The organism is Nonlabens sp., assembly GCF_039941875.1.
Taxonomy (GTDB): domain Bacteria; phylum Bacteroidota; class Bacteroidia; order Flavobacteriales; family Flavobacteriaceae; genus Nonlabens.
Map to the genome: position 1 here is coordinate 1 of NZ_JBDVDQ010000019.1, position 57671 is coordinate 57671.

A 57671-nucleotide genomic window follows, 5' to 3' on the forward strand; every position below is an offset into this window, starting at 1 on the left:
CGTCCTGATTCAATTTCTTCTACTACTTGAAGCTTAAAAGAAAGCGAGTAGTCTTTTTGGGTACGTTTCACATAACCAATGTTTATAGGTGTTTTCATTACACTAAGATTTTAGTGTATCGCTATTCTAGGACGGGACAAAAATAGAAAATAAAAAACCTAATAGTGTTTTAAGAAGTAGGTGATGAGATTCTAATAAATTCATAACTCTAGATATTATTTGGAAAGGGAACTTTAAATTCGCACTATGAAAATTCGCAAAATTTTACCTGAAGATAATCAAGCTATAAAAGAAATTATCCAAGAGTCTATCCTAGAACATGGAGCGCCTAAAGTAGGAACTGCTTACAGTGATGCTGCAACGCAAGCTATGTATGCGCAATACCAAAAACCGCGTAGTGCATATTATGTATTAGAGGTAGATGGTGTTGTATTAGGTGGTGCTGGTGTTGCTCCTTTAGATAATTATAAAGGGAATGTGAGTGAGTTGCAAAAAATGTATTTTAAACCAGAAGCTCGCGGAAGGGGTTATGGTAAAAAAATGATGATGACCTGTCTAGAGTACGCAGCTAGTTTAAAATTTGAAAGCATTTATCTAGAAACTATGGATAATATGTATGAAGCCCAGGGATTATATAAACACGTAGGTTTTGAGTTATTAAAAGCGCCACTAGGCGATACAGGGCATTTTTCATGTCCAGTACAAATGTTGAAGAGGTTTTAAAGAACATTAAATGTTAGAAATTTTGTTAAGAATTCTCTTCTGGCCATTGATTAAGATATTTTCATTGTTATGGGATATGTTAGATATAAGTGTGTCTGTTAAGGAAGGTATTGATAAAAATAACGAGCCTCATGGTAAGGATGGGCAACCTATGAGTTAATGATTTACAAGTGTTGATTGATAATATTTGTACATTAAAACGATTATAGTTTATATTACGTGAGAGTTTACTTAAATATGGTAAAAAAGGTTTAAAAATGCTTTTACCTTTGTCGGATGACTTTAAATCAATTCAAGCTTCTTTATCAAGAGCAGCTCGCTCCATTATATCCAGAAAATGAAATTCACAGTATTTTACAGATAGTCTGTGAAGATTTGTTGAATTGGTCTCGATCTGATTTTTTAATCAATGATAGAGAAGAGATGAGTCATCTTCAAGAAGAGATTCTCCATAAATCTTTAAGAGAGTTGCGTACTTCAAAGCCAGTTCAATACATAACTGGAAAAGCTCATTTTTACGGGCATGAGTTTATGGTGAATTCGGATACTTTAATACCACGTCAGGAAACGGAAGAGCTGGTACACATGATTATCGAGAATCATAAAAAAGATACCTATCTCAACATAATTGATATAGGTACAGGAACTGGTTGTATAGGATTATCGCTTAAAGCTGCTATGCCTAGTTGTAGTGTGACTTTGATGGATGTTTCTAGTGAGGCGCTAGAAACTGCACAAGCTAATGCTGTTCAACTTAAAATACCTATAAAAACTGTTTTACAAGATGTACTAACTTTAGATGAATTACCAGAGCAGTATGATGTTATAGTAAGTAATCCGCCCTATGTTAGGAATTTAGAAAAGCAAGAAATTCATGATAATGTTCTAGAAAATGAGCCTCATCTGGCCTTGTTTGTAGAAGATCATGATGCTTTGATTTTTTACCGTAAAATTTTGGAACTAGCTCAAAAGGCCTTGAAAAAAGAAGGAGTTTTGTATTTTGAAATTAATCAATACCTACCAGAAGAGATGAAGAATCTAGCGACAAAATTAGGTTTTGAATCTCAAGTGTATAAAGATTTAAACGGTAATTATAGAATGATGAAGGCTCAAAAAAGAGAACTGTAAGAATTAAATGAATTGTTGATATCGTCTCAAAATAGTGTTGATATCATACTGTAAAGAATTAATAAATAAGCGGCCCTTTTTGTATTTTAGAATCTTATAATTAGAGCAATAGATAGCACGTTTTCTATGAGTCCAAAAGAACAAATACAATCCTTGCGCGATGAATTGCGTGAACATAATTTTAACTACTACGTAAACGATAATCCTACTATATCAGATTTTGAATTTGATAAGCAGTTAGAGCAGTTAAAAGTGTTAGAGGCAGCTCATCCAGAGTTTTATGATGCAACGAGTCCATCAGTGCGTGTAGGTGGAGAAGTGACAAAAAACTTTCATACCATAAAGCATATTAACCGTATGTACTCGCTCGATAATTCATATTCATTAGAAGATTTACAGGATTGGGAAACGCGTATTAAGAAGATAATCGATGGTGATATTCGGTATACGTGCGAGCTCAAATACGACGGTGCGAGTATTAGTTTGCATTATGAAAAAGGCAAATTTGTACAAGCCGTAACTCGTGGCGATGGAAATCAAGGTGATGAAGTAACTGCAAATGTGCGAACGATTAAGTCTGTACCATTGCAGTTAAAAGGTGACGATATTCCCGAGAAATTTGAGATACGTGGTGAGATTGTATTACCATGGGATGGATTTCATAAAATGAATGAAGAACGTGAAGCGCAAGGCTTAGATTTATATCGCAACCCTCGCAATACGGCTAGTGGTAGTTTAAAATTACAGGATAGTGCAGAGGTTGCAAAAAGACCGCTGGACTGTTTATTGTACTCACTGGCAGGGAATAATTTGCCTGTAAAGACACAGTATGACTCCTTAGAATATGCTAGAAAATGGGGTTTTAAAGCTCCTAAAGAAAGTAAGTTAGTTGATTCTATAGAAGAAGTTTTTGAATTTATTAATCATTGGGATGTGGCAAGAAAAGAATTGCCTTATGAAACAGATGGTGTAGTGATTAAAGTGAATTCATTAGATCAACAAGATGAGCTTGGATTCACTGCCAAAGCACCTAAATGGGCAATGGCGTACAAATTTGCTGCAGAGCAAGTTTCTACTAGACTAGAAGAAATTACTTATCAGGTAGGTCGTACAGGATCGATAACACCAGTCGCAAATCTAGAAGCGGTTGAGATTTCTGGAACTACCGTGCGTAGAGCGAGTTTGCACAATGCTGACCAGATTGAAAAGTTAGATATAAGAGTAGGTGACGAGGTATATGTAGAAAAAGGAGGTGAGATCATACCTAAAATAGTAGCCATAGATTTATCAAAACGTCCAGCAGATTCTGTTCCTACAGTCTATGCGACACACTGCCCAGAATGTCATACAGAATTAGTGCGCAGTGAAGGAGATGCAAAACATTACTGTCCTAATGAAATGGCGTGTCCACCGCAGGTAAAAGGACGTATACAGCATTTTATATCTCGTAAAGCAATGGATATAGATGGAATAGGTGCTGAAACGGTAGATCAATTAGTAGAGGCTCAAATGATTCATAATTATGCAGATTTATATGACCTAACTGTAGAGCAAGTGTTACCACTAGATCGTATGGCGCAAAAAAGTGCCGAAAATATGATCAATGGAATAGCTGCGAGTAAACAAGTTCCTTTTGAAAGGTTGTTATTCGGTTTGGGGATAAGGTATGTAGGAGAGACTGTGGCAAAAAAACTAGCCAAACATTATAAAAATATAGACGCACTTATAAAAATGCCTGCCGAGCCAGAAAAGAACGGCTTAGATCTTTTTGCTGATGTTACTAGTGCGGCAGATAAGAAAATCGAAGAACTCACTTCAGTGCCAGAAATAGGAGAGAGCATAGCTAGATCACTTGTGGAATTTATACAGGACGATTATCATATTGCACTCATAGATCGATTAAAGACAGCTGGATTACAGCTGGCATTAAGTGAACAGCAACTAGAAGGGCAAACAGAAAAATTAACCGGAAAAAGCTTTGTTATTTCTGGGGTATTTCAAATGTCTAGAAATAATCTTAAAAAACTGGTAGAAGATAATGGTGGTAAAAACTCTAGTTCTATATCTAGTAAAACAGATTTCCTTATACGCGGTGATAAAATGGGGCCTTCTAAGCTCGAGAAAGCAGAGAAGTTAGAGATTACTATGATAAGTGAACAGGAGTTTCTAGAAATGGTAAAATAGTCTCTGTTTATTGATTTAAAGAAATCTATTTGTTTTAATTCCGCTTTCGCGAAAGCGGAATTCCTTATACCATTTACCATAAAAAAAAGACGCTCCATCACAGAGCGCCTTTCCAAACTAACTAATCAACCAAAACTTACTTACTTATTTGTTATTAGTTTACTAATTCAACGGAAACTTCTATTAAATTATATCCACCTCTTTCTTCTCTATGTTGAGTTACACCAGCTGCAGAGCTTATAACTCCTTTACCGAATTGTACATCTTCTAATGATGTTACTCTTCTTACATTTGTATTAGAATCAGCGGCTACTGGATTGTTACCTCTCATAGGTTGTCCGTCACCTAAACCTACGATTTCATCTACTTCAGTACCTGAGTCATATAAGTAGTTTTTGTTTACATCAAAGGATACTTTAGGGCTACCATCTGCATTATATAATTCAATACCAGCCTGGTTATTAGAAATGAACCAGTCATTTGAAGATACTAACATAGTTGCAAAGTTTAAACGCTGTCCTTGTGTTGCTTCAATTTCAAAAGAAAAACTTTCTCCTGGAGCTAATGGTGCAGTGCTACGTTGTGCTGTTACATTTTCCATGGCGTTTAAATAATCAAAAGCTATTTGAGAATTACCATCTTCGGCAAGCTCTTCTAGACCATTTACAGCATTGATAGGTTGATTATTTGTAAATAAAGGAGTTTGTTCACCATCGTGTACATAAGCCACTGCAGGAGATAATACAGACATAGAAGATGATAATCTTAATGGTGCACCTGCTGTTCCTGCCTCGGTAAACCAGTCGTATACTGCTGCTGGAGAACCATCTTCTGCTAAACTTTCAAACCCATTATTGTTAAGTGCTTCTCCACCTATGAATAATGCGTTATCTAATGTGTGCACTACTAAAATACCAGGAGTTACAAATCCAGGATTGTGTAAGGATTCTCTATTTGCTTTTGTTATAGTTAGAGTAAATTCTCTAGCAGTAGTATCATAATCTAAACGTGCTGATAGGTATTGTAAGATGTTACGTCCTGTATTTCTTACCGTATTATCATCATCTGCAGGTCCAGTATTAGGAGCTGCTTGATTAGGGGCTGTGTTAACCGTGTTAGGGAAATCTGTTAAGAAGGCTTCATCTTCTTCACTTCCTGCATCCCATACTATAATACGGTCAGATATATCTCCTGTAAGTGGAGTAGTTCCATCCCATAATTTAATACCAGTACTGCTAGGAGCAAAAAACCAATCGTTACTTTGTGCGAACATGTTTGCAAAGCTCAGGTAGGTTCCTTGTGTTGCTTTAAAGGTGGTGGTAAATTGTTGTCCAGTCATGGTTAGTGGAGCGTCACCTATTTTCTTTACACTTACATAATTGATAGCGTTACGCAATGTTAATCTAAATGTGTTTGTAGTTAATTCAGGAGTAATATCTTGATTGATACTATCATCATCTGAAGAACAAGAAGCTAATATTGCTAATACAGCTACCGATAGGGTTAAAATGGTCTTTTTCATTTTTAATTATTTAAATTGTTATTATTATTTGTTGTTGTTAGACAGTGCAAATATGTGGGTGTTTTGAGGCTAGAAAAACTTTTTATGAGTGATAGGGAAATACAACCACTTAAAATGAAAAGATTAGATTGTGTTTTTAAATATCTGAAAATCAGTATAATGAGTTATTTAAATATGTTTTTTTGCTCCTAAAAGTGAAATAATCACTTTAAAAGTGAAATCAGGAGTCTGATTTTTAAAATGAAGATCTTTTTAAAATGAAATTATCTTATGAATTGAATCTAACAGCTACAAGAAAATGCGGTTATTATCTAAAAAATCTTGTTCATATGAGTTAGGTTAACATAAAAATTGAGTAGAATAGTTTTTCTAATATGTTTTACCACTAGAGAGATCTATCTAATCATAAAAACCTAATAGTAGATGAGTGAAATGACCTTTTGAGTTTAAAACATTTATAAAATTTAAAGTTTATCGGAGAATAAAATGAGATGATAAATTCTTATTTATAAATTATGTTGCTTCGTTAATTTTAATAAAGCTTTACACGATAGAAAAGGTGATAGAGAGATGGATCTGTGAATGAAACCCTACTTACCATAGAGTAAATAGGAAGTACAGGTCAAAGGATAGAGGCTAATAATTCTTAGCTATTAAATATAAATTAACAAATGAGAAGGTTTTATAAAGAAATCTAGAGTTGAAAAGTATAAGTGGCTCTAAACCCAAAGGTCATATTTCTATTTCTCACGTTAAACTCCAGTTGATTATTAGTAATAAAGAGATCCTCAGAATAAGGCCTGCTATTAGTAAGCATAAATTGTAGTAAAAGATCACTTACTTCCCAATTTGCTCCTAAAGAAAAAGCATCAAAAGTCTTTATAGATTCTAATGGATTAATTTGATAGAAATATTCTGAGAATAATTCAACATGTGATGATAACTTATACCTACCACTCACTCCTATAGCAAACTGATTTGTAGGGTCTACTTCAAATCTATTAGAACCTCTATGAATAAAAGTAGGACTTAATTGAGCGGTAAATTTATCATCCCATTTATGCGCAACTAACAGTTGACTGGTGTAAGCTAGTTTTTCACCAAAACTTCCTCTGGTAGTTGTAATATCAAAAAACTCTGATTTATAATTTACGGTTTGTACAAAAGTAAAACTCAACGGCAGTTTATCATTATTGCGTTGTCGTTTTAATCTATATTTCCCAAAGACGTTTGCAGCCGTCATTAAAGTGCTGATAGAAGAGCCTGCCGTTAAATTATCTGTAAAAGCATAATCAAGTGCAAATGTGGTACATATTTGATCCACTAAAAAGCCACTACTTTCCTCGTTAGGTGTATTCCAGTATCGCTGGCCTATAGATAATTCAAATGTGTTACGATCTCTAGTCTCTATAGAATGACCTAGACCTATGCGAGTACCTTTAAATGAAAGCGTTACCGCAGTAGTGTCAATTTGCTGTGATGTTAAAACATCTAATAAGCTTTGCGCATTTCCCAATTGAAAAAAAAAGAAAAAGACAATTAATCCTAGGCTATTTTTCATTTAGTGAATGTATTAGATTAAAAGAAACCTTGATATTGTCTGCGATATTAGGTCTTAAAATTGGAGGGATATTAATTTTATAATCTTCTACCATCAGCTGTGTTTCACCACTTATGGTAATATTATTATCTATTTTAGAAATTTGAGCTTTAATTTCTACAGATTTTGAGATTCCTCTCATTGTAAAATCTCCTTTAATGATTCTAGTCTGTATTCCATCAAAATTTTTGTCATAATCAATGATCTTACCGGTAAACGTGGCTTTGGGGTGTAAATCAGATTCAATGTAACTTTCATTAAAGTGCGATTGCATCAGCGATTTTTTAAATTCAAATGCCTTCATTAAAATGGATACAGCAATTTCATTTGTTTCTACATCAACTATGCTATAAACTGTATTATTTGATGCCTGAATGTTTTCAACTGTTGTATACGAGAAAAAAGTGACTTGACCTTGTTTTGTGATAAACTGCTTTTTAAGTCTGTCATCTTGTGTGCTATTAAGCAGCAATAGTATAAATAAAATGGAATATTTAATCATAAGTATGATCTAACAGCTCGCAATTTAAAAGAATTAAATCAGATAATTTACCTTTATATATGCCGCGTATTTTTACTTGTTCATTAATCTCTATTTTTTTTGTTTTTACTATTTGATTTTCATTGAGTTGACATAATATATTTTTTTCATTACTACCTTCTAGTAACAGCGCATATTTGTTGTTTGCAGATAGTTTTTCTTTTACGGTACCATAAACAACAATAGACTTATCTATTAATGAGTCATGCACGGTTGCTTTATCGACTAGTTCATTTGACGTCAATACAACGTCCTCGTTAAAGTTGGTGTAATTATATGCTATAAAAGCAACCATTACTATAATTACTGTAAAACTTATAAGTTTAACTTGCTTGTTCATTATAATTATCTATGTAAAAATTATATCTGTCACTGTAAAAATAGGATGATTTTGTATTTCTTTAAAAATTAATACTTTGTAAAGTAGTTTAAAAGGTCTAAAGTGAGAATTTATATTTAAAAATGATTTAATGTAATTTAGACACAAGTACAATTGCTTTTATATCTTTATAATTTTAATTTACTTATGTTTCTCACACCGTATAAAAAAATAGGTATTATAAATATAGTTATTGTATTTATAGTGTCTATAGTAGCAATTTTTCATTTGACTAGGCAAGAGATGATTACCGCTCTAGATGCACAATTGTATCAAACAGAAAATACTAATGCGCATATTTCTATAATTATAGGTGATATAGTTACAAACAATGTGTCTCCTTCACAAATACAACAATCGGTGCAGAAGGCTTTATCTCAAACATCTCATGAATATACATATCTAACCGTTTTTAATTGGTCTGGTAAAATTATTGCTCATCCAGACGCGGTAAAACTAGATGATGATGTGGATTATTACGATGCATCCATTTTAAAAAAAGATGATTCCTTTTCCATAGAAAAAATATACAGTGACCTAGGGAACTATAAAGAAGATCAGGTTATTAATATTTCATCTGTGATAAACACAGACTGGATTATAGCAACTCATATTAAAGTAAAAGCACTGCAAGAATTAAAAAATGACATCTTATTTAAAAATATTATTCTCTTTTTAATCATTGGTTTGATATTTACTATGTTAACATTATTAAGTTTGAGATATTTAAAATCAATATTTGAAAAAGAACTAGAAGAACGACAGTCAGAGATTTCTACAAGTGTTTCTAACATTGCTTCACTCAATAAAAACCTAGAACTACACCAAGCGAGTCTATTACACGAACTTGATAAAGTTAAAAAAGGAATGAAAGTTAATATTCCACAGCAATCACTAGAATCCAAAGCGACAATAGTTACTGATCAAACAGAAATCCAAGATGCTGATAATTATAAATCTCGTGTTTTAACCTATGTACGCAATGAACTGGTTTCTCTAGCTAGTGAAGATATCGCGGTTATATATGTCGATAATACAATAACTTATTTCTTAAGTTTTAACGGTAAGAAATCAACATCTAATGAGAGTTTAGACACTATTTATACTTCCTTAAACCCTAAAATATTTTTTAAAGCAAATAGACAATTTATAGTCTCCATAACAGCTATTGATAGGATATCTAAATACGGTAATAGTCAACTTAAGTTAAAAACAAAACCAGAAGTAGAACATGAAATTATTGTAGGGAAAAATAAAGCAGCTTCCTTTAAAAAATGGCTTAATATTTAAATTTTACACAAAATTACTTTAGCTTATTTATGAGTAAAATTGGAGATTATTAAAGTGGTTATATTTAGTTCCGCTTTCGCGAAAGCGGAACTAAAATCTATTTTTCATCAATTAACTTACTTCTTCTCCGTGCTGACTTGCGTCTAGACCACGTTCTTCTTGATCGTCTCTTACTCTTATAGGTATTAATAAATCTACAATTTTGTATAGCGCAAGACTACCAAAAAAGGTGAATATAGAAACGCCTATTAATGCGATGACATGCCACATTAGCGTGTCTGTCTCGCCATTCACAAATCCTACTTCTTTTGCAAATACAGCGGTAAGAATCATACCTACTATTCCTCCGACACCGTGACTAGGAAAAACATCTAGTGTGTCGTCTATTCCTGTTTTTGAAAACCATGAAATAGCTAGATTACTAGTTATAGCAGCAAAGAATCCTATAAAAATACTTTGAGATATAGTTACAAATCCTGCTGCAGGAGTTATTGCAACTAGTCCTACTATAGCGCCTATACATGCTCCTACGGCACTCATTTTACGATTGCTGAATCTCTCATAAAACATCCAAGTAATCATAGCTGTTGCACTAGCAATATTAGTGTTGGCAAACGCTATAACAGCATCTGCATTTGCTGCTAGTGCGCTACCAGCGTTAAAACCAAACCAACCAAACCATAGTAAACCGGTTCCTAAAATAATATAAGGAACGTTTGCAGGGTCGTGGGTTATTTTTTTACGTTTACCTAAATAAACGGCTCCAGCAAGAGCTGCAAATCCTGCACTCATATGTACTACCGTTCCACCTGCAAAATCTAAAACACCTAAGTTGCGTAGTAAACCATCTGGATGCCAAGTCATATGGGCTAGTGGTGTGTATATGAATATGGTAAATAGTACCATGAATAATATGTAACTTCTAAAACGCACACGCTCTGCAAAACTACCAGTAATAAGTGCTGGTGTGATGATAGCAAATTTGAGTTGGAATAAAGCAAAAACTAAAAACGGAACTGTGCCTGCAAAGTCTGGATTAGGTGCTAGACCTACGTTTCTAAAATTGAAAAAGGTCATAGGATTTCCTATAATCCCGTGCCAACTTTCTCCAAAAGCAAGAGAAAAACCTACTAGTACCCAAACGATACTCACGACGCCTAGTGCTACAAAACTTTGTAGCATGGTAGAAATCATAGACTTTTTGTTCACCATACCGCCATAGAAAAAGGCTAGACCTGGCGTCATTAATAAAACGAATGCAGATGCGATTAACATCCACGCAGTATCGCCGCTATCTATAGCGCTCATATCTCCGTTTTCTGTATAAGGACTACTGAAGAATAAGCTGATTAATACTAATACTGCAAGAATAATGAAGTTGACTTTTCTGCCCATTTTGAAATTAGTTGATTTTTTTTCAAATATAGAGCTTCAATCTTAAATATTGTATTTAAATATGTGTAACCCTATTTAAAATAGGGTATAAGATTGATTTAAGTTGTTTTCAGGTTGTGATATGGTAATTTTAAAGGGGTAAAATTATGAATATGTTATTTTAATCTATTTAAAGATTGGTGTGCTCTTGTTTGTCGTTTTGGTTTTTATAAAAAGGTGTGTTTATACCTCATAAACAACATCTACACCTTTATCAATCTTCCCTTCTTTTAAATAGAAATCAATGCGACCTAGATTGATTCCATAACAGCCTACTTGATTTACCATAACATCTTTTCCGGCGGCATTCTTTACTATTTCAGGAGCATCTAAAAATGTATGTGTGTGTCCACCTATAATTAAGTCTATACCAGATGTAGCTGCGGCTAGTGTAAGGTCAGATACTTTGTCGCCTCTATAAGAATAACCTAAATGAGACATGCAAATTACTAGATCACAATTGTCTTCTTCTCTTAATAACCTTGCCTGGTCTTTTGCGATTTCAACAGGATCGTTATAGATCGTTTCTTTATACATTTTTGGATCTACAAGGCCTTGTAATTGTATTCCCACACCGAATAGACCTATGCGCACGCCGTCTTTTACGATAACCTTTCTCGATTTAATATGACCTTCCATTATGGTGTTGGAAAAATCATAGTTAGAAATTACAAAGTCAAAAGAAGCGTTAGGCAGTTGTTTGTAGAGTCCATCTATACTGTTATCAAAGTCGTGATTACCTATGGTAGCGGCATCATAACCCATCATGGTCATTAATTTTATTTCTAATTCTCCACCATAAAAATTAAAATAAGGTGTGCCTTGAAATATATCACCACAGTCTAGAAGTAATGTGTTAGGATTATCTTCTCTTACTGTATTAATTAAAGCAGCTCTGCGGGCTACACCGCCACGACCATCGTTGCGACCACCAGAAATGGGCTCGATATGAGAGTGAGTGTCGTTAGTATGTAGTATGGTTATTTTTTTAGTCCCAAGTTCTAATTCTGGACCTGCAAAGATGCCATTTGCAAGAGCGTAATTAGACCATAAAGCTGTTCCTGCTACAATTCCTGCGCTGGTATTGCGTATAAATTTCCTTCTTTCCATTTTATTTGCTTTGGGGTGAAATTACTTTAGGATGTCAAATCTGTTATCCCTCTTAAAATTTAACGTGTCTACTTTTTTAAAGTAATCGATAACGGCATTTCTTATTTTGTAATCTATTTTAGTGAGAGGTGCTCCTTTAAAAAAGCTCATATTATCACCACCACTATAAAGATAGTCGTTAGTTGCTACTGTGTACGTTCTATCTGTGTCTAAAGGTTTTTTATTTATAAGTATCGTGTTAACTGAGCCGTCTTTATTTAATAAAATTTGTAAACCATCTATAGGGTGCGCACTTTTACGTTCTATTAGGTAATTAATCATTTCATTAACCTGTTTGCCGCTTAATTCTGCAACAACTATTTCATTGTCAAATGGCATGATTTCATAAGCATTACGCATGGTTACCGGTCCGGCATTTAATCCAGCACGTATACCGCCATGATTAAGTAATACGATGTCTATGTTTTTTTCAGTTCTCGATTTATAAACAGGTTCTCCTTGCGTTCTCACTATAGCTGCCATCATATTGCCTATAGGAGTATTGAGCTTATAGTCATTCTTATGCATTGAAGTAGTGTTGTAGCTTATCTGCTCATTCATCTGTCCGTCTAAAGACTTTTTGAAAGGGGCGATAAAAGCCTCGATTTCTTCAGTGCTTTTTAAATTTGAGTCTACGGCTGTTTGATTTCCTGAGACTTTTTTAAGTTGGTACCCTTTCTGACTGCAGGAAACTAGAAAGATGGTGGATAATAATACCGCTTTCGCGAAAGCGGAATAATTAAATATCACCTTACTGTTTACTAACTTATTTTTTTTCATAAAGCTTCGTGCTATTGTGCTACTTTTGTGAAGTAGAATAAGTAGTAAAAGTACATGATTTTTGACGTTTTAAAAAAGCGATGGTTACGTAAAGAGTTCCTTAAATTAGAAAATAGTTTGAGAGAGCGCAGGCCGCACTGGCCTAAAACGCTAGTTGTGGTTTTTGATGCAGCTCAAACATCTGATATAGAGATTTTTAAAAAGTGGGCTAACACTTTACATATTCCTAAAGAAAATTTAACACTTCTAGGTTTTACTAAAGACACAAAGAAAGACAGTGTAGAAGGAGCTGTTTTATTTGATAAAAACCTTGTTAAATGGACTGGCGGTATTTCATCAGAAGATTTTAAAAATGTATTAGGTAAGTCTTATGATTTACAGATCAACTATTTTGAAACACCTAGTGTAATGACTCGGTATGTGTCTTTAAAGTTAGATAGTGGTTTTAAAGTAGGTTATCCTTCTCATGAAGAATGTTCTTATGATCTTGCAGTTAACGTTCCATTAACTAATCAAGAGCTATTTATCTCCGAAATTGCGAAATATTTAAAAATTCTTAATAATTAACATGCAAGATTTAATAGGTACCGGTGTTGCGCTTGTAACGCCTTTTAACGCTCAAGGAGCGGTAGATCACGAGGCATTGTCTCGTATTGTTAACCATCAAGTAGATAATGGTGTAGATTATTTAGTCGTGCTGGGTACTACAGGGGAAAGTGTGACACTTTCTAAAGAAGAGAAGCATGAAGTAATTAAAACTATTAAAAACGCAAATGATGGTCGTTTACCTCTAGTTATAGGGGTAGGTGGTAATGATACTGCTGTAGTAGTTAATGAGTTGAAAATGGCAGACTTAGAAGGTTTTGTAGCAGTTTTATCTGTATCGCCAGCTTATAATAAGCCTACTCAAGAAGGGATTTTTCAACATTTCAAAGCTGTGTCTGAGGCTAGTCCTTTGCCTGTAATTTTATATAATGTCCCTGGAAGAACAGGTTCTAATATGGCTGTTGAGACAGTAGTTAGGCTATCTCAATTTGATAACGTAGTTGCTATAAAGGAGGCTGCAGGAGATTTAGTGCAAGCTATGAATATGATACAGTATACTCCTAAAGATTTTCTGGTAATATCTGGAGATGATATGATTGCAAATGCTATGACTCTAGCTGGTGGAGCAGGTGTTATATCCGTAATAGGTCAGGCTATGGCACAAGATTTTTCTGATATGATACGTTATTCATTAAACGGAGATGTAGGAGAGTCTTATGAGTTGCATTATAAAATGGCAGCAAGTATAGATATGATTTTTGAACAAGGTAATCCTTGTGGGATAAAGACATTATTACATCATCTAGGTTTATGTGACGACAGCGTTAGATTACCACTAGTAAAAGTAGATGAAGACCTAAGTTCAAGATTAAAATCTTTTTTAGACCTATACGAGAATTAAAGTCATTACGTTAAGCAGTGTGAACGGGCTTTCTTTTTCCATAGAAAAAGTTACATTTGCAGCCCATTAAAGTTAAGTATGAAAAACCTTGTAATAGTATTAATTCTAGCCATAACCCTCGCTAGTTGTAGTTCTTATCAAAAAGCTCTAAAGTCAGAAGATAACGCTGTCAAAGTAGCCATGATAGATACATTGTTTGCAAAAGGGAAGTATGGAAAAAGTTTAATGCTTTTTGAACAAATTATACCAGCCTATCGAGGTACAGATAGCGCTGCGCCTATGGCTATAAAATATGCAAAGGCTCTATACGAAGATAGAAGTTATGTAAATAGTGCTTATCAATATGAGCGTTTTATACAATCTCATCCAGCAGATCCTAATGCAGAATTTGCTTTATTTATGGCTGCAAAGAGTCATTATCAAATGTCTCCTATATACTCGAAAGATCAAAATGATACGAATATAGCGCTTGCTAAACTGCAGGAGTATATTAATCTTTATCCTTCTGGTCAGTTTGCTGACGAGACTAACCTACTGGTAGACGAATTAAGGTCTAAGTTAGATAAAAAAGCATACGAGACGGCAAAACAGTACCATCACTTTGGTAACTTTAGAGGTGGTTATATTTCGGCTATTAGTGCTTTTGAGAATTTTATAGTAGATCATCCAGGTTCAGAGTATCAAGATGATGCTCAGTATTATCTGCTAGAATCTCAATATGAATATGCTATGAATAGTTTTTCTAACTTAGTTCCTGAAAGACTAGCCATTGCTAAGAAATATTATGATACCTTTGCAAAACGCTATCCTGATAGTGAGTATAAAGAAGATGCCGACGATATACACGCTAAAATAGAGGATTATAATTCAAAGAATACAAGTAAAATATAACAATGGATACTAAAAACCTAACAGCTCCTAACACGACTATTACTTATAACCGTGATGAATTAACTGCTCCTACTGGTAATATGTATGAAGCGATTTCTATCATCGCAAAACGTGCTGAACAGATCAATACTGATGTAAGAGAAGAACTTGTTGAAAAACTAGAAGAATTTGCTACTTACAACGACTCTCTAGAAGAGGTTTTTGAAAATAAAGAACAAATCGAAGTTTCTAAATTTTACGAGCGTTTACCTAAACCAGCTGCTATCGCAGTTGAAGAATGGTTAGAAGGTAAAATCTATTTTAGAGATACAAGTTCTACTGAAGGATAATTCAATAAAAATTATGTCTGTATTAAGTGGTAAGAATGTATTGCTAGGTGTAACTGGTGGTATAGCTGCTTATAAAACTACTTATCTAGTGCGCCTGCTTGTAAAAGCGGGCGCTGCTGTTAAGGTGGTTATGACCCCAGCTGCCAGAGAGTTTGTAACACCGCTTACCTTATCTACACTCTCTAAAAATCCAGTTTTAAGTCATTTTACAAATCAAGAAGATGATAATGATACATGGAATAACCATGTAGAATTAGGTCTTTGGGCTGACTTAATGATCGTAGCTCCAGCTACTGCAAATACCATGAGCAAGATGGTAAATGGTATAATAGATAATTTGCTGTTAGCTGTATACTGTAGTGCAAAATGTCCTGTGTACTACGCTCCTGCGATGGATCTGGATATGTATAAGCATCCTTCTACCCAAAAGAATTTTGATCAACTCAGTGCCTATGGTAATCTTATGATTCCTGCAGGTGATGGAGAACTAGCTAGTGGGTTGTCTGGTAAAGGCCGTATGGCAGAGCCAGAAGAGATTATCAATTTCATAGAAAATGAAATCTCAAGTAAATTACCTTTAAAAAATAAAACTTGTTTAATTACAGCAGGTCCTACTTATGAGGCTATAGATCCTGTGCGATTTATAGGAAATCATAGTAGTGGTAAAATGGGTGCTGCCATTGCGCTAGAATTAGCAAATCGCGGCGCATCGGTAAAGCTGATTATGGGGCCTAGTCATGTTAAGACAGATCATAATCTCATAGATAGGGTAGATGTGAAAAGTGCACAACAAATGTATGACGCAGTGCATTCCATGGTTACTACAACAGATATTGCTATATTTAGTGCAGCCGTTGCAGATTATAGACCAGCAAATCCTGTTGATCAAAAAATAAAAAAGAAGTCTGATACGTTAACTATTGAGTTAGTCAAGAATCCAGATATTTTAGCTAGTGTGGGAGCTATGGCTCAAAAACCATTTTTAGTTGGGTTTGCTTTAGAGACAGAGAATGAATTAGAGCACGCTTTCGCGAAAGCGGAAAAGAAACAAACCGATTTACTAGTATTAAACTCTATGAGAGATAAAGGTGCTGGTTTTGGTGTGGATACTAACAAAATTGCGATTATAGATAAGAATAAAAATGTCTCAAGATTTGAGACTAAACCGAAAACTGAAGTAGCAAAAGATATCGTAGATGAAATTATTAAAAGGATTTTATAGTTTTCTTGTTTTATTCTGTGCAGTGTTAACTGTAAGCGCTCAAGAGCTTAATTTTACTGTACAGGTAAATGCCCAGAATGTGGCACAGCCTAATCAGACTATTTTTACGACTTTAGAAACTTCAATGCAGGAGTTTTTAAATAATACAAAGTGGACAGATCAAAAATTTAAAGAGATAGAAAAAATTAATGCTTCTCTAGTTTTTGTGGTTACTAATTATGACAACGATAGGTTTAGTGGGAATTTTCAAATATCTGTTTCTAGACCAGTTTATAACTCTTCTTATTCTACTCCTATATTCAATTTTAAGGACAATGATATCGCCTTTGAATATGTGGAATATGCGCCATTTTTTTATAATGCAAATCAATTTGAAAATAATCTAATATCTCTCATTTCTTTCTATGCTTATACTACATTAGGTATAGATGCAGATACTTTTGAGCAAAGAGGTGGGCAGGAGTTTCACGAGCAAGCGCAAACTATTGTAAATCTAGCTCAAAGTTCTCAAGGAGTTACTGGATGGAAAGCTAGTGATGGGCTGCTTAGTAGATTTAGACTTAATGACGATATGCTTTCAGATACCTATAAAGAGTATAGAGATGTGATGTATGATTACCATATAAAAGGATTAGATGCTTTTTCTAAAGATTCTAAGACTGGTAAAATAAAATTAAAGAAATACATCATGCAATTTGAGGAGTTGCACAGTCGCAGGCCTAATAGTCTATTGCAGCGTACATTTTTTGATGCAAAGGCAGACGAGATAATGAGTATTTACTCTTCTGGACCGGCTGTAGATATAAGGAATGTAAAAAGCTCACTGCAAAAGCTAGCGCCTAATCAGTCTTCAAAATGGCGCAATATTAAGGTGTAAGCACTTTTTTACTTCCTTCTTTTTACCTAGATTTATGTTTTATAAACTGGTGGTTCTTTAACTGCTTAAATAGCTGTAAACAAATTGCTTAATCATATTCAAATAGAGAATTTTGCACTGATCGATTCGTTAGAATTAGATCTTCAAAATGGACTTACCATGATCACTGGAGAAACTGGTGCAGGTAAATCAATTTTATTAGGTGCATTAGGATTGATATTAGGTAACCGTGCAGATTTAAGTGCTATAAGAGATACTTCACGCAAATGTTTTGTAGAGGCTCAGTTTGATATTTCAGATTTAGAATTAAAGCATTTATTTGAAGAAGCAGATCTCGATTATGAAAACTTAAGTTTTTTGCGCAGAGAGATTTTGCCTTCTGGTAAAAGTAGAGCGTTTATTAACGACACTCCAGTGACTCTTTCTGTTATGAATAATATAGGTAAGCGTCTTATAGATATTCATTCTCAGCACCAGACATTACAACTTTCTAAGGATACTTTTCAGATAGAGGTGTTGAATGCGTTTCTTATTGAAAACACTAAGGACTCAAAAAAGCCTGCGTCCCAACTATTCAGTAGTTATAAAAATGAATTACTTGTATATAATAATGCAAAGAAAGAACTTAAGAAATTACAAGGTCAGGAAGCTCAGTTTTCTAAAGAGTTAGATTATAATAATTTTTTATTATCAGAATTAGAAGAGGCAGGCTTAGATCAATTAGATCAAGTTGCACTAGAAGAAGAGAATGAGCAGTTAAGTAATGTAGAGAGTATTACTGAGGTTTTTACAGAATTCAATAACGCAATTTCTGAGGATGATCTAGGTATGTTAGATAAGTTAAGGCATTTGCAAAATAATTTCTCAAAAATTAGTGAATACTCAACAGTGTATTCTTCTTTAAAAGATAGGCTTTCTTCTGTGCTTTTAGAACTAGAAGATATATATCAAGATTCTTCTGTAGAGGCAGATAAAATAGAGGCAGACCCAGAACGTTTAATTCAAATTAATAATTCTATAAGATTATTAGAAGATCTGTATAGAAAGCACCAAGTAGATACGGTAGATTCTCTAAAAGTGCTTAGAGATGAGCTGGCAGACAAAGTCTTTGTTTCTCAAGGTCTCGATAAAAAGATAAAACAGCAAGAAAAGAAATTGAATGATGCTGAATTAAATCTTACAAAATTAGGAGCTAAAATTTCTAAAGAAAGAATTCAGTACAAAGCAGCTTTAGAAAAAGATGTGTTGGGTATAGCTAAGGAATTAGGAATGCCAGATGCTCAGTTTAAAGTAGATATAACACCGTTAGGTTTTTATGGAGAAACAGGGATAGATCAAATACAATTTCTTTTCACAGCAAATAAAGGCTCGCAGTTGTTGTCGTTAGATAAGGCAGCATCTGGAGGGGAGCTGTCTAGATTAATGCTAGCCATTAAATCTATACTTGCTAGATGTAAAAGATTACCTACTATTATATTTGATGAGATTGATACTGGTGTCAGTGGTTCTATCGCTACTATGATGGCGGTTATTATGAAGTCTATGAGTGAGGGAATGCAAGTGATGGCTATTACACATTTACCACAAATAGCAGCGTCAGGAAATGATCATTTAATCGTAAAAAAAATAACAGAAAATAATAAGACAGTGAGTACTATTCAGCGACTTGATGAAGACGCAAGATTAGAAGAAATAGCCCAGATGTTAAGTGGTGGGACAATTTCTGACGCTGCGAGAGAAAATGCTCGTGCGCTACTCAATTAGTTTTATATATTTGCTACCTAATCAAGAATTATGGCTTACAATTTATTAAAAGGAAAAAGAGGAATTATATTTGGTGCTCTAGATGAGAATTCTATTGCATGGAAAACAGCACAATTAGCTCATGATGAAGGAGCTGCATTTGTACTTACTAATGCTCCTGTAGCTATGCGTATGGGGCAAATTAAAGAGCTTGCTGAAAAAACTGGAAGCGAGATTATTCCTGCAGACGCAACAAGTATTGAAGATCTTGAAAACTTGGTAAGTAAGTCGGTAGAGATATTAGGAGGTAAATTAGACTTTGTCCTTCATTCTATAGGTATGAGTGTAAATGTCCGAAAAGGAAATCTTTATACAGATCAAAATTATAAATACACTGAAAAAGGATGGGACGTGAGTGCTGTTTCTTTTCACAAGGTAATGCAAACGTTGCATAAGAATGATGCGATGAATGAGTGGGGAAGTATTGTAGCTTTGACTTACATGGCTGCGCAACGTACTTTTCCTGATTATAATGATATGGCAGATAATAAGGCATATCTAGAATCTATTGCACGTAGTTTTGGTTACTTCTTTGGTAAAGATAAGAAGGTAAGAGTAAATACTATCTCTCAATCACCTACACCTACGACAGCTGGTAGTGGTGTTAAAGGTTTTGATGGTTTTATAAATTATGCAGAAAAAATGAGTCCGTTAGGTAATGCGACGGCGCAGGATTGTGCTGAGTATACTATGACTTTATTTTCTGACTATACTAAAAAAGTTACTATGCAAAACCTTTTCCATGATGGAGGTTTTTCTAATACAGGAGTAAGTCAGGAAGTAATTGAAAAGTTCTAAATTTATATTTATTTTAAATTATTTAAAGCCTTATCATTTGATAAGGCTTTTTTGTGTTTTATCGCTTTCGCGAAAACGTAAATGTTAAATTGCTATTCAAATAATAAAATATACTATTAAGTCAATGTTAATAATACTAAAATCATTACATTAGAAGCTCAATAATTTAACCCAAAACGAAATGAGAAAAAAACTACTATTAATATTAGTGTTTTTAATTACAACAGTGTCTATGGCGCAATGTGATTATACACTAGAGCTTACCGATAATTTCGGGAATGACTGGGACTCCGGTGATAACTTGAGTGTAAATGCAGGTGTCGATGTGACCATAGCAGGAACGACAACAACTTATGTAATTATGGATCCAGCAACAGTGAGCGGTGCGCCAGCTGTAGAAAATTATACTATAACAGTCAATGATGGTGATTCTATAGACATTGATTATAGAGCTACATTTTTGTCAGGAGATGGTAGTTTTAGATTTATTGATTCTGAAGGTATAGAGGTTTATGCTACACCTATCAATCAAGCATCTATGATGGATATCTATGTTGGAACTGCTACTTGTCCTACATGTTTTGCTGTGACTATGTTGACATCCGATAATTTAACTGCTACAGGGGCAGAGATAGGATGGACAGCAACTGGTACAGAAACAGCTTGGGAAGTAGAGTATGGGCCAGTAGGTTTTACACCAGGATCCGGTACTGTTGATAATGCAACTACAAATCCTTGGACTATAGGAGGGTTGTCTGCGAGCACATCTTATGACGTTTATGTGAGAGCTGACTGTGGAATGGGTGATATAAGTAGCAATCAAGGGCCGTTGAACTTTACAACTACAGATTCCTGCCCAGTACCTAGTGCTTTTAATCCTGTAACTCAATCAGCAGATACTGTTCAGTTTACTTGGGATACAAATGGTAACGTTTCTAGTAATTATGAAATTGAATACGCACCCTCACCTTATGTACAAGGGGCAGGTGGGACAACTGTTCTTGGTTTTTCAGCTCCATTTGCTTCAGTAACTGGTCTGACATCAAATACATCTTACGATTTTTATGTAAGAATTGATTGTGGAATGGGTGATTTTAGTGGTTGGGCAGGACCTTATACTGCTTCTACATTGCAATCATGTCCAGATATTTCTGGAATTGCTTTTAGTAATGTAGATCAAACTAGTGCCGATATTGCATGGTCTAATGGTGGCACTGAAACAGAATGGGAAATAGAATACACTACAGATGCAGGTGTTAGTACTTTAGTTACTGCTACTTCTAATCCTTTTACATTAACAGGTCTTTCCTCTGGGACATCATATGATATTTGTGTAATTGCAGTTTGTGCACCTACTGATAGATCTACACCAGTTTGTGATACATTAATTACTCCAGCAAATTGTGGCGATGATATTTTTGATACAGGAGGTATGACTGGAGATTATCAAAATAACGAAAGTTATACGATTACCTATACACCTGATAATGTAGGCGATGTGGTTACCTTGAATTTTACTTCAGTTGATGTAGAGTCTTGTTGTGATACTTTAGAAGTTTTTAATGGACTTGATGTTACTGCAACACCATTTGCTACTGACTTAGAAGATCCAGCTATGTTTAGAGCAACTAATCCTGATGGTGCGATAACTATAAGATTTAGTTCTGATGGTTCTGTTGCTAGGGCAGGATGGGTAGCAGAGTATATTTGTGCAGCTCCTCCTTCATGTTTAGAGCCTACGAGTCTTTCATTTGATGGTTCCACTAATACTACTATAGATCTTTCTTGGATAGCAGGTGGTTCTGAAACAGAATGGAATATTGAGTATGGTGTTCCTGGTTTTACACCAGGAATGGGAACTGTTGTTAATTCTACTGTTAATCCAGTAACGATAACTGGTTTAACTCAAAATACGATATATGATTTTTACGTTACAGGTTACTGTGGTGTCGGTGATGAAAGTTTACAGGTAGGACCTGTTACAGGTATTACGCAATGTGATCCAGTTATAGCACCTTATTTTGAAGATTTCGAAACAGGGTTCACAACTACTACGAGTAATTTTCCTGGTACGGCAGATTATTTTGATTCAGAAAATTGTTACTCAGCAGTAAATTCTGCATATGCATGGATAGCTGCTCCAGGAACTCTAACTGGTTCAGGTAATACAGGTCCTGATCCATCAATTACAACAGGTAATTATTTCTATGCAGAGGGTTCAAGTGGAATCACTGGGGATGTTGCAGAGTTAAATACTGCTTCTTTTGACACTAGCGCATTGACTATTCCAGCCTTGAGTTTTGATTATCATATGGCTGGATCTGACATTGGGTCTTTAGAAGTTTTGGTAAAATCAGGAGCGAGTGAGACTCTAGTAGCTACAATAACTGGTGAACAGCAACTTGCAGACACAGATCCTTATATAAATTTCAATGTTGCATTGAGTGCATTTTCAGGTCAGACTTTTCAAATTGTTTTTAGAGCAATAAGAGGAACTAGCTTTGAATCTGATATAGCAATTGATAATGTTGCGATTGATGAAGCTCCATCTTGTCCTGCAGCTTTAGCACTTGCTGTAGATTCTTCTACGGTTGATAGTGTGAGTTTGTCATGGACTAATGGAGGTGCTGAAACAGCTTGGGAGATAGAATATGTAGATGCAGGAGCGGCTCAAGGTTCAGGTACTTTAGTTCCTGTAACAACTAACCCAGCAACTGTTACTGGTTTAGTTGCAAATACACCTTACGATTTCTATTTAAGAGCAGTTTGTTCAGTAGGTGATGAAAGTGCATGGTTAGGTCCTGTCACTGGAAGAACTACTTGCGTAGCATTTACAGTGCCTTTTACAGAAGGGTTTAATTCTACTAGTGCAACTCAGGATTGTTGGACCGTTTTAGATGAAAATGGAGATGGTGATCAATGGGATCTAAATTATGCATTTAATGCTAGTGAAGGAGATCAAGTGGCTGCTATCAATACAGATTTTAATGCTGGTGCAGATGATGATTATTTAATCTCTCCTGCTATTACATTAACAGGTGTTGATAGACTTAGATATGAATATAGAGTACAATCAAATGGAGAGCCTAACGAAATGGAAGTTTTAATTTCTACTACAGGTAATGCTGCTGCAGATTTTACTACAACGTTGGTGCCGCTTACATTGTATTCTAACGAAGCATATGCTGAAGAGGTTGTCGATCTTTCTGCTTATACAGGAGATGTTTACGTCGCGTGGAGAATACCTCCTACAACGACAGATGGATGGAGAATGTATATTGATAATGTACGTTTTGAAATAACTCCAGATTGTGATGAGCCTGTTATGATTGAAACTTCTGGATTTACAGTTTCATCAGCAGATATTGCCTTTACAGAAAGAGGAACGGCAACTTCATGGGAGATAGAATATGGTACTCCAGGGTTTACACCTGGTACAGGTACTGTTGTTACTGCAACAACAAACCCTTATACTTTAAGTGGTTTAACTGATAATACTTCATATGATTTTTATATTAGATCAGCATGTGCTTCAGGAGGCTTTAGCCCATGGTCAGCGACAAGTAATTTCCAGACAGCGTGTAATGCCTTTGCTGTTCCGTTTACAGAAACTTTTGATTCTACTAGCACGACAGAAGGATGTTGGACGGTATTAGATGAGAATGGAGATGGCGATCAGTGGATTTTAGATAGTACTACAACTGCAGCTGGTGATCAAGCGGCTTCTATTAATACAGATTTTAATGGTGGAGTGGATGATGATTATTTAATCTCTCCAGCACTTACTTTAACAGGTGCTCAGAGATTAAAGTATATGTATAGGGCTCAGTCTGCTGGAGAGCCTAACGATATGGAAGTGTTACTTTCCACTACAGGAACTGATGCTGCAGATTTTACAGCTACATTATTACCTGTTGCTATGTATGGTAATACTACTTATCAAGAAGAGATAATTGATTTATCTGCTTATACAGGAGATGTTTACATAGCATTTAGAATACCACCTAATGGAACAGATGGATGGAATATGTATATAGATGAATTTGTTGTTGAAGATTTACCTGCTTGTACAGAGCCTTCTGGCTTAAATGTGGCAAACGTAACTTCAGATACTGCAGACTTTTCATGGATTTCTGGTGGAAGTGGAGAGGCTTCTTGGGATGTAGAGATTGTTCCAGCAGGAACTACTCCTACAGGAGTTCCAACTGATGTAGTTACTAGTACTGCATATCTTGCGACAGGATTGTCTACTGCCACAGCTTATGACTTTTATGTACGAGCTGACTGTGGTAGTGGAACAAGCGTGTTTACTGGGCCTTTAAGTTTTACAACCACTGCTGCTTGTGGAGATACTATTTATGATACTGGTGGTTCAACTGGTGATTATCAAAATAGTGAGAGCTACACAATTACTTATTTCCCTGATAATGTAGGGGACCTAGTAACATTAGATTTTACATTGGTAGATGTAGAAACTTGTTGTGATACTTTAGAAGTTTTTGATGGAATAGATGTTACAGCTACTCCGTTTACTAATGATTTAGAAAGTCCTGCTACTTTTAGAGCTAATAATGCAGATGGCGCAATAACTATTAGGTTTACTTCTGATGGTTCTATAGCTAATGCAGGTTGGGAGGCATTATATACATGTTCTGCGCCTCCTTCTTGCTTAGAGCCTTCAAGTTTAGTAGTTGATGCAATATCTTCTACATCTGCAAATGCATCATGGTCTTCCTTAAGTGTTGCTACAGTTTGGCAAGTTGAAGTTCAACCTACAACTGTAGCTCAAGGCACAGCTGGTGCGGTATATGAAAATCTTACTTCTACAAATCCACAAGCAATTTCTAGCTTATCGGCACAAACCACTTATGATCTTTACGTAAGAGCTGATTGTGGGTCAGGTGATTTTTCAAACTGGGTTGGGCCAGTAACATTTACGACTTTATGTGATGTTGTTACCCAATATCCATACGTTACGGACTTTACAACTAATGTTCCTAACCAATGTTGGAACGAAGCTATTGATGGTGAGATTGTAGATGGTCCTATAGGATTAGGAAGCTCTGATTGGAGAGAAGGTAGGTCTTATGAAAATTCTGCAGGAGTAGTTGTGCCTTCTAACGCTATCAATCTTTGGCAAAATGTCGATAGAGAGTGGTTGATATCAGAGCAATTTGATATGTCAGGCTCAAGTAATGATGTGTTAACGGTAGAAGTAGCTGTTACTAATTTTGGTTTTGGTGGCTCGACAGCCGCTGATACGGATGTAATGGGTTCTGATGATCAGGTAGATTTATTAATAACTACTGATAATGGAATTACATGGACTTCGTTAATGACATGGAATCTAGCTAATCAACCTGCTGTTACTGGAACTAGCTCAACTATTGACTTGTCTAGTTATACAGGTACGGTTCAATTTGCATTCTTGGCTAGTGACGGAAATATAGATGACGCTGAAGATTATGATTTCCATGTGGGTGTTTTTGAAATTGATGGTGCTGCTAGTAATAACGCTTTCGCGAAAGCGGAATTTGTAATTTACCCTAACCCAGTTTCTACAACACTTTATGTACAAACTGATGTTTCTGTTAATAAATTGACTATTTATAACCTCATGGGACAGATTGTGAAGTCTAGAGAAATAGAAAATAGTGCAGAAATCAATGTTCATGAGTTACCTTCTGGTATATATCTAATTGAAATCAAAGGTGATGTTGCTGCTGAAACTTTTAGGTTTATTAAGGAGTAGTATTTATTAAAGTTTATTTTAAAAAGGGTCACTTAACGGTGATCCTTTTTTTTTTAACCTAAATTAAAGTCAGGTTAACGATAAATTAACAATTGTAGTTGGTTATTACATTTATTTATTTAGTTTAAGGGCCTTCTTAAAAAAAACCTTAAATAATAATTATGAAACAAATTTATGTTACTGTAATTACCTTATTTCTGTTAACCTTATCTTTTAATGCACAAGCACAGTGTAATTATACGTTAGAGGTTACAGATTTTTTTGGTAATGATTGGGTTAGTGGGGATAATGCCACCGCTAACGCAGGAGTTGATGTCACCATTGATGGTGTTTTAACTACCTATCGTGTTTTAAATGCTAGTCCTACAGGTGCTCCTGTGACTGAAACTTATGTTATTTCGGTAAATAATATGTCTACAATAGATATTGATTACCGAGCTCCATTTCTTACAGGTGATGGAGAATTTCAACTAATAGACTCTGAGGATTTATTGGTTTATCAGACTCCTATTGCGCAAACTTCAATGATGGATATTTTTGTTGGTACTGCATCTTGTCCTACATGTCCTGTAGTGACTAATACTGGCTTCTCTATGGTTACTGCAAATGATGCCGAAATCAGTTGGACTAATGGAGGTTCTGAAACAGAATGGCAAATTGAGTATGGTGTAAGTCCTTATACTCCTGGTTCAGGTGGTGTAACGGTTCAAGCAACTACTAATCCTGCAACAATATCAGGTTTGAGTAGTATAACTACTTATGATGTTTATGTGACAGCAGTATGTGTTGCAGGTTCTGATTTAAGTAATCCAGTAGGCCCTGTGACTTTTACTACTACAGAATCTTGTCCTTCTCCTTCTAATTTTGGTCCTGTTACACAAACTGCAAATAGTGTTCAGTTTCAATGGGATGCAAATGGAAATACTAGTCCAAATTATGAAGTTAATTATGGTCCAACTCCATTTAATCAAGGAGATCCATCTGGAACTACAGTTACTTCAAATTTTGGAACTTTTGCTTCTGTAGATAACTTGATGTCAGATACAGAATATAGTTTTTATGTAAGGTATGATTGTGGTATGGGGGATTTTAGCTTATGGCAAGGACCTTACACTGCGACAACTTTAATCTCATGTCCAGCTGTTTCAGGTATTCAGGCTGCAACTATTACTGATTCGTCTTTAGATATTTCTTGGGCAGCAGGTGGTGCTGAAACTGAATGGGAAGTAGAATATGCTTTAGCAGGTACAATTACCGCTCCAGGTACAGGGCAAGGAACAACTGTGTCTCCTAATCCTACAAGCACTTCTCTTTTAATAGATGCTTTAACAGATGCTTCAACCTATGATGTGTTTATTCGCGCAGTTTGTGATCCATTACAACCAGATTACAGTAGTTGGGTTCAAGAATCTTTTTCTACTTTGTGTTTGCCGTTTACATCTCCATTTAGTGAAGATTTTGAAACAGGTTTTACAGTACGTGCTACAGGTTCACCAGCTACTACTGATAATTTTGAAAATGAAAATTGTTGGTCTGCAGATAGTCCTTCTGCGTACAGTTGGGTTGCTGTTGCTACAGCGGTAACAGGTTCTGGTTCTACAGGTCCTGGTGTTTCAAGTGGTAATTATTTTATTACCGAATCTTCTAGAGGAACGACAGGTGACATTACTGATTTGATCTCACCAATTATTGATTTATCGGCCCTTACCACTCCTGCAATTAGTTTTGATTATCATATGTATGGCGCAACTATGGGTACCTTGGAGATTGTAGTTAGATCAGGTGGAGTTGATACTACTGTATTTACTTTATCTGGACAACAACAAACAGATGAAGATGATCCTTTCACAACCGTAGCTATTCCTATCGCTTCATTTGCATCGCAAAATATTCAAGTAGTATTTAGAAGTACACGTGGTACCTCTTTTACTAGTGATATGGCCATTGATAATTTATTAGTTTTAGAATCTCCTCCTTGTGTAGATCCTTATGATTTAAATATTTCAGCTTTAACTAGTAGTTCCGTAGATTTGGGTTGGACAGAGTTAGGATCAACAACTAACTGGGATCTAGAAATAGGTGCTGCTGGTTTTGTAGTAGATTCTGGAGTTGCAACTATCGCAGCTTCTTCAACTACTAATCCTTATAGTGTGTCTGGATTATCACCAGATACGGTCTATGAATTTTATGTTAGATCTAATTGTGGTGTAGATGGTACAAGTAATTGGGTCGGTCCATTTGAATTCAGAACTAGTTGTTCTGCGCTTACTGCTCCCTATTTTACTGATTATGAATTGGACACTGTTGATTCTTTGAATAATTGTGATAATTCTTTAATAATTACTGGTAGTACAAATCTTTTGGTAGAGGTTGAAGATATTATCGCCTTCTCTGGTTCTAATCATATCTACATGTATAGTGGAAGTGATGCTACAGCAGATATTTTTTATATTCTTCCTGAATTTTCTGATTTATCCTCTGATAAGCGTATAAAATTCAATGTGAATGATAGAGATAATGGAGGGTTAGAAGTTGGAGTAATGTCAGATCCTTCTGATATCTCAACCTTTACTTCTCTAGTTACGTATACGGATTCAGATCTAGTCGATGATGCTTATGAAGAAAAGACAGCTTATTTTAATTCTTTAACTACTACAGGTGGTTATATTGCTTTTAAATTTAATCCAGCAGGAACATTTGATGCTATTTACATTGATGATGTAACGTACGAAGTGGCACCATCTTGTCCAGAACCAACACAATTGGTATTCGGTACGGTAGGGTCTTCAAGTTTAGATTTCTCTTGGACAAATAATTCAACCGCTGCGGAATACTTAGTTGAATATAGAGAGGTTGGTACAACTGCTTTTACTGTTGTTTCACCTAATCCTACTGTCGAAAATGTTGTACTAAGTGGGTTACTTAGTGATACAGAATATGAAATTTGTGTAACAGCTATTTGTGACAGTGCTACTAATGATGTGTCAGCACAATCGTGTAGTACTGTATCAACGACTCCGGACTATTGCGCAGGGGATTTATTTGTTGATTCCGGAGGTGCTTCTGGACAGTATCAAAATAATGAAGATATTGTTTATAATATATGTCCTGATAATATAGGTGATGTAGTTTATTTAAATTTCCTTACTAATGAAATGGAAGATAGTTTTAGTGGTTGTTTTGACGGATTAACTATTTATGATGGACCAGATACAACTTTTCCTACTATTAATACGCCAAGTGGAGATACAGAATGGTGCTGGGATGGTACAACTGGTACAGGTGATTTAACTCAAGAACTTCTAATCGGTACAAGTGCTTCTGGTTGTATAACTTTGGTTTGGTCTACTGATGGATCTGGGCTAAGAGATGGTTGGACAGCAAATGTAACTTGTGCTCCGGCTCCTACTTGTCCTTCTCCAGATGTATTAGCTGTTGATGCTGTTTCTTCTACAACGGCTGATCTTTCTTGGACTGCTGGTGGTTCTGAAACTGAATGGGATGTAGAAGTAGGTACGCCAGGTTTTGTTCCAAATACTGGTGCTCAAATAGGTACTGTAATAGATGTAACGACTTCTCCTTTAACTACAGTAAGTGGATTGTCTCCAAATACGAACTATGATTACTGGGTACGTGCGGTTTGTGCTCCTGGTGATGAAAGTATTTTTATTGGACCATTTACCTTTACAACGGATTGTGCAGCTTTTACAGCTCCTTACTTTACAGATTATGAATCTGATCCAATAGATGGATTAGGTAATTGTGATAACAGCATTGTTTCTGGTACTGGTGTTTTAGTAGAAGTAGAAGATTTAATCGCAAATTCAGGGTCTCAACATATTTATATGTACAGTGGTTCTGCTGGAGCATCTGGAGAGATTTATTATATTCTTCCAGAATTTTCAGACTTAGATGCAACTAAACGTGTCAGATTCTTTGCTTATGATAGAGATTTAGGTGGCTTAGAAGTAGGTACTATGACTGACCCTTCAGATGCTACTACTTTTACAGTAGCTCAAACTTTTACAAATGCAGATTTACCAGATGATACGTATGCAGAGCAAACAGTTGAATTTACATCTTTAACTACTACTGGTGGTTGGGTAGCATTTAAATTTAATCCTGCAGGAACTTTTGATGCTATGTACTTAGATGATGTAAATTATGAAGAGATTCCTAATTGTCCTCAACCTAGTGCTGTAACCCTAGATAACTTAACAGACAGCTCTGTAGAATTATCATGGACAGCAGGTGGAGTAGAAACAGAATGGATAGTAGAATATGGTACACCAGGGTTTACTCCAGGTGGTGCAGGTTCTTTAGGTACGCAAACAGGTGTAATGACTAGTACTAGTTATTTATTAGATATGCTTACTTCTAATACTGCATACGAGATAAGAGTATTTGCAGTTTGTGGACCTGGTGATATTAGTCCTTCTACAAACCCTGCTACGATTAGAACTTTACCTTCGGCACCTCAAGGTGTTTCTTGCTCTAACAATGACAACGCTTTTGCTTGGGAAGATAATTTTGATGCTAATAATGGATGGACTGGTGATGTAGGAACTGGAACAACAGGTGGTAACTGGAATTTCGGTAGAGCTGGTGGTACACCTTCTGGTAGTACAGGACCTAATGGACCTGAAGAGGGTACTGGTTATGTATATTTTGAAACTTCAGGAACTGCGGCTGGTAACAATTCAATTGTTTCTCCTCCTATTGATTTAACAGCAGCTACTGATGAGGCAGAACTTTCATTTTTCTATCACAGTTTTGGAGGTGATCTTACAGAATTTGAAATAGGAGTTTCTAACTCTGCTACTGGACCATTTACTAGCGTCTTTAGCTACGTAGGACCTATTCAAACTGCTCAAGCTGATTCATTTGCTTTAATCGGTGCGCAATTACCAGCATCTGTATTGGGCTCAGTTATTTATATACAGCTTACGGCTGTAGATCCTACTAGTGGTTTTGTAGGAGATATAGCTCTTGATTTAATGAGAATTGAAACTTGTGGAGCATTTTGTTCTAATCCTGATTCATTTGCAGTTTCTAACTTGGGAACAACAGGTGGTGATTTTAGTTTTAATGACACTTTAGGAACTCCAGCAGGTTCTTATGAGTACGTTATTCAAGCAGATGGTACAGGAATACCTACTTCGCCAGGTACAGCTATAGCGACCACATCTTTTACAGATAATACGTTAATAGCAGCGACTCCATATGAGGTGTATTATAGAACTGTATGTAGTGCAACATCTGCAAGTGACTGGGTTGGACCTTTCCAATTCACAACTACTTGTGTGCCATTTACAGCTCCTTATTTTACAGATTATGAAAATGATCCTTTAGACGATTTATTTGTATGTGATAATGGAATACTTACTAATGCTACAGGTACAACAGCTCCTTTAGTAGAAGTGGAAGATTTAATTGCAAATAGTGGTAATCAACATATATATCTATACAGTGGTAGCGATACCTCTGCAGGTGTGTATTATGTAATGCCAGAGTTTTCTGATCTTGATGCTACAAAGAGAGTAAGATTCTTTGCATATGATAGAGATAATGGTGGTCTTGAAGTGGGTGTTATGTCTGACCCTAATGATATTTCAACATTTACTGTCGTAGAAACTTTTGTTGATGCTGATTTACCAGATGATACTTATGCAGAACAAACGGTTAATTTCACATCGTTGACAACAACAGGTGGTCATATTGCTTTTAGATTTGTTCAAGTAGCTGGTTTTGATGCAATGTATCTTGATGATATCAATTATGAATTAATACCATCATGTCCTAACCCAACAGGAGTTGTAGTGAATACAATTGGTGGTGATAATCTTGATTTATCTTGGACAGCTGGTTTGTCAGAAACAGAATGGATAGTAGAATATGCGACTCCAGATTTTAGTACAGGTACAGCAACCGCTGTTACAGGTGTTATGACAAACACTAATTATATTTTAAATGGTTTATCTCCAAATACTCCTTATGAAGTAAGAGTTTCTTCTGTGTGTAATCCTATGGATATTAGTCCTACTACTAACCCTTTACCGGTAAGAACTTTCCCGGCTTCACCTCAAGGTGTTTCATGTGCTACAGGTGCTCCTGGTTATATATGGGAAGATAGCTTTGATACCATTGCTACTTCATGGACTGGAGATGTGGGTACTGGTACAACTAGTGGTGATTGGAATTTTGGTAGAACATCTGCTACTGGTTCTACGGGAACAGGACCTAATGGTCCTCATGATGGTGCAGGTTACTTGTTTTTTGAAACAACAGGAACAAATGTAGGTCCAGCATCTATTGTTTCTCCTCCTATTGATCTAACAACAGGGGCAAATGCTGAGTTAGAGCTTTCTCTATTTATTCATTCCTTTGGTGGTGATCAAACTATTTTTGATGTGGCTTATGGTACTAGTGCAACTGGTCCTTTTACAAGTGTCTTTACTTATGTAGGACAACTACAAAATTCTGGAGCAGATGATTATGCAGAAGTGGGTGCAATGTTACCTTCTTCTTTAATAGGTCAAACTATCTATATTCAAATTACTGGTACTGAAGAGCCTGGTAATGAAGGTGGTTTCGTAGGTGATTTTGCTGTTGATTTAATGAGAATTCAAACTTGTGGCGCTTTCTGTTTAGCTCCTGATGGTGTTTCTGTTTCTGCAATCACTGGTGATTCTGCGGTAATAGATTGGACAGAGAACGGTAATGCTACAACTTGGGAAGTTGCTGTTGTTACTTCAGGAAGTGGAGTGCCTACTTCTAACGGAACAAGTGTGACAACTAATCCTTATACAGTGACAGCTTTATCTCCTAGTACACCTTACGATGTATATGTTCGTGCAGATTGTGGTGGTGGACTATTTAGTGATTGGTCAGTAGTAGAAAGCTTCTCTACAGATTGTGTTGCTTTTATGGCTCCTTACGGAACAATTGCTGGTGCGCCAGGTAATGATTTTGCAACTTTCCCTGGAATATGTTGGGGAGAAGGAGATAATACTGATGTTGCGACTGGTCCTAATGGATTAGATGGTGATTGGACAAATGTTGACTTTGCTAATGATCCAACTAATGTATTTGGTGAAGCGGCAAGTATTAATATTTGGAACAATGGTGGTGATGGTGATTGGTTAGTAACTCCAGAAATTGATTTAGGAGTTGCTGGTGGTTCATATACTGCTAGTTTTGATGTTGCGTTAACTGAGTTTGACGATACTTTTGCTAGTAATTTTGGTAGTGATGATCAGGTTCAATTCTTGATTACTACGGACGGTGGTGTTACATGGAGCATAATTGAAACTTTTGAAGCTTCTGATAATGTATCTGCAACTGGTCAATTAGAGACTTTCCCTCTTAATGCTTATTCTGGTGTTGTTAGATTTGGTTTCCGTGCTACTAATGGTACCGTGGCAGATGGAGAAGATATTCACTTCTTTGTAGATAACTTTACTGTAGATGGTACTGCTGGTGTTAATGATGTGGATACTTTTGATTTCACTTATTATCCTAACCCTACAGATAATATAGTTGACTTTAATGGTCAACAAGTTATTGATAGTTTAGTAGTAAGAAACTTATTAGGACAGCAACTATTAGTTGTAAAACCTAATGCGTCTGCTACTAGAATAGATTTATCTACTTTCCCTTCTGGAATGTATCTTATAGAGGTGATCTCTGGAGAGCAAAACAAAACGGTGAAAGTGTTGAGAAACTAGATTCTTATACCTAAATAATAAAAAGGCCATTCTTTACAGAATGGCCTTTTTTTATTGACTATTTTTGACATTGTGAATGTGATAAATTATTCTATTATAATTCCTGTTTTTAACAGGCCGGACGAGATTGAAAAACTTCTCCATAGTATTTCTGTTTTAAATTTTGACACTGAATTTGAAGTTGTTATTGTAGAAGATGGCTCTACTTTAAGTAGTGAGTCTGTTTGTTCTCGCTTTCGCGAAAGCGTAAACATTAACTATCTATTTAAACCTAATTCTGGCCCAGGTGATTCTAGAAATTATGGTATGCGCCATGCTATAGGCGATTATTTTTTAATTCTAGACAGTGATTGTATACTTCCAGAAAATTATTTACAAAATGTGGACACATATTTAAAGCAAAATTATGTAGACTGTTTTGGCGGTCCTGATGCTGCGCATGCTACATTTACTGATTTACAAAAATCTATTAATTATTCAATGACTTCTTTTCTTACTACTGGAGGTATAAGAGGTGGAGGTGAGCAGTTAGGTAAATTCCAGCCTCGCAGCTTTAATATGGGGATAAGTAAAAAGGCATTTATTGCTACTGGAGGTTTTGGTAAAATCCATCCAGGTGAAGATCCAGATTTAAGTATTAGATTATGGAATAAGGGTTTTAAAACTGTATTGATTAAAGATGCTTATGTCTATCATGAAAGACGTATCTCATGGAAATTGTTTTACAAGCAAGTCAATAAGTTTGGTAAAGTCAGGGTAATATTAAATAAATGGCATCCAGAGACTAGAAAAATAACATATTGGTTCCCTACTTTATTTAGTCTGTTTTTTATAGTTTCTTTAATTTTAAGTACATTAGGATATGGGGTGCCTATATTATTGTACCTCATATATATACTCACTATTTTTATACATGCAGGGATTAAAAATGGATTAAAAGTAGGTCTAGGAGCTACTGTGGCAGCTATGATCCAGCTATTGGGTTATGGAATAGGTTTTTTACATTCTTGGTTAAAAATTAATCTTTTAGGCCAAGATGAAAAAAAAGCATTCCCAAAACTTTTTTTTAAATAGATTATAATGAGGTATAAAAAATATGTCGGTTTTCCATTAGTTGTAATTGTAGTGGCTAGTTTATGGTTTATCTCAAAGTATAAAGATGTTTATAAGGAAGAGATTGAGTTTAATGTTAACTTTATCAACGTGCCAGAAGATATCGTTGTTAACTCTACGATTAATCAAATATTAATTCCGGTAGAAATAAGCGCCAGTGGCTTTACTCTTATATGGGAAAAAACTTTTGGTCACAGGTTAAATCTAGATTTTAAGAAAAATACATACAGTAGGAATGATTCGTTATTCTTTAATCCATCTAAAAGTCTAAAAAATATGAAACGCTCCAAGGAGATTTCATATGAGATTCTTAATGTAGAAGATCAAGAGATCCCTATCAATGTTAAACGATTTGATTCAAAAAGAGTACCTCTGGTTAATGACTTTAAAATTGAGTATAGTTCAAATTTTGTCCCTTTGAGAGAACCTGCTTTTACGCAGGATAGTGTTACAGTAACAGGGAATGATACTGCCGTAGCTGGACTTAAAGAGATAAGGGTTGCTGGTAAACCAATAATTGTAAGCGATTCTATAACTTCTATTAATGTAAATCTTAATGAAAAATATCCAGACTTGAGATTTGAGAACCCTAATGTTGCTCTTACTATTGTCTCTACTCAAATGACAGAAGGCAGTATAGAATCTTATGTGCAATTAATTAATGCACCTATTAATTTAGAGGTGAAGCTTATACCAGAAAAAGTGACTGTAGTTTATTCTACCCCAATAGCTCAGTTTGATAAAATAAATGATAGTGATGTTAGGGTTATAGTTGATTATAAACAGGTTAATGATCTCAATACGGCAATAGTACCAGAGGTGAGATTAAATAATGAAAATATGATTTCTTCTCGTATATTACCTAAACAAATTCAAGTTCTAACTATTAAGTAAATGAAAATAATAGGGTTGACAGGAGGTATAGGTAGTGGTAAAACTACAGTAGCAAAGGAATTTGAAAAACTAAACCTTCCTCTATTTATTGCAGATAATGCTTCTAAAATGCTATTAGCTACTGATGAAACTGTAATAAGTGCTGTTAAAGATCTATTAGGTGACGAATCTTATACAGTTGATAATGTAGGCAAACTAATCCCGAATAAGAAATTTATAGCTTCAAAGGTTTTCAATGATCAGGGATTATTGAGTTCTTTGAATAAAATACTTCATCCTGCTGTAAGACAGTATTTTGATAACTGGGTAAGTGAACAAAATGCACCCTATGTAATTTATGAAGCAGCAATTTTATTTGAGACTAAAGGGAATGAAATTTGTGACCAGATTATTTTGGTAACTGCATCTTTAAAAGAAAGATATAGAAGGGTTATGGCCCGTGACAAAGTTACAGAAGAAGAGGTGAGGTTGAGAATGAGCAAACAATGGTCTGATTCTCAAAGAATAATGTTGAGTGATTTTGTTATCGTAAATGAAGATCTTCAAAATTTGAGGGGTTTTGTGAGAAGTATTCACGATGTTTTGTTAAAAAATTAGAGACTATTGTTAATTTCACAAAGTTAATATATGGTTAAAGAGTTTTTAACACTTTAGCTATATGTTAAATTTGCACCGTGCAGAAACGAGTTTTATATTCTTTAATAGCTTTGATGAGCTTATCCTTAGCAGGTATTGTGGTGGTCCAGATATATTGGATTATCAATAGTGTTAATGATAAGGAAGATCAATTTTCATTTGCAGTTAGTCAGACGCTAGTTTCTGTATCTTCAGAATTAGATAATCGAGAAGTAGAAAAAGTCTATAATGTCCTAGATCACATTAGGGATAGTCTGGGAGTACAGCCAGATTCTAGAACGATAAGTGAGTTAATGCTTATACAACGCAATCAAAATCTTGATGAAACATCGGCCTATAGTAATAGTTTAATTAATGAAAATTATAAACTGAATCCGCAATTATTGGATTTAGATTTAGATAGTCTTACTTTTAATAAACTGCTTAATAAAAAGAGTTCATTAGCTAAAGGTTCTGATTCTGTCAAGAAAAAGAAGACCTTTAAAGAACTATCTCAATTAGATAAGTATAAGAAAGAATTAGATGCCGAGATAATAAGCAATTATAACAGTCTACTACCTATTTCACAGCGTATAGGTAAAGAAGAGTTAAGGTCTATAATAAAAGAAGAATTAATTAATCGATCTATAGAAACAGAGTTTGAGTTTGCTATTTATCAAGATGGTTTTGCTACACGTATTCAGTCCGATGATTTTGATTTTATACCTAGTGGGACTTGGGCTTATTCTATTTATAAAAATGGTAACCTAGATACAGAACCGTATGAGTTATATATAAGCATGCCTGATAGAAAAATTTACATTCTTTCTTCTATAACAGGAATGGCTCTATTATCACTTATATTTACTACAGTAATAGTCGTAGCTTATTCTAATGCCATAAAGCAAATTTTTAAGCAAAGACAAATCTCTCAAATAAAAACAGATTTTATAAATAATATGACGCATGAGTTTAAGACGCCTATAGCTACCATTAACTTAGCATTAGACTCCTTAAAGCATCCTAAAATATCCTCAGATCCTGAAAAAGTAGCAAATTACCATAGGATGATACGTGAAGAAAATAAACGTATGCACAGTCAGGTAGAAAATGTGTTACGTATTTCTAAATTAGAGAAAGACGATTTAAATATAGAAAAAGAACGTCATGATATGGATGATATCATGATAGATAGTATTTCTCATATCCAATTAATACTAGAAGAGAGAGGTGGAGTAGTGAAAACTCATTTTGGAGCATTGAGAACAGAGGTACTCGTTAATGAGAGTCATATTACTAATGTAATAGTAAACGTTTTAGAAAACGCGATAAAATATACTGAGGGTAGCCCGGTTATAGATGTGTTTACTGAAAATGTGAAAGATAAACTTGTGATCAAAGTTAGAGATCAAGGAATAGGAATGAGCAAACAAGCACAACGTAAAGTATTTCAAAAGTTCTTTAGAGAACATACTGGTGATATTCACAATGTGAAGGGACATGGTCTAGGTCTAGCTTATTCTAAAAGAATTCTAGACGACTGCAATGGAGAGATCCATGTAGAGAGTACAAAAGGTAAGGGAAGTACATTTAGTATTCATTTACCTATAATAACTTAATTTTAAAATAATTACTTATGGAAACTGAGAACAAAAAAATACTTCTTGTAGAAGATGATCCAAATTTTGGAACGGTATTAAAAGACTATCTTTTAATGAATGACTTTGATGTAACACATGCTAAAAATGGTATGGAAGGATTTGAGAAATTCAAGAAAGATAATTACGACCTTTGTATTCTTGATGTAATGATGCCTTATAAAGACGGATTTACACTTGCAAAGGAGATTAGAGAAAAGAATGAAGAAGTGCCTATTATTTTCTTAACCGCAAAAGCGATGAAAGAAGATGTATTGAGAGGTTACAAAGTAGGTGCAGATGATTACCTGAATAAGCCTTTTGATAGTGAAGTGTTACTTATGAAAATAAGAGCCATCATGCAACGTAAGGGTCAGGATAGTCTAGCAGATTCAAAAGAATTTGAATTTCAGATAGGTAGTTTTCACTTAAATTCTAAGTTGAGATTCTTATCTGTAGGTGAAAAAGAACCAGTAAAACTTTCTCCTAAAGAAAATGAATTACTTCGTTTACTTGCTCTTCACCTTAATGATTTAATGCCTAGAGAACTAGCATTAACTAAAATATGGAGAGATGATAATTACTTTACATCTAGATCAATGGATGTATATATTGCAAAATTACGTAAATATCTTAAAGAAGATGATAATGTAGAGATCGTTAACATTCACGGAGAAGGTTTCCGTTTATTAGTTAAAGATCAGGTAGATTATTAATTAAGATTATCCCCCATAAGTAAATCACTACTAACTCGCTGTACAATTTCTGTATGGCGAGTTTCATAGTGAAACCATTTTACAGAGGTGTCTTTGCGATACCAGGTTAACTGTCGTTTGGCAAACCTGCGAGTATTACGTTTTATCAATCGTATGGCTTCATCACGATTATATTCTTTATTAAAATAGCCGAAAAATTCTTTATAGCCTACCGTTTGTAACGCGTTAAGATGTTGGTGGACTATAAGTTCGTGAGCCTCTTTTTCAAGTCCTCTTTCTAACATGATATCCACACGACGATTTATACGATCGTATAAATCCTCACGATCTGCTTCGAGTCCTATTTTAACTACTTTAAAATCTCTTTTTTGAGCATCGCCAGATCTTAAGTCACTCATTTTATCACCACTTGCACGATATATACCTACGGCTCTTAATAATCTATGAGCATTGTGAATATCTACCGTGTTGTAGTATTTTGGATCTATTTGTTGCAATTCTTTTTGTAACCAGGAGAGCCCTTTACTCTCAAATTCTTTTTTCAAAGATTCTTGAATCTCTATAGATACGTCAGGAAATTTATCCAAGCCATGAGTAACTGCTTTTTCATAAAGAGCACTACCACCTACCATAATAACGACATCATTTTTCTCAAAAAGCGTAGGTAATAATTCTACTACATCTCTCTCAAAATCGCCCACAGAATAATCTTCAAGAATGCTTCTGTCTTGTATAAAATAGTGGGTTGCCGCTTCCAGTTCTTCAGGTTCAGGTACCGCTGTTCCTATAGTCATTTCTCTGTAAAACTGTCTAGAGTCTGAGGAGATGATGGATGTTTTGTACGCTTTCGCGAAAGCGATACTTAAAGCAGTCTTACCTATTCCAGTAGGACCTACTATGCATAAAAGGGTCTTATTATTCATCTAAGGAGTATCCACATTTATGACAGAAAGCAGCACCGTCTTGGTGTTTTTGACAGTGACAATTCTGACAAATTTGAGTGTTTACATGACGGTATTCAGAATCATTTTCTGGTGCATTATCCTCTTTTTTACTTTGAGTATATTCTGCACTTACTATTCCTGTAGGTACAGCTATGATTCCGTAACCCATAATCATAATTAGTGTCGCAAGAAACTGACCTAATGGTGTCACAGGTGCGATGTCACCAAAACCTACAGTGGTTAACGTTACTATACACCAGTAAATGGACACTGGTATACTTACAAAACCACTCTCAGGACCTTCTACTAGATACATAAGTGTTCCCATGATTATAGAAACTACGAGTACAGCAAATAGGAAAACGGCAATTTTAGGACCGCTAGATCTTATAGCTTTGCTCAGCTTATCTGCCTCGCCTATATAGCGAGTTACTTTTAATATTCTAAATACTCTAAGTAATCTTAAAGATCTTACTGCCAGTAGGGCATTGAGCCCACCGAAGAAGAAAGTTAAGTAAAGTGGTATGGTCGATAATAAATCTATCATACCGTAAAAACTGAATATATACTTAGTGGGTTTATTAATAGAGATAACTCTAAGTATGTATTCTATAGTAAAGAATATGGTAATGATCCACTCTGCAATAATAAATTCTTGAGCATATTTTGTTCCATAAGCAGGGACACTTTCCACCATAACCAGTACAAGACTGATTATGATGACTACTAGTAGTAGAATGTCAAAAAACTTTCCTGCAGGCGTGTCTGCTTCATAAATGACTTCATGAATCTTACGACGCCACTTACTGGAAATATGTCTATCGTTCACAGCCATAAATTAGCTATGCTTAGGGAATTTAGTAGGGTTTACTTCATTCATAATGTCATAAACTTTGTCAAAAACGTCGTCTACACTAGGTTTTGAGAAGTAATCACCATCGGTTCCATAAGCTGGTCTGTGTGGTTTTGCAGCTATGCATTGTGGCTTGCTATCTAGGTGTGGCCACGCGTTTTGTACATCTACGATCTCTTGTAGGATGTAAGAGCTAGCTCCACCAGGTACATCTTCATCGATTACTAATAATCTATTAGTTTTCTTTACACTTTCAACAATTTCATGGTTTAAATCAAATGGTAAAAGTGATTGTACATCTATAATTTCTACATCTATACCAGCTCTTTCTAGCTCTGTCGCTGCTTCTTCTACTATTCTTAAAGTAGAACCGTAGGATACTAGAGTAATGTCTTTTCCTTCTCTTAGAGTTTCTACTTTACCTATAGGAGTTCTAAATTCTCCAAGATTCACTGGTAATTTTTCTTTTAATCGGTAACCATTAAGACATTCTACAACTAGTGCAGGCTCATCACCTGCCATAAGTGTGTTGTAAAAACCAGCTGCTTGGGTCATATTTCTAGGTACGAGAACATGTATACCACGCACTAGATTAATAATACCACCCATTTGAGAACCACTGTGCCATATACCTTCTAGTCTATGCCCTCTAGTTCTTATAATTACTGGAGATTTTTGTTTACCAGCTGTACGGTATTGAACCGTAGCAAGGTCATCACTCATTAATTGTAAACAGTATAGTAGGTAATCTAGGTACTGAATCTCTGCTATAGGTCTTAATCCGCGCATAGCTAGTCCTATTCCTTGACCTAGTATAGTTGCTTCTCTTATTCCAGTATCGGCTACTCTTAACTCGCCATACTTTTCTTGCATGCCTTCTAGACCTTGGTTTACATCACCTATACGACCAGCGTCTTCACCGAAAACCATGATTTCTGGATGGGTTGCAAATAAGGCATCAAAGTTATCACGCATAATAAGTCTTGCATCTACGTCTTCACTAGTCTCATCATAAATAGGGGCAACTGCCTCTACGTTAATGGCTTTTTCTATAGATGCACTATATAAATTGCTGCTGTATTTTTCTTGTACTCTTTCTTTGTTTTGAGTAAGCCAATTATTCAATGCTGTAATAGCATCGTGCTTTTCTTGAAGAGTAAATCTCAAAGTTTTTCTTACAGCTTCAAAGGTATCTTTGCGATAAGGTTCTTTTTCTGCTTTAAGCTTTTCAGCAAGTGGTTTAATAAAAACACCATTTGAAGAAATGTCTGCAACCACATTGATAAGAGTTACAGCCTCATCACGCTCGGTAGTAATAGGATTTAAGTAAGCATTCCATGCAGCTTTCTTTCCTTCTCTTACTTGTTTTTTTATGGATTTTTCTAGTTCAGAAAGTTCTTCTTCTGTCGCAAAATCATTGTCGATCAACCATTTTCTAAATTGAACGTTACAGTCATACTCACGTTCCCATTTAAGACGGTCTTCATCTTTGTAACGCTCATGAGATCCACTGGTACTATGTCCTTGTGGTTGTGTAAGCTCGTCCACGTGTATTAATACAGGTACGTGTTGTTCTCTTGAAATTTTGCTAGCTTTTTCATAAGTCTCTACTAGAGCGACATAATCCCAACCTTTAACCACCATGATTTCAAAACCATCGTGTTTTTCATCTCTTTGAAAACCTGCTTGTATTTTACTGATACTCTCTTTGGTAGTCTGGTGTTTTGCATGTACTGAGATTCCATAATCGTCATCCCATACACTTATTACCATCGGTACTTGAAGAACTCCGGCAGCATTAAATGTCTCCCAGAAATGACCTTCACTTGTACTCGCATTACCTATGGTACCCCATGCAACCTCGTTTCCTTTATTAGAAAAACCGTTGTCTGCTGCAATAAGGTCATTATTTCTATAAACTTTAGATGCTTGTGCTAGACCTAATAATCTAGGCATTTGTCCAGCGGTAGGAGAAATGTCTGCACTAGAGTTTTTCTGGTCAACGAGTCTTTTCCAGCTACCGTCTTCATTAAGACTGTGCGTTGCAAAGTGTCCACCCATCTGGCGACCGGCACTCATAGGCTCATCATTAATATCGGTATTTGCATAAAGGCCAGCAAAAAATTGCTCGATAGTAAGTTCTCCTATCGCCATCATAAATGTTTGATCACGATAATAGCCACTTCTAAAATCTCCATTTTCAAAAGATCTCGCCCATGCTAGCTGCGGTAATTCCTTACCATCACCAAATATTCCAAACTTAGCCTTACCTGTAAGAACTTCTCGACGACCTAAGAGACTACATTCTCTACTGGTTACCGCCACCTTATAATCACTAAGTAGTTCTTCTTTAAAGTCTTCTCTAGCTAGTTGCTGTTGTCCGTTAACTGAGTTTTGCATCGTTTTTTCCATTACCGCAAAGGTACAATTTTAACCTGCGAGTTACAATACAAAGCTAATACCACCTTCTGGTAAAAAGTTTTACAAAAGTGTTAATGTCTAGAGTGACTATAAAACGTATTTTTTGGTCGTAATTATCTTGCCCCATTTCCCATCCATTATTACTGTAAACAGGGAAGTACAGCTCAAAATAATCTTGTAATAAATTTAAACGGATTCCAGAATCGTAGACAAATTTTGCGTCACGATCTCTATTTTTTACAAATCCTACATCTCCATAAACATGTATGTAATTCCATAAACTATAGGATCCATTTGCAGTTGTGATCCATTGATTTGCAAATGCTGGTTCTAATTGAGATTTAAAACCACCTTCGGCCACGATTAATTGTTGAGAGAATAAACCACTATCTTCAGATCTACCGTAGTAGTTGTAATCAAATAAATAATCTGTGGGTCTGTCGAGTGCAAAGGAGAAAAAATCGCCGTTAGACTGAGAATTGTTGGATAGAAAAGCACCAGCAAAAACTCTAAAATCTAGCTGTCTGTTATTTTTAAACAGCTTGCGCCATCGCATTCTATAAGTTGCTTTGGTAAATTTACTAGAGACCTCTGTTCCTATGTTATAATTAAAAACACGTTTCAAATTATTATCAGAATGAGAGAAATTCATACTGAAAACGTTATAATCTGGCTCATCTACTGGACTCGATGGGTCGCGATCACGATCTACATAAACATTTCTAAAACTTAAGGACTGTCTCTTATTACTACGTAAATCTTTAGGACGGTAACTGAATTGTAAAAAACCGCTTGCACGTCTGTATAATAGATCGTCAGCATAAGAAAAGGTATTTGCACTCACTCCATACCTTACTTGATACAGTCTTTCTTCTCGATTTTGCACAGGATGTGCGTAGCTCAAACTAACAGATCCAACAATTTTTTTAGAATTAGTTCCATAGCCCGGTTTAATACTGTATCGCAGTGGCTTAGGTAATAAATTTCCATTGTAAAATCGTGTTCCTAGAGTAAGACCGTCATAGATGTTGAACTCTATATCTGGCATTAAAAATATTTGAGAACGCTCTGGATCTTCCACATCTTTAAATAAACGGAATTCTAACGGACGGTTTAAGGAAGGGAAGCCTTTTAGGGTCTTGTAATTATCACGTGGATTAAACTCGGTTATGAGCTTTTCATAGTTTATAGCTATTCTGTTGGCACGCTTTCGCGAAAGCGAGATCACACTATCACCTCTCACTCCTTCTATCCATCTCTTACCTATTATGCTATCATTATCCAGTAAATAGACAGGAACAGGAATGTTAAGTTGTGATTTATTCTTGATTTTAAATGAAACAGAATCCTTAGTTTTATGAACGTTTCTTATCGTCCAGTCCAGTTGTTTATGGGTAGTGATGTAGTCGTCAAAAAACCAGTTGACATCTTTAGAAGCATCTTGTTGAACTATTTTTCTAAGATAAGAAACGTCTGTGTAAGCATTATGATTTGCGGTATAGTAATCTCTTATAGATTTCTCAAGGCTACTGCCTTCTAAATAATCGTTTAAGAAATTTAAGCCTATGGCAGCCTTAAATGGGATTCCTAATTGCTGATTGTACTTTACCAGTTGGTCTGCGGGCGTGTTAACAGCCTCGTCTAGGTTACGTCTCGCACTGTTAAGATAGAGTAGTGGGTAGCTCTCACTAAATTTGAGTTGGGTGACATTAAAACCTCTTAATCCCCATACATTGCTAAGTTTACCACTTATTTTAAGATCTGGATAATAAAGTTGCTGGTATTGCATCATTAAATACACCATGATGGACTGTTGTATCCACGCCTCATCTCTAGGGTTTACATGGATGCCAGTATCCACCCATTTACGAGATAATGCTTTGAGCATTTTAATCTCGTAAGTGAAACCAGCAGGAAACGGATTTATGAAGCTAGGTAAAGAACTCAATCCATAAACAGGATTCTCACGGTAATAACGGTCGGAGACAAAAACATCTTTTTCGGGAAAAGCACCTAGTCTAGTCTGAAGAAAACTAGCGATTCTATCGTTAAAAATCACTTTCATTTCTAGAGGTACGTCGGTATCATCAATGTCTGTGATAATGTTAACGCCTGGTACACTGTAGGTTTTAAAAATATCGATATCATTGAGTACGTGAAGAATAACACCACGATTATGGTCTGCTGTAAATAAATAACTGTGACGTGTCTCTGGTAAAGCTTCTTGAACAGTCGTTATATTACTTATCGCGCGATGTGTTGCCGGTATGTGTAAAGAGATAGAAAAATCCATGGGTGCGCCATAGAAATCATCTAGGTCTTTATGAGAATAATAATCCCAAGCTCCATCTTTAAAAGGAGCAGGGTGCAGGTACCAGTGTTTTAATGAATATTCTCCTTTAGAATTTTTCCCATAGCCAGTAAAATCGTCTTCAGGGATTTTAACCGTGTAATTTAAATCGATGTTGCGAGTGGTGCCAGGTGGTAACGGCTCGTTAAAATAAAGTTTTATAATATCTTGTTGACCATCTAGTCGCTCGATGCGGTAATGTTGGTCAAAATTAGAATCTGTAGTGATAGTTGTTCTACCACGCTCTTCTTCATTTGCAAACTGAAATTTGTTTTTAAAATCTTCGGCAAAGCGTGTTGCTAGCGGTGTTTCTGTAGAAGAAAATGCATTTGCCCAGTCTAAAAGTATAATATAATCCCAGGTTACATCGCTGTCATTATGAATTTCCAGATCTTGATTTATAGACAGCAAGTCTTTATCGCTATCTAGATGTGCGATAATATTTGTTTTATGCTGTGCGTTAAGGACACAAGTAAACAAAAGCAAAAGAAGTACTAGCTTTTTAGTCATAATCTGTTTAAGATTTGCTTTTGATAGAATGATAGATAATTTAAAATGAAGTTCAAGTCTAATGTAAAAATATCACAAGAGTTTCCTCTTAATATAACAAAGACTTGAACTTTAAATTGCAATAACTCTAGAAATTAGGACTCAAGCTATATTTAGAGTAGAAATCATTGATAATTTCAATAGCCTCGTCACTAGTATCTACTACATGTAGTAAATCAATATCTTGTGGCGATATAGTAAAGAATTTTTTATCAAGAGTAGATTTTATCCAGTCCAGTAAACCACTCCAGAAATCTGTACCTACTAGTATGATAGGGAATTTACCTATTTTATTAGTTTGGATTAATGTAATAGCTTCAAACAACTCATCTAATGTCCCAAAACCACCTGGCATCACTACAAAACCTTGCGAGTACTTTACAAACATTACTTTACGAGCAAAGAAATAATCAAAATCTAGACTCTTGTCGTTATCAATATATGGGTTATCGTGTTGCTCAAATGGTAATGCGATATTAAGACCTACAGACGTACCACCAGCTAGGTGAGCTCCTTTATTACCAGCCTCCATAATACCAGGTCCACCACCTGTAATAACTCCATAACCATTATCAACTATTTTACCAGCTATCTCTGTCGCTAGTTGATAGTATTCATTATCTGGTTTTAATCTAGCACTACCGAAAATAGATACACAAGGCCCAATACGACTCATGCGTTCAAATCCCATTACAAATTCAGATAATATCTTAAAGGTTGCCCAGCTATCGTTAGTCTTTAAGTCATTCCAACCTTTTTCTCTTGTTTCTTTTCTCATTGTTGTACTTTAAATTTTTAATGTAATTTTATAAATCTATAACTTCGTAGACTGACTTACAAACATAACGACTATGCTTTTATAAATAATCAGTTTACTGTAAATTTTAGAAATTATTAATGGTGTAAAATCGATGATTTCCCTCTAATTATTTTTAATATCGCAGTTCAAGAATAGCACTTAATAATAATGTCAGTTTTAGAGAAGTATCTTCCCAAGCTTGCCGCAGCACCGATAACTGCATTATTGGAGCAAAATGAGGTGCATCTTAAAATCGTAAATGAGCGCAAGACCAGGCATGGAGATTATCGCAAAAACCCTGACGGTTCTCATGCGATAACCATAAATGCAAATCTTAACAAATACCGTTTTTTAATTACTCTCGTACATGAAATAGCACATCTAGTGGCTTTTCAAAAGTATGGTAGACAGATAAAGCCCCATGGAGTGGAGTGGAAACATACGTTTCAAAAACTGATGTTGCCCTTTTTAAGACCAGATGTTTTTCCTAAGGATTTACTACCTGTGCTGGCACGACATTTTAAAAACCCTAAGGCGAGTAGCGATACAGATGCGATGATGAGTGTCGCCCTAAAATCATACGACCCAGAAAGTGATAAAAGCTATATCTTTGAAATACAAGAAGGGACTATCTTTTTAGGACCTAGCGGTAGAAAATTCCAAAAAGGAAGTAAATTGCGTAAACGCTACCGTTGTGTAGAAATAAGCAGCGGAAAAGTGTATCTTTTCCAACCTAACGCGCAAGTAGAAGTATTAAAGACATTATGAATAACAACAACTACGCAGTAATTATGGCTGGCGGTGTTGGTTCTCGATTCTGGCCAGTAAGTAAGCAATCTTTTCCTAAACAATTTCACGATATGTTAGGAATGGGTAAGTCACTCTTACAGATGACCTTTGATCGATTAAAGCATCAAATCCCAGCGCAACACATATTAGTATTAACTAACGAGGCCTATGTAGACCTTGTAAAGGAGCAATTGCCCGACATGAACTTTGACAACATCGTTGCAGAGCCTGCTATGCGCAATACCGCTCCATGTATTTTACTGGCTGCTTTAAAGATACAGAAAATGAATCCGCAGGCGAGTATGATAGTCGCACCTAGCGATCATTATATAGCCGAAGAAGATATCTTTAATGAAGATCTTAATACGGCATTTGATTTCTGTAAAGAATATCCAGATGCGTTAATGACCTTAGGGATTCAGCCTACATTCGCTAATACTGGTTATGGATATATTGAATTTAATAAGGAGGCAAGTGAAGTGAAAAAGGTATCTCAATTTAGAGAAAAGCCTGATCTTAAAACCGCCCAAGAATTTATTGCTGCAGGTAACTTTTTATGGAATGCAGGGATTTTTATCTGGAATGTAGATAGTGTTGTTTCCGCTTTCGCGAAAGCGCAACCACTATTAACCTCTTTATTTAAAAATGGATTATCTGTTTTTAATACTAACGAGGAAACAGAATGGCTGGAAGAAAATTATCCAAAAGCCGATAATATTTCTGTCGATTATGCGATCATGGAAAAAAGTGAGGATGTCTATGTACTACCTGCACGTTTTTCATGGAATGATCTAGGTACATGGGGCTCGCTTTATGAAAAGCTAGATAAAAATGATAAGGACAGCGCGGTAGTAAATGCGTCTGTTACAGAGATAGATTCCAGTAAAAATATGATAAGAACGGCGGCTGGTAAGAAGGTGATCGTTCAAGGATTAGAAAATTATATAGTAGTAGATCAAGATGATGTGTTGATGATTATTCCTATGACTGCAGAGCAGGAGATCAAAGAAATACGCAATAAAGCCATGGAAAAATATGGTAAGAATATAGGTTAATGGAAGAGCAGAATGTGAATAAAGTAGAAGAGAATGTTCTCGAGGATAATAAGCAAAAGATATCTGGAATCTGGGAGAATATTATGGAGTTTTTACATAATCTTCTAGATATACGTGAGGACTCTGACCGTCATGAAACGATAGATTCTGTAAGAAAGGATATCTCTTTTCAAGGACATAATGCCTGGATTTTGATATTTTCTATCATGGTGGCTTCTATAGGTTTAAATGCTAATTCTACTGCGGTAGTGATAGGCGCCATGCTTATCTCACCACTTATGGGTCCTATAGTAGGTATGGGATTAGGTACGGCTATTAATGACAGTAAAATGTTGCGCCGTTCTCTTACTAACCTAGGTGTAATGGTAGTACTGTCACTTCTTACAGCGACCTTGTACTTTTTTATCTCTCCTATTAAAGAGGCAGAAAGTGAGATACTTGCGAGAACTGCGCCCAACATTCTAGATGTATTGGTGGCCATTTTTGGTGGTCTGGCACTAATAGTTGCTAAGGCAAAAAAAGGGACTATTTCTAACGCCATTGCAGGTGTAGCTATTGCGACAGCCTTAATGCCGCCGTTGTGTACGGCAGGTTTTGGTATTGCAAATGGAGAATGGGGATTCTTCGGTGGGGCGATGTATTTATTCTGTATCAACGCTGTTTTTATTGCACTTACTACCTATGTAGTTTGTAAATTATTGCAGTTTCCTATGGTAAAATATGCAAACGAGGCAAAAAGAAAACGTACGTCTCGTATAGCGGCACTAGTAGGTTTTATAGTTTTGGCTCCTTCTATTTGGTTTTTTATACAATTGTATGAAAAGCAAAAATTTATTATTGATTCAAAGAAATTTGTTCAAGAAAACATGATTTATGAAGGTACTAGAGCAACACCAGAATGGGATCAAGAAAAGAAACAACTAGATGTAACTCTTTTGGGTAAAGAAGTGCCAGAGTCGTTAATCAATGACTGGAAAGCAAGATTTGCCAAAATAGACGGCTTTGAAGAAAGTAAAATAGAAATTTATCAAGGTAGCCGTACGATTCTAACTGCAGGAAACGAGAATTTTGAAAAACTGCAAGAAGAGCGTATCAACGATATAAAGCAATTGCAAAATAAAGACCAGCGCATTATCGCCTTACAAAACGAGCTGGATATACTTAATGGTAAAACGCAAAAACTAGACATGATAAGTGAAGAGGCTGCGTTGATATATCCGCAGTTATCTAGTATCGCACATGCCCATGAGATTAAGAAAGATCTATTAACACAAACGTATGACACTACAGACGTGTTTACTATAAGCTATAAGGATTCTACCTTAACCGGTAACGATACACAAGCGATTAAGAAAACCATGACAGACTGGTTGTCCTACCGCATGAAAACAAGAAAAATTAAAATCAATGAGTCTTTTCCTGTAATAGAAAATACAGGGAAGTAGTAGGTAGTTGATAGAAGTAAAAAAAGCTCTCAAGAACTTTATTCTAGAGAGCTTTTTCAATTAATAAAATTGATTTTATTATCAAATTAAGTCATTTGTTTTAGAAAATTAGAAAAATTATGAATCAAGGGATATATGAAGAATTAGTAACTCAACTGGTGTCTCAAAAATTAAATGAACTTGATAAGCAGAATTTTTATTTAAAGAAAGTTGCGATAGATAAGGAGGAAGCTTCAACTATTTTATCTAAGCATATTTCGAAAACACTTAAACAAGCTTTTAAGGTTATAAAAGGGAGTAATAAAATTGAGCTTCAAATTGAAATCGCCAATAAAATAATTAGATTACTTAAAGAAGAACTTCAAAGTCAAAGTTTTGATGACGACATTGTTAATATAGAAGGAGAAGTTTTAAAAGCTGTATTTTCCAAAGCAGATACGCATTTCTCAAATTTAGATTTACATCTTAAAGAAATAACACCTTATACTACATTAACTCAAAGTGAGTTGTTCACAGGTGGAAATGGAGGCTTGTCATTAGAAAGTGAGCTCAAAAAAGAGATTCTTTCTTCGAACAAGATAAATTTATTGGTATCTTTTATAAAGTTTAAAGGAATAATAATTCTAGAAAAGGAATTAAGGGAGTTTACAGAACGTGGTGGGAAACTCAATATAATTACAACTACATATATAGGGGCAACGGACTATAAAGCTATCCAGCTACTGGCTCGATTACCAAATACCGAGGTTAAGATTTCATATAATACAAAGAATGAGCGATTACACGCAAAAGCATATTTGTTTTATAGAAATACAGGGTTTCATACTGCTTATATAGGTTCTTCTAATTTTTCTAGATCTGCATTAACTGATGGATTAGAATGGAATTTGAAAATAACCACTAAAGAAGTGTCTCACATTATAAATAAGTTTCAGAAGACATTTGATACTTACTGGTTAAGTGAAGATTTTGAGTTATTTGATGAATCTATTCACAAAGAAAAATTGATAGGTGCTTTAAAGCAAAGTAAGTTTAGTAAACCTTTTGAAAATAATACAGTTTTTTTTGACATCACCCCATTTCCTTACCAAAAGGAGGTTTTAGAAAAATTAGATGTTGAGAGAGTTGTTCATAACAGATACAGAAATCTGGTTGTTGCTGCAACAGGGACTGGTAAAACTGTAATATCTGCATTTGACTATAAGCGTTTTAAGCAAAAGAATGATTCCTCAAAATTACTTTTTTTAGCTCACAGGAAAGAAATCTTGCAAAAGTCACTTTCAACTTTCCAAGGTGTTTTGCGGAATAATAATATTGGTGAATTATGGGTTGATGGTAAAGTTCCCAATGATTTTCAAATTGTATTTGCATCAGTTCAAACAGTTAGTAATCAGCTTGAATCTAGTAATATACCTGCAGATTACTACGATTATATCATTATGGATGAATGTCACCATCAAACGGCTAAATCTTATCGCTCTATAATCAATTATTTCAAACCAAAGATTCTCTTAGGTCTCACAGCTACACCTGAAAGAATGGATGGTGGTGATATCCTAATGGATTTTGACAATAAGATAGCTGCAGAAATTCGATTGCCCGAAGCAATGAATAGAAAATTGCTTTGTCCTTTTCAATATTTTGGTATTACAGATAGTGTTGATTTATCCGGTGTAAACTGGACTCGAGGAAGATATATTGTAAGTGAATTAACTGATATCTATACAGAAAACGATAGAAGAGTTAGAGAAATTATAGATGCATTAGAAAAGTACACAAAGGATATTAATGAAGTTAGAGCTTTAGGGTATTGTGTTTCTATAGAACATGCGAAGTATATGTGTGAAAAGTTTACTCTAGCCGGTTTAAAATCAGATTATTTAGCAAGTAGTAATAGTAACGATCGAGAAAATATCCGTCAAAAGTTAGAGAAAAAGGAGATTAACTATTTATTTGTCGTTGATATTTTTAATGAAGGAATTGATATTCCTCAAATTGATACAATATTATTTTTAAGACCTACAGAAAGTTTAACTGTATTCTTACAGCAATTAGGTAGAGGTTTGCGACTTTTTGAAGATAAAGATTGTTTAACAGTTTTAGACTTCGTTGGTAATGCACATTCGGAATACAATTTTGAAAGTAAATTCAGAGCTTTAATAGGGAAAACAAATACTACAGTTATTAAAGAATTAGAAGATAATTTCCCTCATCTACCATTAGGCTGTTCTATCATATTAGAGAAAAAAGCTAAAGAATCTATTTTAAGTAATATAGCTTCAACCACTTCTTTTAATAAAAAACGGATAATTAAAAAAATCCAGCAATTTCAAAACGAAACAAACCTTCAATTAAATATTAGAAATTTCACTCAATTTTATAATATACCAGTTGAAACTCTTTATAAGAGAGGTAGTTGGAAAAGGCTTTGTCAAATTGCAGGCAAAATTGATGATTTTGAATCAACAAATGAAAAAGTGATTGTTTCTGCAATTTCAAATAAATGGTTATCCACTAATTCTTTGATTTATTTTAGCTTCATTTTGAAAATTGCAAAGCAAAATTTTCAAATTGAAATTTCAACATTTAATGAAAAAGAAAAATTAATGCTTTTGATGCTGCATTACGATGTATGGCAACAAGCAGGAGGGTTTGACACAATTGAAAAAAGTATACAAGCTATAGGTTTAAACACTGTGCTTGTTCTAGAAATACAAGAAGTTTTAGAGTTGCTTATCGAAGGAATTAATTTTAGGGAAAAACCTTTAGAATTACCTTATGAACAACCGTTACAACTTCATGGTCGGTATACTAGAGATCAAATACTTGTAGCTTTTGGTTTAAGCACATTTGAAAAAAAATCATCTAATAGAGAAGGAGCAGCAGAGAATAAAATATTAAAAACAGAAGTGCTTTTTATCAACCTTGTTAAGTCAGAAGAGAATTTTTCACCTACCACTATGTACGACGATTATGCAGTTACAGAATCCCTGTTTCACTGGCAAACTCAAAATGAGGCAGGACCAAATACAGGCAAAGGAATATCATATATTCAACATGAAAAAAACTCAAAAAAGATTTTACTTTTTGTGCGAGAGAAACAAAAAAATGAATTTGGAAAAAGTATAGGCTATGTCTTTATCGGTGAAGGTAAATTAAAAGATCATTACGGTTCAAAACCTATGAGTATTAACTGGGTTTTAGAGGAACCAATGCCTAATTATCTATGGAAAGATGCTGCTAAACTTTCTATAGGATAATTTTTTTATATCTAAATTCAACAAAAATGCTGGTAAATAGTTTAGAACACCTTAAAAAACTTGCTGTTAATGAAAATGGTGATTTTCAAGATTTTTATATTTCAGTCGCTAATGGTATTGCTAGGAGTAGTAAGAGAATTCTTTATGAATATAAAAATGATGAGTTTTCTTTAATTCATGAAGTAGATGAATCCTATCAAGAGTTTAACTCTTCAGAAATTAAAGAGAAAACTAATTTGATTGAAGCAATAAATAGAAAAGCCCTTTTTAAAGATATTGATTAAAGCCCCTTATTCTGTGCAATACGCACTTTTTTAAATAAGTTAGAGCTGTATACAAAGTCAGTTACGGTTTCATTATCAGTTTTAAAGATTTCTTTATTGGTTCCTTTCCAGGCCAGTTTTCCATCTTTTAAGAACACTATGGTTTCACCTATTTCCATTACAGAGTTCATATCATGAGATATAATTACTGTAGTGATATCGCGCTCGTGTGTGATTTCTTGAATTAAGTTATCGATTACCGTAGCTGTTTTAGGATCGAGACCAGAATTAGGCTCATCACAAAATAAAAATCTTGGGTTGTTGACTACTGCTCTTGCTAGTGCGACACGTTTTTGCTGTCCACCAGAAATTTCACTCGGCATTTTATTATTAAGACCTACTAGATTTACACGTTCTAGAATCTCGTTTGCTTTTTCCTGACGTTCTTTTAAACGCATTTTAGTAAACATACGTAAAGGGAACATTACATTTTCTTCTACTGTAAGTGAGTCGAATAATGCACTGTGCTGGAAAAGCATTCCCATTTCTTTACGCAAGTTACTCTTGCGTTCTATTTGCATTTCATTAAGTGGCTCTCCATCATAAATAATCTCACCACTATCAGGTACAAAAAGACCCAACATGTTTTTAAGAAAAACAGATTTACCAGATCCACTGGCGCCTATTATCATGTTAGTTTTTCCTTTTTCGAAGGTTGCTGTAATTCCTTTCAGAATTTCTTCATCACCAAAACTCTTGCGCAAATCGTTTACCTGTATCATTAGCTTAAAAGTAATTGAGTTAGAATATAATTTGCTATTATGATAGCCACACAAGTCCATACAAAGCTGGTCGTACTCGCTTTACCTACTTCTAGCGCTCCACCTTCCATATAATAACCATGGTAACTAGGTATAGTCGCAAGCATTAATCCAAAGACCATCGTTTTTATAAAAGCATAAGCAACATGCCAAGGGATAAAACTATCTTGTAATCCTACTATAAAATCTTCAGAACTAGAAAGGCCACCATAAACAGCCGCTAGATAACCACCAGCTATTCCTACGAACATGATAATAGCAATCAAAAATGGATAGAAAAGTAGGGCGATAATTTTAGGGAAAATCAAATAATTTAAAGGGTTAATACCCATTACTTCTAGAGCATCTATTTGCTCAGTAACACGCATAGAACCTATACTAGAAGTAACATAAGAACCTACCTTACCAGCCATAATAACAGATATAAATGTAGGGGCAAATTCTAGAATTATAGACTGTTTTGTAGCAAAACCTATCAATGATTTAGGAATCAATGGATTGTCTAGATTAAGCGCCGTCTGTAACGCTACAACAGCACCCATAAACAAAGATATAAATGCGGTTATACCTAGAGAGCCTATAATAAGGTCGTCTATTTCTTTAAGGATCAATTCCTTAAGAACTATTGCTTTAGTCGGTCGTTTAAAAACGCCGTACAACATGATCATATAACGTCCTATGTGTCTTAAAAATCTCATCGTGGTAAAAATAGATAAAAATAATCCTACATAATTTAATGCTTTATTAAACTTGTTCATTTTTTCTTGGTTTACTTTTGTAAAAAATATTTTTCCATGAAGAATTTACTTTCTCTGATACTTCTTTTTGTCTTTTTGACTTCTTGTAGCACGCTTTCGCGAAAGCGAGACCAACAACCATCTACGTCCTCCATGACAGAATCTAGTGCTACAGAAAAGGCACCTAAACTGGTAGTAGGTATCGTGGTAGATCAAATGAGGTATGACTATTTATCCAGATTTTATGATCGCTATACAGATGGTGGTTTTAAAAGACTAATGAATGGTGGTTTTAACCTGACTAATAATCATTATAATTATGTGCCTACTTACACAGCGCCTGGACATGCGTCTATTTATACAGGTACTTCACCTATGAATCATGGAATTATAGGAAATAATTGGTACGATAAATTTCAAGGAAAAGTGATTTATAATGCAAGTGACGATCAGGTGAGTGGTGTAGGTTCTTTAAGTGACGACGGTAAAATGTCGCCTCGTAGAATGTTAACCACTACAGTTACAGATCAACTAGAGTTGCACACTCAAGGTGAAGCAAAAGTAATAGGGATATCTGTAAAAGATAGAGGTGCAATTTTACCTGCAGGGCACGCGGCAGATGCTGCTTACTGGTTCGAAGGTGGTGATAAAGGAAGTTTTATCTCTAGTACCTTTTATCTGGAACAACTGCCTAAATGGGCGGCAGATTTTAATGCCTCTAGAAAAGCAGACGATTATCTTAAAGCATGGAACACGCTTTACCCAATAGAAACGTATACAGCTAGTGGTACAGATCTTAATAAATTTGAAAAAGCACCTAGAGGCAAAGCTAACGCCGTTTTTCCTTATGATTTAAACACTTTAAGAGAGAAAAATGACAACTATAGTCTTATAAAAGCGACACCTTATGGTAACACCATCGTAGCAGATTTTGCTATAGAAGCTATAAAAGCAGAAAATATGGGTAAAGATGAGGTTACTGATTTTCTTGCAGTGAGTTTTTCTAGTACCGATTATATAGGACATCAATATGGAGTTAACTCTATAGAAATAGAAGATACCTATTTAAGACTGGATAAAGATTTAGAGCGTCTTTTTTCTACACTAGATAAAGAAGTAGGAGAAGGGAATTATACCATTTTCCTTACCGCAGACCATGGTGCGATTAACAATCCTGCCTATCTTCAAACTAGAAGGATAAACGCAGGTTATTTTAATAGATCTAATTTTAGAGATGATCTTAATAAAGCGATACTTAATAAGTATGGTCAGGAAGATTTAATTTCTAATATTTCTAACGATCAGATTTTCTTTAATAAAGCAAACCTGATTAAAAATAATATCAACCCTATCGATCTAGAAAATTTTATAGCAATGACTATAACAGATTATAAACACATCGATAAGGTATTTACTAGAAACGCACTGGTTTCTGGGACGATGCAGGATGGAACAGGAAAGTTGATTCAAAATGGTTTTCATCACAAGCGTAGTGGTGACGTGATTTATGTACTAGAACCGGCTGTAATTTCTTATTCTAAAACTGGTTCTACACACGGTAGTTCTCAAAGTTATGATACACACGTACCATTATTATTTTATGGAAATGGAATTAATAAAGGATCTAGTAGTAAACGCACAGAGGTTATAGATATCGCGCCTACTATATCTAGTCTTTTAAAAATAGGATTTCCTAATGGTGCTACTGGTAATCCTATAAGCGAAGTGTTAAAGCATTAGGATCGTTTTAACTTGATAATCTTATATTTGCAACCGCAAAATTAAAACTAACAACATGAAAAAAATATTATTAATCGCAGCTCTTATAGCTGGTGTAACTGTAAATGCTCAAATATTTGCAGGAAAAGGAGATCAAAAAGTACAAATAGGTGCAGACTTTCAGTCAGGTGCTACTGGTATTCAAGGGACTTATGATTATGGTCTTGCAGAGAATTTTTCTATGGGTCTAGGTGTCAACTATGCACTAGGTCTAGATGACGGTATAGATGCAGACTTTGATGAAAGAGCAACTGTAAAATTACGTTTTAACGCAAACATAGGTAACGTGATCAATATAGATCCTATGTTTGATTTTTATCCAGGTCTTGCTTTTGGAACAAAGAATTTTGGTGGTCATGTAGGTGCTAGATATTTCTTTACAGACGGTTTTGGTCTTTATACAGAGGCTGCTTTTCCACTAGCAAAATATAAATCTGGAGATTTAACTATACAAGAAGAACTTTATAATCAGTTCAATGTAAGTGTAGGACTTGCTTTTAATTTCTAAAAGCCCAACTTAGATTTTATACCGTTCCAGCGGTAATTTCTTATAAAACGACCTTGCTCTACTGTTACCAGTGGAGCAAGGTTCTTTTTTTGTGCCAGTCGGTAACCTTTTAGATAATCTGCAATAAGCTGAAATTGCTTTTTATTCCATGCCATCTTTGCGGCAGTAATAAAGGTGAGCATTCTCCCATAACGCATTTTAAAAAAAGCCTCTCCTTGTAGGTATTTGGATCTAGAATTATAAGCCGCTCCAGTAGGCTTTAAATGTTTAACATGTAAACCAGGAATAGTAACAACACTCCAGCCGTAAAAACGCGCCAGCATCTCATCGATAGTGTCCCAGCCTATACTAGTTTTGAGTCCACCTATTTGTTTAAAGCATTCTGTTCTGTAAGCTTTTAAAGCACCTCTTATGTGATCAGGATTGTTTTGATTTTCTACTTGCCAGGTGCCATCTTTATCAATGGTACAATGTCCGGCTGTCATTCCTGTTGTTTCGCTTTCGCGAAAGCGAGTCACCACATCTTTTAAATAATGATCTGGAAAAA

The 57671-nt window shown here is 35.1% G+C and carries 42 protein-coding genes (1 of these 42 running past the window's edge); 27 read left to right on the forward strand and 15 right to left on the reverse strand.

Annotation, left to right across the window (positions count from 1 at the left end; genetic code table 11):
- The first annotated feature begins 246 nt into the window (after positions 1–246).
- The 4 genes from ABJF08_RS11525 (at position 247) to ligA (ending at position 4035) form a co-directional block, all read left to right on the forward strand.
- A complete protein-coding gene (locus ABJF08_RS11525) occupies positions 247–723 on the forward strand; it encodes a GNAT family N-acetyltransferase (protein WP_348116373.1) in 477 nt (158 codons plus the stop codon).
- A 10-nt stretch (positions 724–733) separates the two neighbouring features.
- Entirely contained in the window at positions 734–883 is a 150-nt protein-coding gene (locus tag ABJF08_RS11530) for a hypothetical protein (RefSeq protein WP_348116374.1), read from the forward strand.
- A 116-nt stretch (positions 884–999) separates the two neighbouring features.
- Positions 1000–1851 (forward strand): peptide chain release factor N(5)-glutamine methyltransferase, encoded by an 852-nt coding sequence (gene prmC, locus ABJF08_RS11535; RefSeq protein WP_348116376.1) that lies wholly within the window; start codon positions 1000–1002, stop codon positions 1849–1851.
- A 126-nt stretch (positions 1852–1977) separates the two neighbouring features.
- Positions 1978–4035: an NAD-dependent DNA ligase LigA gene (ligA, locus tag ABJF08_RS11540; protein ID WP_348116377.1), complete on the forward strand. Its 2058-nt coding sequence runs from the start codon at positions 1978–1980 to the stop codon at positions 4033–4035.
- A 154-nt stretch (positions 4036–4189) separates the two neighbouring features.
- Here the strand turns inward: ligA and ABJF08_RS11545 are convergent, their stop codons facing one another.
- From ABJF08_RS11545 to ABJF08_RS11560, 4 genes are all read right to left on the reverse strand, one after another.
- Positions 4190–5557, reverse strand: a complete 1368-nt coding sequence (locus ABJF08_RS11545) for a spondin domain-containing protein (RefSeq protein WP_348116378.1) — start codon at positions 5555–5557, stop codon at positions 4190–4192.
- Between the two features lie 694 nt (positions 5558–6251).
- The gene (locus tag ABJF08_RS11550) at positions 6252–7118 is read right to left on the reverse strand and encodes a DUF5777 family beta-barrel protein (RefSeq protein WP_348116379.1); all 867 of its coding nucleotides are present in this window, start codon (positions 7116–7118) and stop codon (positions 6252–6254) included.
- Positions 7108–7659: a YceI family protein gene (locus ABJF08_RS11555; protein ID WP_348116380.1), complete on the reverse strand. Its 552-nt coding sequence runs from the start codon at positions 7657–7659 to the stop codon at positions 7108–7110. The genes ABJF08_RS11550 and ABJF08_RS11555 overlap by 11 nt, the downstream gene beginning before the upstream one ends.
- A complete protein-coding gene (locus tag ABJF08_RS11560; protein WP_348116381.1) occupies positions 7652–8038 on the reverse strand; it encodes a hypothetical protein in 387 nt (128 codons plus the stop codon). Before ABJF08_RS11560 ends, ABJF08_RS11555 begins: the two co-directional genes overlap by 8 nt.
- 186 nt (positions 8039–8224) lie before the next feature.
- On the opposite strand from ABJF08_RS11560, the gene ABJF08_RS11565 reads away from it, so the two are divergent.
- Positions 8225–9367: a LytTR family DNA-binding domain-containing protein gene (locus ABJF08_RS11565; protein ID WP_348116382.1), complete on the forward strand. Its 1143-nt coding sequence runs from the start codon at positions 8225–8227 to the stop codon at positions 9365–9367.
- A gap of 111 nt (positions 9368–9478) precedes the next feature.
- Here the strand turns inward: ABJF08_RS11565 and ABJF08_RS11570 are convergent, their stop codons facing one another.
- The 3 genes from ABJF08_RS11570 to ABJF08_RS11580 form a co-directional block, all read right to left on the reverse strand.
- Positions 9479–10762, reverse strand: coding sequence for an ammonium transporter (locus ABJF08_RS11570; protein ID WP_348116383.1), 1284 nt, complete (start codon positions 10760–10762; stop codon positions 9479–9481).
- A 222-nt stretch (positions 10763–10984) separates the two neighbouring features.
- The gene (locus tag ABJF08_RS11575; RefSeq protein WP_348116385.1) at positions 10985–11911 is read right to left on the reverse strand and encodes a metallophosphatase; all 927 of its coding nucleotides are present in this window, start codon (positions 11909–11911) and stop codon (positions 10985–10987) included.
- Between the two features lie 21 nt (positions 11912–11932).
- Positions 11933–12730 (reverse strand): 5'-nucleotidase, encoded by a 798-nt coding sequence (locus ABJF08_RS11580; protein WP_348116386.1) that lies wholly within the window; start codon positions 12728–12730, stop codon positions 11933–11935.
- Between the two features lie 54 nt (positions 12731–12784).
- Between ABJF08_RS11580 and ABJF08_RS11585 the strand changes: the two genes are divergently transcribed.
- From ABJF08_RS11585 to ABJF08_RS11655, 15 genes are all read left to right on the forward strand, one after another.
- Positions 12785–13297: a hypothetical protein gene (locus tag ABJF08_RS11585; protein ID WP_348116387.1), complete on the forward strand. Its 513-nt coding sequence runs from the start codon at positions 12785–12787 to the stop codon at positions 13295–13297.
- Between the two features lies 1 nt (position 13298).
- Entirely contained in the window at positions 13299–14177 is an 879-nt protein-coding gene (gene dapA, locus ABJF08_RS11590) for a 4-hydroxy-tetrahydrodipicolinate synthase (protein WP_348116388.1), read from the forward strand.
- Between the two features lie 78 nt (positions 14178–14255).
- Positions 14256–15068, forward strand: coding sequence for an outer membrane protein assembly factor BamD (bamD, locus tag ABJF08_RS11595; protein ID WP_348116390.1), 813 nt, complete (start codon positions 14256–14258; stop codon positions 15066–15068).
- A 2-nt stretch (positions 15069–15070) separates the two neighbouring features.
- The gene (locus ABJF08_RS11600; protein ID WP_348116392.1) at positions 15071–15397 is read left to right on the forward strand and encodes a DNA-directed RNA polymerase subunit omega; all 327 of its coding nucleotides are present in this window, start codon (positions 15071–15073) and stop codon (positions 15395–15397) included.
- A 13-nt stretch (positions 15398–15410) separates the two neighbouring features.
- Entirely contained in the window at positions 15411–16619 is a 1209-nt protein-coding gene (gene coaBC / locus ABJF08_RS11605; RefSeq protein ID WP_348116393.1) for a bifunctional phosphopantothenoylcysteine decarboxylase/phosphopantothenate--cysteine ligase CoaBC, read from the forward strand.
- The gene (locus ABJF08_RS11610; RefSeq protein ID WP_348116395.1) at positions 16594–17496 is read left to right on the forward strand and encodes a DUF4835 family protein; all 903 of its coding nucleotides are present in this window, start codon (positions 16594–16596) and stop codon (positions 17494–17496) included. The genes coaBC and ABJF08_RS11610 overlap by 26 nt, the downstream gene beginning before the upstream one ends.
- An 84-nt stretch (positions 17497–17580) precedes the next feature.
- Positions 17581–19260 (forward strand): DNA repair protein RecN, encoded by a 1680-nt coding sequence (gene recN / locus ABJF08_RS11615; protein WP_348116396.1) that lies wholly within the window; start codon positions 17581–17583, stop codon positions 19258–19260.
- A gap of 30 nt (positions 19261–19290) precedes the next feature.
- A complete protein-coding gene (locus tag ABJF08_RS11620) occupies positions 19291–20097 on the forward strand; it encodes an SDR family oxidoreductase (protein ID WP_348116397.1) in 807 nt (268 codons plus the stop codon).
- A 181-nt stretch (positions 20098–20278) separates the two neighbouring features.
- Positions 20279–25849 (forward strand): choice-of-anchor J domain-containing protein, encoded by a 5571-nt coding sequence (locus ABJF08_RS11625; protein ID WP_348116398.1) that lies wholly within the window; start codon positions 20279–20281, stop codon positions 25847–25849.
- Between the two features lie 161 nt (positions 25850–26010).
- Positions 26011–33576, forward strand: a complete 7566-nt coding sequence (locus ABJF08_RS11630; protein WP_348116399.1) for a fibronectin type III domain-containing protein — start codon at positions 26011–26013, stop codon at positions 33574–33576.
- Positions 33577–33648: 72 nt separating this feature from the next.
- Positions 33649–34650 (forward strand): glycosyltransferase, encoded by a 1002-nt coding sequence (locus tag ABJF08_RS11635; protein WP_348116400.1) that lies wholly within the window; start codon positions 33649–33651, stop codon positions 34648–34650.
- Positions 34651–34656: 6 nt separating this feature from the next.
- Positions 34657–35583: a hypothetical protein gene (locus ABJF08_RS11640; RefSeq protein ID WP_348116401.1), complete on the forward strand. Its 927-nt coding sequence runs from the start codon at positions 34657–34659 to the stop codon at positions 35581–35583.
- Positions 35584–36180 (forward strand): dephospho-CoA kinase, encoded by a 597-nt coding sequence (gene coaE / locus ABJF08_RS11645; protein WP_348116402.1) that lies wholly within the window; start codon positions 35584–35586, stop codon positions 36178–36180.
- Positions 36181–36293: 113 nt separating this feature from the next.
- On the forward strand, positions 36294–37817 hold the full coding sequence (locus ABJF08_RS11650; protein ID WP_348116403.1) for a HAMP domain-containing sensor histidine kinase: 1524 nt from the start codon (positions 36294–36296) through the stop codon (positions 37815–37817).
- 17 nt (positions 37818–37834) lie between these two features.
- Positions 37835–38551, forward strand: a complete 717-nt coding sequence (locus ABJF08_RS11655; protein ID WP_104515401.1) for a response regulator transcription factor — start codon at positions 37835–37837, stop codon at positions 38549–38551.
- Here ABJF08_RS11655 and miaA read toward each other — a convergent pair.
- The 5 genes from miaA to ABJF08_RS11680 all read right to left on the reverse strand — a co-directional run bounded on the left by miaA (position 38548) and on the right by ABJF08_RS11680 (position 46446).
- Positions 38548–39474 carry a tRNA (adenosine(37)-N6)-dimethylallyltransferase MiaA gene (gene miaA, locus ABJF08_RS11660; RefSeq protein ID WP_348116404.1) on the reverse strand — a complete coding sequence of 309 codons (927 nt, stop codon included), beginning with the start codon at positions 39472–39474 and terminating at the stop codon, positions 38548–38550. The two genes, ABJF08_RS11655 and miaA, sit on opposite strands and share 4 nt — an antisense overlap.
- On the reverse strand, positions 39467–40330 hold the full coding sequence (locus ABJF08_RS11665; protein WP_348116405.1) for an ion transporter: 864 nt from the start codon (positions 40328–40330) through the stop codon (positions 39467–39469). Before ABJF08_RS11665 ends, miaA begins: the two co-directional genes overlap by 8 nt.
- A gap of 3 nt (positions 40331–40333) precedes the next feature.
- Positions 40334–42748, reverse strand: coding sequence for a thiamine pyrophosphate-dependent enzyme (locus ABJF08_RS11670; RefSeq protein ID WP_348116497.1), 2415 nt, complete (start codon positions 42746–42748; stop codon positions 40334–40336).
- A gap of 55 nt (positions 42749–42803) precedes the next feature.
- Complete coding sequence (locus tag ABJF08_RS11675; protein ID WP_348116406.1) at positions 42804–45629, reverse strand: aminopeptidase; 2826 nt, start codon at positions 45627–45629, stop codon at positions 42804–42806.
- A 127-nt stretch (positions 45630–45756) separates the two neighbouring features.
- A complete protein-coding gene (locus ABJF08_RS11680) occupies positions 45757–46446 on the reverse strand; it encodes a TIGR00730 family Rossman fold protein (RefSeq protein ID WP_348116407.1) in 690 nt (229 codons plus the stop codon).
- Between the two features lie 186 nt (positions 46447–46632).
- Here ABJF08_RS11680 and ABJF08_RS11685 point away from each other — a divergent pair, with 186 nt between their 5' ends.
- The 5 genes from ABJF08_RS11685 to ABJF08_RS11705 all read left to right on the forward strand — a co-directional run bounded on the left by ABJF08_RS11685 (position 46633) and on the right by ABJF08_RS11705 (position 53300).
- Positions 46633–47235 (forward strand): SprT-like domain-containing protein, encoded by a 603-nt coding sequence (locus ABJF08_RS11685; protein WP_348116498.1) that lies wholly within the window; start codon positions 46633–46635, stop codon positions 47233–47235.
- Positions 47232–48311, forward strand: a complete 1080-nt coding sequence (locus tag ABJF08_RS11690) for a mannose-1-phosphate guanylyltransferase (RefSeq protein ID WP_348116408.1) — start codon at positions 47232–47234, stop codon at positions 48309–48311. The genes ABJF08_RS11685 and ABJF08_RS11690 overlap by 4 nt, the downstream gene beginning before the upstream one ends.
- Positions 48311–49756 (forward strand): DUF389 domain-containing protein, encoded by a 1446-nt coding sequence (locus tag ABJF08_RS11695; RefSeq protein ID WP_348116409.1) that lies wholly within the window; start codon positions 48311–48313, stop codon positions 49754–49756. The genes ABJF08_RS11690 and ABJF08_RS11695 overlap by 1 nt, the downstream gene beginning before the upstream one ends.
- A gap of 119 nt (positions 49757–49875) precedes the next feature.
- Complete coding sequence (locus tag ABJF08_RS11700) at positions 49876–53016, forward strand: DUF3427 domain-containing protein (protein WP_348116410.1); 3141 nt, start codon at positions 49876–49878, stop codon at positions 53014–53016.
- Between the two features lie 26 nt (positions 53017–53042).
- Positions 53043–53300 carry a hypothetical protein gene (locus ABJF08_RS11705; RefSeq protein ID WP_348116411.1) on the forward strand — a complete coding sequence of 86 codons (258 nt, stop codon included), beginning with the start codon at positions 53043–53045 and terminating at the stop codon, positions 53298–53300.
- On the opposite strand, the gene ABJF08_RS11710 is transcribed toward ABJF08_RS11705, so the two are convergent.
- Positions 53297–54061 carry an ATP-binding cassette domain-containing protein gene (locus tag ABJF08_RS11710; protein ID WP_348116412.1) on the reverse strand — a complete coding sequence of 255 codons (765 nt, stop codon included), beginning with the start codon at positions 54059–54061 and terminating at the stop codon, positions 53297–53299. The two genes, ABJF08_RS11705 and ABJF08_RS11710, sit on opposite strands and share 4 nt — an antisense overlap.
- Positions 54061–54798: an ABC transporter permease gene (locus tag ABJF08_RS11715; protein ID WP_104515605.1), complete on the reverse strand. Its 738-nt coding sequence runs from the start codon at positions 54796–54798 to the stop codon at positions 54061–54063. The genes ABJF08_RS11710 and ABJF08_RS11715 overlap by 1 nt, the downstream gene beginning before the upstream one ends.
- A gap of 96 nt (positions 54799–54894) precedes the next feature.
- Between ABJF08_RS11715 and pafA the strand changes: the two genes are divergently transcribed.
- Both pafA and ABJF08_RS11725 read left to right on the forward strand, forming a co-directional pair.
- Positions 54895–56577, forward strand: a complete 1683-nt coding sequence (gene pafA / locus ABJF08_RS11720) for an alkaline phosphatase PafA (RefSeq protein ID WP_348116413.1) — start codon at positions 54895–54897, stop codon at positions 56575–56577.
- 55 nt (positions 56578–56632) lie between these two features.
- The gene (locus ABJF08_RS11725; RefSeq protein ID WP_348116414.1) at positions 56633–57124 is read left to right on the forward strand and encodes a DUF6646 family protein; all 492 of its coding nucleotides are present in this window, start codon (positions 56633–56635) and stop codon (positions 57122–57124) included.
- Here the strand turns inward: ABJF08_RS11725 and ABJF08_RS11730 are convergent.
- Positions 57121–57671 carry the 3' portion of a glycosyltransferase family A protein gene (locus ABJF08_RS11730; RefSeq protein WP_348116415.1) on the reverse strand. It continues 301 nt past the right edge of the window, so only the last 551 of its 852 coding nucleotides appear in the window; its start codon lies off the right edge, out of view; its stop codon occupies positions 57121–57123. The genes ABJF08_RS11725 and ABJF08_RS11730 overlap by 4 nt on opposite strands.

Excerpts from the sequence above, each read along its gene's own strand:
- ABJF08_RS11525 (WP_348116373.1), top strand. The coding sequence starts at position 247 with ATGAAAATTCGCAAAATTTTACCTGAAGATAATCAAGCTATAAAAGAA.
- ABJF08_RS11530 (WP_348116374.1), top strand. The coding sequence starts at position 734 with ATGTTAGAAATTTTGTTAAGAATTCTCTTCTGGCCATTGATTAAGATA.
- prmC (WP_348116376.1), top strand. The coding sequence starts at position 1,000 with ATGACTTTAAATCAATTCAAGCTTCTTTATCAAGAGCAGCTCGCTCCA.
- ligA (WP_348116377.1), top strand. The coding sequence starts at position 1,978 with ATGAGTCCAAAAGAACAAATACAATCCTTGCGCGATGAATTGCGTGAA.
- ABJF08_RS11545 (WP_348116378.1), bottom strand. The coding sequence starts at position 5,557 with ATGAAAAAGACCATTTTAACCCTATCGGTAGCTGTATTAGCAATATTA.
- ABJF08_RS11550 (WP_348116379.1), bottom strand. The coding sequence starts at position 7,118 with ATGAAAAATAGCCTAGGATTAATTGTCTTTTTCTTTTTTTTTCAATTG.
- ABJF08_RS11555 (WP_348116380.1), bottom strand. The coding sequence starts at position 7,659 with ATGATTAAATATTCCATTTTATTTATACTATTGCTGCTTAATAGCACA.
- ABJF08_RS11560 (WP_348116381.1), bottom strand. The coding sequence starts at position 8,038 with ATGAACAAGCAAGTTAAACTTATAAGTTTTACAGTAATTATAGTAATG.
- ABJF08_RS11565 (WP_348116382.1), top strand. The coding sequence starts at position 8,225 with ATGTTTCTCACACCGTATAAAAAAATAGGTATTATAAATATAGTTATT.
- ABJF08_RS11570 (WP_348116383.1), bottom strand. The coding sequence starts at position 10,762 with ATGGGCAGAAAAGTCAACTTCATTATTCTTGCAGTATTAGTATTAATC.
- ABJF08_RS11575 (WP_348116385.1), bottom strand. The coding sequence starts at position 11,911 with ATGGAAAGAAGGAAATTTATACGCAATACCAGCGCAGGAATTGTAGCA.
- ABJF08_RS11580 (WP_348116386.1), bottom strand. The coding sequence starts at position 12,730 with ATGAAAAAAAATAAGTTAGTAAACAGTAAGGTGATATTTAATTATTCC.
- ABJF08_RS11585 (WP_348116387.1), top strand. The coding sequence starts at position 12,785 with ATGATTTTTGACGTTTTAAAAAAGCGATGGTTACGTAAAGAGTTCCTT.
- dapA (WP_348116388.1), top strand. The coding sequence starts at position 13,299 with ATGCAAGATTTAATAGGTACCGGTGTTGCGCTTGTAACGCCTTTTAAC.
- bamD (WP_348116390.1), top strand. The coding sequence starts at position 14,256 with ATGAAAAACCTTGTAATAGTATTAATTCTAGCCATAACCCTCGCTAGT.
- ABJF08_RS11600 (WP_348116392.1), top strand. The coding sequence starts at position 15,071 with ATGGATACTAAAAACCTAACAGCTCCTAACACGACTATTACTTATAAC.
- coaBC (WP_348116393.1), top strand. The coding sequence starts at position 15,411 with ATGTCTGTATTAAGTGGTAAGAATGTATTGCTAGGTGTAACTGGTGGT.
- ABJF08_RS11610 (WP_348116395.1), top strand. The coding sequence starts at position 16,594 with ATGAAATTATTAAAAGGATTTTATAGTTTTCTTGTTTTATTCTGTGCA.
- ABJF08_RS11620 (WP_348116397.1), top strand. The coding sequence starts at position 19,291 with ATGGCTTACAATTTATTAAAAGGAAAAAGAGGAATTATATTTGGTGCT.
- ABJF08_RS11625 (WP_348116398.1), top strand. The coding sequence starts at position 20,279 with ATGAGAAAAAAACTACTATTAATATTAGTGTTTTTAATTACAACAGTG.
- ABJF08_RS11630 (WP_348116399.1), top strand. The coding sequence starts at position 26,011 with ATGAAACAAATTTATGTTACTGTAATTACCTTATTTCTGTTAACCTTA.
- ABJF08_RS11640 (WP_348116401.1), top strand. The coding sequence starts at position 34,657 with ATGAGGTATAAAAAATATGTCGGTTTTCCATTAGTTGTAATTGTAGTG.
- coaE (WP_348116402.1), top strand. The coding sequence starts at position 35,584 with ATGAAAATAATAGGGTTGACAGGAGGTATAGGTAGTGGTAAAACTACA.
- ABJF08_RS11650 (WP_348116403.1), top strand. The coding sequence starts at position 36,294 with ATGAGCTTATCCTTAGCAGGTATTGTGGTGGTCCAGATATATTGGATT.
- ABJF08_RS11655 (WP_104515401.1), top strand. The coding sequence starts at position 37,835 with ATGGAAACTGAGAACAAAAAAATACTTCTTGTAGAAGATGATCCAAAT.
- miaA (WP_348116404.1), bottom strand. The coding sequence starts at position 39,474 with ATGAATAATAAGACCCTTTTATGCATAGTAGGTCCTACTGGAATAGGT.
- ABJF08_RS11665 (WP_348116405.1), bottom strand. The coding sequence starts at position 40,330 with ATGGCTGTGAACGATAGACATATTTCCAGTAAGTGGCGTCGTAAGATT.
- ABJF08_RS11670 (WP_348116497.1), bottom strand. The coding sequence starts at position 42,748 with ATGCAAAACTCAGTTAACGGACAACAGCAACTAGCTAGAGAAGACTTT.
- ABJF08_RS11675 (WP_348116406.1), bottom strand. The coding sequence starts at position 45,629 with ATGACTAAAAAGCTAGTACTTCTTTTGCTTTTGTTTACTTGTGTCCTT.
- ABJF08_RS11680 (WP_348116407.1), bottom strand. The coding sequence starts at position 46,446 with ATGAGAAAAGAAACAAGAGAAAAAGGTTGGAATGACTTAAAGACTAAC.
- ABJF08_RS11690 (WP_348116408.1), top strand. The coding sequence starts at position 47,232 with ATGAATAACAACAACTACGCAGTAATTATGGCTGGCGGTGTTGGTTCT.
- ABJF08_RS11695 (WP_348116409.1), top strand. The coding sequence starts at position 48,311 with ATGGAAGAGCAGAATGTGAATAAAGTAGAAGAGAATGTTCTCGAGGAT.
- ABJF08_RS11700 (WP_348116410.1), top strand. The coding sequence starts at position 49,876 with ATGAATCAAGGGATATATGAAGAATTAGTAACTCAACTGGTGTCTCAA.
- ABJF08_RS11705 (WP_348116411.1), top strand. The coding sequence starts at position 53,043 with ATGCTGGTAAATAGTTTAGAACACCTTAAAAAACTTGCTGTTAATGAA.
- ABJF08_RS11710 (WP_348116412.1), bottom strand. The coding sequence starts at position 54,061 with ATGATACAGGTAAACGATTTGCGCAAGAGTTTTGGTGATGAAGAAATT.
- ABJF08_RS11715 (WP_104515605.1), bottom strand. The coding sequence starts at position 54,798 with ATGAGATTTTTAAGACACATAGGACGTTATATGATCATGTTGTACGGC.
- pafA (WP_348116413.1), top strand. The coding sequence starts at position 54,895 with ATGAAGAATTTACTTTCTCTGATACTTCTTTTTGTCTTTTTGACTTCT.
- ABJF08_RS11725 (WP_348116414.1), top strand. The coding sequence starts at position 56,633 with ATGAAAAAAATATTATTAATCGCAGCTCTTATAGCTGGTGTAACTGTA.